Genomic DNA, 56,962 nt, shown 5'->3' on the forward strand with positions numbered 1-56,962 from the left:
GTGGTTAGCACTCACCAGAAGCGAGTGCTAACGCGGCAGTGAGATAGGCCGTAGGCTCCTGCTAGTCAAGACGGAAGAGGGACGGGCGAAGAGCAAAAGAGCGTGGAAGCACCGAGCCCTTTACGTGAACGACGTCGGAGATCGGACATAGATGGGGCGGCTCACCATTTGTAATTGGAGGCTTTATTCATTTGGCACGATTGGTGCAGCGGATGATCGGCAAACGTTGCGCGCGACCGATATAATGAGAGGTGAGCGCCATCAGGATTCCTGCGTTAACGGTCCACTCGGTCTTTACGGTGTGGCCGCCGCGCGGGCGCCAGGACTCCGGCCACCCGATAGTCACCGATCCCGTCTGCGGAGAACAGGAAGCAAGATGAAAGCGACAGTCAGCATGAACTCGAATTTGAAATGTTTGGCCAAAGCAACTGCCATCGCCTTGCTTGACGGTCACCGCTACGTCGGCGGACGAAGGTATGTGGATGCCGGGCCAGACTGCGGAAGTGGGCGCGGCCATGCGCGCGGATGGGCTCCAGATCGATCCCGCCCAGCTGGGTCGTCTGGACGCTGACCCGCTCAACGCGGTCGTATCACTAGGCGGATGCTCCGCTCCTTCGTCAGTCCACAAGGCTGGTCGCAACCAATCATCACTGCGTGTTCGAATCCATCCAATACCACAGCAAGGAGGGCTAGGACTATCTCACAGACGGTTTTCTGGTGGCTTTCTGGCGAAGAGCCTGGGTGAAGAATTGCCCGCGGCGCCCGGCAGCCGCATCTATGTGATCGAGGACATGCGGGATGTGACCGCCGAGATGCTCAAGAGCGTCTCGGACAAGCTGAACGGCTTTGCCCGCTATGAGCGGCTCGACACGAACCGCAAGGCCCTGATCGCCGCATGTGAGGGACAGCCCAATAGCCCTTGCGACGTAGTGCCTATTATGGCGGCGCCTCCTAGTATTCCTGCAGAAGCTCGAAGTTGAGGACGTGCGCCTCGTCTATGCGCCGGCGCTTGGCATCGGCAACTTCGGCGGCGAAACGGACAACTGGATGCGGCCGCGCCACACGGGCCACTTCGGCTTTATCGCGCCTATGTCGCTCCTGATGGTTCCTCCCGGCCATACGCGCGCGACAACGTGCCCTACCGGGCCAAGAACTGGCTGCGCATCGCCGCTGAAGGCGCCAGGATGGACATTCTGCTGAATTTTACCTGCGGCGCTGTTTCATGAACGCGCGCTTGGGCCCCTCATTTTCTATTGCCCGCCTCGGCTCATGCGGGGCGGGCTTCTTGGCGTCCTGGGAGGATTTGCTCGCGTGGTTCATAGTGGCGGCGCGACCGTCAGGTGAGCGCCTCACCTGTGGCTACATGGCGGCCGTGGAGATTGCCTCAGAAGCGGCGCCCAATCGGAAACCTTAGCACCTCCGCGTTTTGGCGTGGCTGCTTGAACTCTTCGACGGCAACCGCCTCAATCAACANAATCGGAAACCTTAGCACCTCCGCGTTTTGGCGTGGCTGCTTGAACTCTTCGACGGCAACCGCCTCAATCAACAAGTCCAAGGCTTCGCGTCCCCTTCGACTCATCGGGTCATCGCCACAAAGGTAGTCATACGCTCGATCTAAATGCACTCGGGCGGCGGAAAAATTGCTTGTCATAGGACCCTCTCTACCCGCCCGCATTGCCGTCTACGAGGTGAAGGTCGCGCAATCGTCAATATCTACAGACGAATTTGAATTAAATCGGAGATGATCGGGGGAGTAGCCAGGATGTCACCCACGGTGACTGAACCGGTCGACATCGACGCCGAGGTCTCGGCATTCCTCGCGCGGCTGGAGCCGAAGTCCCCTGACATGATGCCGCCTTCGAGCCCGCCGACGATCACTCGCTGGCGCTCCGGATCGTAAATGCCGAGCACCCCGTTCCGAGACAACCTCTGACCGGCGTCATTCGATGCAGACGCGCGGAACCGGCCCGATTTTGCGGCGTAGAGCCAGAAGCGGCCGCCAGGTCCCAGGCCGGTTGGCTCCAAATCGCGCTAGGTCGTGTGGATCAGGTTTGTCCACACCACTTAGCTATACTCGGGGGGCGATAATGCCATCGAAGAAGAAATGGCGCAGGTACTGGGTATCGATCCGTCGGAGCACCCAATCCCGCCCGCAGCGCGGTTCGCAGCCATCTCGACCGATTGGTGGACTCCTGACTGCGGGATTTAAGGAGCTTTTCCTCGCCTATAGCTAAATGGAAAGGCGCCGATCCCCCCGATTGAGCCAACCTCGGCCCAACCCACTGGACTCCAGAGCGAAAAGAGCGCGTGCGGCTCGAGCGACTTGCGAGGCAAAGGAAATGGCGCCTCGGCATGACTGACTCCGACTGCCTGAGCGCCGGCATCGCCTTTCAGTGCGCGCAAGGGGNCAAGGGGAGCGTTCCGGTGGCCAGTGCTGCCTTGCTGGAACGGAGCAGGTGGGCTGTTCTAGCAACACGGTTGAGCGCCCGGGGTGCCAACAATGAACAAATGCGCAGGAACGCTCGATCCGGCGCCTTCGGCAGGCCTGAGACCCTCGAGCACAATGGGCGTCGGCGCAATTTCCATGCCGGCCACCAACGGAGATATCTGCGATGACCAGCAACATGCGGCTAATGAAAGCGAGCGAGATTCCCGCCTTCGTCGACAAGGTGATCGAGGCTGGCTGCGATATCTGCGCGATCGGTCACTTAGACTAGGCTATTCACTGGACGATGTTGACGGGAAGGTACCCTGGCGCAAGGCTGATCTGCCGCGACCGTTTCAGGTCGTCCTAAAATATCGCAATCTGTTCGGCGGCGAACCCCTCGCCGTAAATATTGAGGTTAGCCTCGTCATTGAGCCGCAGCGAACGCTCGTCGAGATTGGCAGAGCTGCGTGGTGGCGGACAACGGATCTCGCGCCACTATTATGACATCCATCGGCTCATGGAGTCCGAAACCGGCCGCGGGGCGATCGCGAACAAGGAACTTGGCGCCGACTGCGTGGCTCGTGCTCGCATGTTTTTCAACCGCAAGGACTACGACCTTGCGTCAGCCGAACCGCCGACCTTCGCCCTGCTGCCACATGACGAAATGGTTGACACCCTCCGGCCAGACTATGTTGCCATGACCGCAATGATCTTTAGGCCTGTGCCGAATTTCGACTTGGTGCTCGAGAGCGTCCGACGGTTGGAAACCCTGTTAACGCGCCAGAAAGCTGACGTCCAGCCTCCCGCATGTTCGCCATCTGTGCTCGAAAAGTAGCATAAAAGTGCAGTGTGGAACCGCAGTCGGCTTGGTATTCTCAATTCAGCCAACTGAGCGTGAATTGGCGCCCGGCGTGTCCCCGCCCATCGAGATTCAAGGGCTTATTGTGCCGATAGGCGCCGAGACCCGACCCCGGTTCACGGTCGAGACGCTATTGTTCCCACCCTGAGCCCGAAGCCCTCGGACGTGCCTAGCAGGAAATCAAACTAGCGGGTGACGAGCCGCAAAAAAAAGCCCGCTGCGGGAGGAGGTGCAGCGGGCTCTCTATTTGGGCGAACTCGGGAGGAGGTGAGCCCGCTGTTTGTCAGCATCGCATCTGGGAGGAGTAGATGGCCGACAACAAAAAGTTACCGGCATCCGGTCGGCTTCGCAATGCACAATAACTTTATCGCACGTGCGAAAACGTCGCAGCCCTATCGGCCCCGCGCGGGCGTAGGCGCTCGACCGTCGGTGAAAGAAACGCAAGGCAAATCGAGCTGGCCACGTCTGAGATTGCGCTTTGGCCTCAGCGCTGGCCGCCCCGCCCCATTTTGATCCCGTGGTGGAACGGAGATGTCCGGAAGTAAGATGCTATGTTGGCGCCGATTGATTGGTTCACCTTGCCTGAAAGCGCAATCTATGCGCCCATCTTCATGACAACGAACTCGATCAGCTGCCGCAGCGCCGCCGATTGGTGGCGGCCCGAGGGATATCCAAGGTTCAGGCTTCCGCCCTTGCGTGCAAGTTCAGGCAGGACGTGGGCCAGCCGGCCGGCGCGGATGTGCGACGCCGTCATGGCGTCTGGCAACAGGGCGATCCCCAGTCCGAAAGTGCCGCGCTGAGCTCGGCATGCGGGCCTTTGACCGCCAGCCTGCCATTCGCGCGGATTTCGACCATTCCCTTGGGGCCGTCCAGGGCCCAGACCTCGTCGCCTCCGTCCGATGCGAACAGGACGAAGTCGTGACCTTCAAGATCAAAGACCGAGCCGATTGCCGACCGTTTGCCGAGATACAATCAGCATGATAATTTGCCCGTGACCGCGCTCTGAGAGTCTTATCCAGATCGTCGCGCTATAGGCAGCCTATCCTCTGTCCTAAATGAAAGCGCATTCTGCTCCTTATGGAGCCGCCTGTCGGGGCAAAATGCCTACCCCAGCCGAATGTTTTTGAAGCCGACGGACGGATACGCTGCAGCATCAGTTTCGCGTCGTAGTACCTGAATGACTAAGTCCGACATGGCGACGCCTGAGTGCGACAGGAAGGACCGCTCCGGTGAAGGTTTTCCAACGCGGGCCGATGTCGATCCTAGCCCGCACCCGCGCTGCAGCCCGCATCGAAAAACCTTCACCGGATGCTGCCTTGACTGAACGACCAAAGATCTTGGATCGGGTTCAGAAGCGCCCGTTTGACGAAGGTTGCTTCTGACCAACGACCGGAGATCGGGCCGGGCCCCGTCTCCATTATGGTGGCTTTTGCAGTCGGTGCGTTCTTTCTGTTCAGGACGTGGTGCTGCCTTTGACGTCTACCGGCGATTGAATCGACTATGTGGTAGCCTATCGTGCAAGATCAGTTCTCGACGGTCGCGCATTGGCTGGCCGCTGGGCACTGGTAGGCGTACTTGCTGCGGCGATCAGCATGAGATTCTCTCCCAGATCGCCGCGGTATACGTACTCCCGCCTTACTTTGTGCGCGGCTTGATCATTGGTGCTAAGCCCGACGGCTCTAATAAAAACTGCTCCAACATGTAATTTCGCTAAAATGCCCGGAACCTATTGCTGCACTGCGCCTTGAATCGCCGTTCGGAGGGTGCATGCGCAACGCCACAGATGGGCTTTCTTTCATTGAGTTTCAGTCGCCGACGCTGGTCGCAAACGCGCCCGAGGGCAGCGAATGGCTTCATGAGATCAAGTACGACGGCTACCGCACCGAGCTGATCATTGAGAGCGGCAAAGCCCGGGCCTTCACGCGCCGTGGCTATGACTGGTCGCATCGATACCGACGAATTGTTCAAGCAGCGGCGGGCTTGCCGGTGAAAGCGGCGATCATCGACGGGGAGGCTGTCGTTCTCGGCGACACCGGCCTGCCGGATTACCAAGCCTTAGAACGGGAGTTGGGCAACCCAAACTCGGCGAGGCTCATCTTCTACGCGTTCGACCTGCTACACCTCAACGGGCGCGATCTTCGACAGCACCCGCTGGTGAAGCGCAAGGCAGCGCTGGAGAAACTGCTGAAGAATACGGCGCCGACATTGACCTATGCCGAGCATCTGGAGGTGAGCGGCAGAGACGTATTTCAACATGCCTGCCGGATGGGCTTGGAGGGGATTGTCTCCAAGCGCATAGATGGCACCTACCGCTCGGGCATCCAGACCAGTTGGCTCAAGGTGAAGTGCATCAAGAGCGACACTTTCCCCATCGTGGCATTTGTCGAGAAGCTCGGTGCTCACCCGCGCCGGATTGCATCGCTCTACATCGGCCGCCGCGAGGGCGACCGACTGCTCTACGCCGGGAAGGCTCGCAGCGGCTACACCTTGAGCGCTGCGCAATTGGTGCGAGAGCGGCTCGACCCGCTGATCATCAGCAAGTCACCTCTGTCAGAGCCGATCGTAAAACCGAAGGCGACCTGGGTCAGGCCAGACCTGGTGGCTGAAGTTCAATTCAGTGGCGTTACTGATCGCGGCGTGTTGCGCGAGGCAGTGTTCAAGGGCTTGCGCGAAGACCTGGTGGCAGTTCCACCGAAGCCTCCAGCCCCCTCGAAGCGAAGCGGGACAGGCCGGGCGCATGGTGTTCCCGGTGAGAACATTCTGCAATTGCTGCCCGACGCGGTCTCGCCCTCCAAGGACAAGCTTGCGCTCTATTGGGAGAGGGTTGCCGATCACGCACTTGTCCACCTCGGCCGCCGACCGCTGAAGTTGGTCCGCCATGCTTTCGGGGCGACCTTCTACCACAAGGGCGCGCTGCCGAACATTCCAGCCGCGGTGCAACAGTTGCTTGTTCAGAAACGCGAGGGCGGCGAAGGTGTTCGCGTATGGGTGGACGACCTTGCCGGCTTGCTGGGGCTAGTCGAGATGGATGCGGTGGAGCTGCACCCCTGGAACGCCACCGTTGATGACATCGAACATGCCGACCGCATTGTTCTAGATCTCGACCCCGGCGAGGGGGTCGAGTGGGATGAAGTCATCGAGACCGCGCTAACGCTCCGCGACATCATGGAATCGGACGGTCTGGAGAGCTGGCCGAAGGTGACCGGGGGCAAGGGCATTCACTTGACGGCCCCAGTTGAGACGAAGATCACACACGACAAGGCCCGCCTCTTGGCCAAGTCGGTCGCCAAGCGGCTCGCTGAAGCTCATCCTGATCGTTATCTGCTGTCCGCCGCGCCGGCAGCCCGAAAGGGCCGCATCTTCATCGATTACCTCCGCAATGGGCGCGGCAACACTGCGGTCGGCGCCTTCTCCCCACGAGCGCGACCTGGCTTCCCAATCGCTCATCCCGTGACCTGGGGCCAGGTGGAGGCAGCCATCCGTCCAGATGCCTTCACCATCGACCGTCCGTTCAGGGCGGCCGTCAGAAAAGCAGCGTGAGCGTCAAGTGCCACAAAGTGTCCCGCAGGGAATTTTGCGCATTTGGCGAAGAAGGCTGGCGATCCCGCCGAACGATGGATCATGTCAACGACTTGCCGGAGAGGTCGAGCTCTATCCAGGCTGGCGCATGATCACTCGGCTTTTCCCAACCTCGCAAGTCGGCGTCCACGCCGGCATCACGTAACCTGTTGGAAAGTGATGGGCTCACGAGGAGATGGTCCATCCGGAGGCCGGAACTCCGATCATAACCGCCCCGGTAGGAGAAGTTCCAATACGTGTAGATGCCTTTCTCCGGATGGATGCGGCGGACGGCATCGATCCAGCCATTACCAAGCATTTCGGCATAGGCCTGCCGGCTCTCCGGAAAGTAGACTGCGTCGCCTAGCCAACGCCTCGGCACCACTGCATCGATGGGCGTTGGCACGACATTGTAGTCGCCGCAGAGAACGCTTGCGATACCTGCCCTGAGCAGTAGCTGGCCGTAGCTGATCAGACGGTCGAACCAGCGGAGCTTATAGTCGAATTTCGGGCCGGGCGCTGGATTGCCGTTGGGCAAGTACAGGCAGCCGATTACGATCCCATCCACCTCTGCCTCGATATAGCGGCTGTGAGTATCGTCAGGATCATCCGGGAGGCCGCGTCGACGCTCCAGGGGCTCCTTTCCCCGGGCGAGTACAGCTACACCGTTGTAGGACTTTTGCCCGTGCCAGATTGCACCGTAACCGGCGTTCCTGATGGCTTCGGCGGGAAATTTCTCATCCGAGGTCTTCAATTCCTGAAGGCATACGATGTCATAGTCGGTCTGACCCAGCCACTTGATGAGCACGGGCAGGCGACCGTTCACGCCGTTCAAGTTGAAGGTTGCGATGCGGGTCATCCGAAGTTCTCAACAACCTCTGGCGATTTGAGCATGGAAGCCTCAGATGTTGATTCTTGGATCTGCCGGGCAAAAGGGGGAGTTGTCAGTCGTCTTTGTAGGATTTTGGCGGCCTCGCCAATCTTTCGCCAGTCGTTACCGTACTGACGCACCAATTCCCGCGCCTGAGCTGGCGACAGATCCTGGGTCTCGACGACATTTTTCACCTCTGCGTCCTCCCCTTTTATAGGGCGCGAACGAGCCGTTTTCGGCCGACGGCGGCAGCCGCTCTCGCATCTGATTTAGACATCGTTCATCCTCTCGGCTCTCTTTAACCGACGGGCCCGGAGAAAGTTTCACTTCGCCGGTCTCGAGCATTGGGGTCCACTTCAGGCCCCTTATTCCGCGAAGCCTGTCAGGCTGGTGAACCTTTAGTGCCGGCGCCGCGTTCCGCAGCGAACTCGATTGATCTCGTACGTGAGGGGAACATTTTCTGCACTCAAAAGTTGATCAGTATCGCTACCGCGGGAGGCGAGAATGTTCCTGCTCGCGAAGATACGATCAAGTTCAGCATCCTAGTGGGACTGTCGGCAATCTTCGTCGACGCGGCCATTGCTCACGGCTTGTTATGGGAGAATGACCCTTACTGGACCTACTGGGTCACCAAAACCTTCCTGATCACAACGGTTTTTCTGTTCGGCACCGCCTTTCTCGGCATTGGTATCATTCCAGGCCTGATCCTGACCGCGGTCCACACGCTCATTCTAGAAATCTATTATCAATGGCTGGCGCCAGTCGGACTGCCGCAGGAACCTGAATGGCTCGATTTCAACCATCTATGGGTGACCGGCGTCCCAGTGCATTTCCTGGCGATCTTCGGCGGTTATCTGATGGCGCTATGGCTGTGGCGGCGCAATCATCCTGTGCTCCAGGCCGAACGCGGTGAGACATGGCGATTTGCCATGTACGGCCTCGTGACCGCCATCATCATCGTGGCGATGGACGTATCCTGACGCAACTCGTCCTGTTGCGCGATTTCCCGGGCATCACCTTCTTCATCCAGCATCTTTTGATTACCTTCGTTTTTGGCTCCGTCTGGACCGCGTACGCCGGAGCCGGACCAACGGGTTGGTCCGTCGGCGCGCTCATGCTGGCGCTCGTCTGGACCACCTACAACATGTATCTCGGCCCACGCGGCCTGCCGTTCGCCGCGCCATATTACTCCGGCTATCGCGACCTGTGGTGGCTGTCGTTTCCCGGCGGCTTCGTTTCGGCTCTCCTCGGCTGGTGGGTCGGCGGCTGGCTGATTAAGAACCGCGGGATTGGTGGGCATTGCGGGGCTCGGCATCGCCGCAATCATACTGGGCGCACCCGCCGATCCTGCCTAGGCTCAATCGAGGGGCACGGACGGCTTGGTGGCCTCGGCGCGCGCCTCTGGCGAAGGTATACGCGTGACGGGCGCCGATCCGGTCGACATGAACAGCACCGTGCCGATGAACGGCACCATCTCAGTCCAAACGGTGGAGATGGGAAACCGCTGGTCGCATGTGCAGAACACCGATGCGATGCAGGTCACGGCGGAGTTTACCGCAGGCGACGCCCGTTATGCCGTCAAGATCGAAAAGCCGATGCCGCGACATCCTCTCGGCATCTATACGACATGGTCAGGCGCAGTCTATGAGCACGAGATGCATGGCGTCACGGGTATCGGTACCAACAGGCTGCCGAAGATGCGACCGGACATCGCTCTTTGGGGTTGGGCGGAGGTGATCCGGAACGGCGACGTCATCGCGCGGGCCGCACCGGCCCATGTCATGGTGCTCACCGAAGGTCCAATGCAGGGGATTATGCTGGAGGTGGACACGGAGGACAAAGGCTTGGCCGCCGAGCCGGACGGCTACATTCACGTCATGTGGCCAAGGTTGAGGCGCTCCAGATGCCCGTAGGCCCGGAGCGGACGCGCCAGATCATCGGCTGGATTGGCATCATTGCGTTCGTGGCATTGTTCGGCGCTCTCGCCATTTTTGAGCGCAATGGGAGTTCGCGCGGACAAAGTGCAACCCCATAGCCGGTCGATCCCTGAGCACGATCCCTAATTATCTTGCCAACCGAGCAGAACGTGTTCGCAGATCAGCTCTTGCGACGAGGCTCGGTGGTATCTTGATAATTGCCCATGGGCGGCAAGCTAGATCACAGCGACGGCATACCGTGCGAATCAAGGTGTTGATCGACGCCGTCATCGGTCACACGCCAACGATATCGGCGCAAAGCCGCCGATTCCGTGCGGTCAAAATCGGATGAAGATTGCAGTGTGGAACCGCCATCCGAATCGCCGGCCAGCAGCTTTCAAACACCCTTCGCCTCGCTACTCGCACAAACGCGTCGGCTCCAATGATAGGCGCGGCATATCTTCCGGCCTTGTCTGAGGTTTGTCTGTCAGCACATCTTCAATGTGCCCGCGCAGAAGCCAACATTTCTGCGACCAACCGCGTACCTGGCACCGCCGATAGGTTGCTGCGGGGGATTTTCGCTGTTGGCAGCTGAACAATGCCTATCAACCTTGCCATCGCACCTACGTCGCACGTAGAGGCCGTTCGAATTCTCATCGTTCGGCGCGATGTTTGGTCCGTCTGCCCAGAACAGCGGAGCAAGCCATTGACACCCACGAAGTTGCTGATTGGGCAGATCGCTGTCGTATTCGCAATTGTCATTCTTGGGGTTTGGACTGCAACCCAATGGTGCGCCCACATGCTCTCCTATCAGCCGCCACTCGGCGCGCCATGGTTTGTGACAGTCGGCTGGCCGATCTACCAGCCGTGGAAACTGTTCGAATGGTGGTTCCAATTTGACGCCTATGCGCCTGAGATTTTTGACAAGGCCGGCATGCTTGCCGGAGCCAGCGGGTTCCTGGGCTGTGCTGCCGCGATAGCTGGCTCCCTCTGGCGCGCACGGCAGCGGGGGTTGGTCACCACCTATGGGTCCTCACGATGGGCCGCGACTCGGGAGATCGATAACGCGGGCCTTTTTCAACCGGCCGGGGTTTTCCTTGGCGAACTGAAGGATCGCTATCTGCGCCATGACGGACCGGAACACGTCATGGCCTTTGCGCCGACACGTTCGGGCAAGGGCGTCGGACTGGTTGTTCCGACGCTTCTTTCCTGGACCGGCTCGGCCGTCATTCACGACATCAAAGGCGAGAACTGGCAGCTGACCTCCGGCTGGCGATCAAAGTTCTCGTACTCCCTTTTGTTCAATCCTACCGATCCGAGATCGGCGCACTACAACCCGCTGCTGGAAGTGCGCAAAGGTTCAGATGAGGTCCGGGACGTTCAGAACATCGCAGACATTCTCGTCGATCCGGAAGGCGCGCTGGAGCGGCGGAACCATTGGGAGAAGACCAGTCATTCACTCCTAGTTGGCGCCATCTTGCACGTGCTCTACGCCGAAGAGGAAAAGACGCTCGCCCGCGTTGCCACCTTCCTGTCGGACCCGCAACGCTCATTTGCCGCGACACTGCAGCGGATGATGACCACAAACCACCTCGGCACGGCGGACAAGCCTCAAGTCCATCCCGTCGTGGCCTCGGCGGCTCGCGAGGTGCTGAACAAGTCAGAGAACGAGCGCTCAGGCGTTCTCTCGACCGCCATGTCGTTTCTCGGGCTCTATCGTGACCCAACCGTGGCCGCGGCAACATCGGCCTGCGACTGGCGCATTGCCGACCTTATGGATGCCGAGCGACCGATGTCGCTCTATCTGGTCGTGCCGCCGTCGGACATCTCGCGCACCAAGCCTCTGGTGCGACTGGTGCTCAACCAGATCGGCCGACGGCTGACAGAGCGCCTTGAGGGCGATCCAAAGAAGGGCCGCAAGCATCAGCTGCTCATGATGCTCGACGAATTCCCGGCGCTCGGTCGGCTCGACTTCTTCGAGACTGCACTCGCCTTCATGGCAGGCTACGGCATCCGCGCCTATCTGATAGCGCAATCGTTGAACCAAATCTCCAAGGCCTATGGCGAGAACAACGCCATTCTCGACAATTGCCATGTGCGGATTGCCTTTTCCTCAAACGACGAGCGCACGGCCAAACGCATCTCGGACGCGCTCGGTACCGCGACGGAACTCAGATCGATGCGCAACTATGCCGGCCATCGGTTGGCGCCCTGGTTGTCCCACGTCATGGTAAGCCGCCAAGAGACCGCTCGCCCCCTGCTCACGCCGGGTGAGGTGATGCAGTTGCCGCAGGCTGACGAACTAATCCTGGTTTCGGGATTGCCGCCAATTCGCGCCAAGAAGTTGCGTTATTACCAGGATCGGAATTTCACCGAGCGAGTGCTGCCTTCGCCGGTGCTGCGCGACGGTGCCTACGCGGATCGGCCCACGTCGCGCCGGGACGATTGGAGCGGACAGGTGCGCGGCGTGGATCGGCGTCTTGCTGGCGATGACGACAGTGCCGGCGCCGCAATCGAAGACGGAGGTGTCCAGCAGCAGCGCCATCCGGGCCTCCCCGAAGAACAGACCATCGTCGCCCAGGAGCCTGATCAGGGCGATCTGTTCACGCCCGCAGACGATGACTGCGAGGCGCCCGCCGACAAGCGCGTCATGGATCGGGTTTCCATCGCGGCGCGCGCCTATGGCATCAATGAAGGAATGGGCGAAGACAAGGACATCGTGCCCGGCTTCTGAGCTCCGCTGCACAGGCGCATTTCAGCGTAGATAACGGCCGTAAGCAATTTCGGGGATCTCGACGATGCTTGTTCCCGCCGCCGGCGCAGCAGCGCCGGCCAGTTGGAACGAGCCGCATGAAGCCGCACCGCATTCGTCATCAGTTTCTGCTTGAACCCGAATTGAGCGAGAAGCTGGAGAAGCTCAGCTGCAATCCCTCGACCACCAAATCAGCGGTCGTGGCGAAGGCGGTTGAGGCCTTTATCGAGCGGCGTGGCGAGAATGAGCTCGACCAGCGCTATGGCAAGAGGCTCGACCGTCTTTCCCGCGACCTCGGTCACGTCAGGCGCGATGTCGAGATGATCCTGGAGAGCCTGGCGCTCTTCATCCGCTTTTCCATCACCCTTCATGCGCACACGCCGGTACCGGACAAGGCGACGCAAGCGATTGCCCAGGAGCGCTTCGACAAATTCGTCGAGCAGGTCGGTCGCCAGATCGCTTCCGGGAAACGGTCGCTTGGTGGCGACAATGGCGGGGGAGGGGAACAATGAGTTCTCATCCGGAAGCCGACCATCGCCGCCGTGCCATGCTGCGCACTGCCATGGGGCCGGCGATCACCGAAGCCCTTGCCGAACCATCCGTCATCGAGGTGATGGTCAATCCCGATGGTGCGCTGCGGCTCGACCGGCTGGGCGAGGGCCGGGTCAATACCGGCGTGCATATGCACCCCTCCGAGGCGGAACGCATCATTCGCCTGGTCGCCTCCCATGTGCGGGTCGAGGCGCATGCGGACAATCCGATTGTCAGTGCCGAACTGCCGTCGGGCGAGCGCTTCGAGGGTCTGCTGCCGCCGGTCGTGCTGGCGCCATGCTTCGCCATCCGTAAGCCAGCGGCAAAGCTCTACACGCTGGCCGACTATGTCGCGGACCGGATCATGCTGCCGCTGCAGGCCGATGCGCTGAAGAAGGCGGTCCGCGAGCGGCGCAACATCCTGGTCGCCGGCGGTACGTCGTCCGGCAAGACAACGCTTGCCAACGCGCTGCTGGCAGAAGTCGCCGAATGCGACGAGCGGGTGATCCTGATCGAGGACACGCGCGAGCTGCAATGCGCGGCGAAGGACTGCGTCGCCTTGAGGACGAGGCGGGGTTCGGTCACGCTCGCCGATCTCGTGCGCTCAACCCTGCGGCTCAGACCCGACCGCATCATCGTCGGCGAAGTCCGGGGCGCGGAAGCACTCGACATGCTGAAGGCATGGAATACCGGGCACCCCGGCGGCATCGCCACGGTCCACGCCAATTCGGCCCGCTCCGCCCTCTACCGTATCGAGCAGCTCGCACAGGAAGCCGTCGTCACCGTTCCCCGCCGCCTCATCGCCGATGCGATAGATCTGATCGTCTTCATCGCCGGCCGCGGACCCTCACGCCGCATTGAGGCGATCGCCGAGGTCGCCGGCCTCGACGGCAGCGGCGATTACGCCGTCAACCAACTCACGCTCCCACAACTTCATCAAATTTGAAAGGTCACTTCCATGCGCAAGAAGCTTCGCTTTCTTTCGTCAGCCGCGTTCGTGTTTCTTCTCACAGCCCAGGCTTACGCGGCTGGCTCCGGGATGCCTTGGGAACAGCCGCTGCAGCAGATCCTGGAGTCGGTGCAGGGACCGGTCGCCAAGATCATCGCGGTGATCATCATTATCACCACCGGCCTGACGCTTGCCTTCGGTGACACGGCAGGCGGCTTCCGCAGGCTGATCCAGATCGTCTTCGGCCTGTCGATCGCCTTCGCGGCATCAAGCTTCTTTCTCTCCTTCTTCTCCTTCGGTGGCGGGGCTCTCGTCTGATGGCTACCGGAGAGCAGCATATCGAGGGGGTCGAGGTCCCCGTTCACCGGGCGTTGACCGAGCCCATCCTGCTGGGCGGTGCGCCACGCTCAGTAGCAATCCTCAATGGCACGGTGGCCGCAGCCATCGGCCTTGGCTTGCAGCAGTGGATCGGCGGTCTGGTGCTCTGGATCGCAGGCCAGACGCTCGCGGTCTTTGCCGCAAGGCGCGATCCAGACTTCGCCAAAGTGCTTGTCCGGCATCTTCGTCAGAGGGGCTGGTTTGCATGTTGAAGCTTTCTGAATACCGCAGCAAAGCCGAAAGGCTTGCCGACCATCTGCCCTGGGCAGCACTGGTGGCGCCCGGAATCGTTCTCAACAAGGACGGCAGTTTTCAGCGGACCTTCCGGTTCCGCGGGCCCGATCTCGAAAGCGCGACGGAAGCCGAACTTGTCGGCGTCTGCGCGCGAGCAAACAATGCGCTGAGGAGGCTCGGCTCCGGCTGGGCATTGTTCTTCGAGGCCGAGCGCATCGAAGCGCTGGGCTACCCGAACTCGCGTTTTCCCGACGCAGCGTCATGGCTGGTCGACGAAGAACGGCGCGCGGCCTTCGAGGGCAAAGTCGCCCACTTCGAGAGCTGTTATCATCTGACCCTGCTGTTCATGCCGCCGCCGGATGGCCAGGCGCGGGCGGAAAGCGCGCTTGTCGATGCGCATCGTTCCGACGGCGAAAGAGATTGGCGCCAGGAGCTGGGGCGGTTCCGTGACGAGACCGACCGTGTCCTGGACCTCCTGTCGGGCTTCATGCCCGAAGTGCGCGTGCTCGATGATGCCGAAACGCTGAGGTATCTGCACGGCACCATCTCGACCCGTCGCCATTCGGTCGCGGTGCCGGAAACGCCGATGTATCTCGATGGCGTTCTGGTCGATGCGCCGCTTACCGGCGGCCTGGAGCCGATGCTGGGCGAGCAGCATCTGCGCACCCTCACCATCCTTGGTTTCCCGAACGTCACCCGGCCAGGGATCCTCGACGCACTCAACCATCAGGATTTCGCCTATCGCTGGGTTACGCGCTTTGTTCCACTCGACAAGACGGAAGCCACAAAGACGCTGGCGCGGTTGCGCCGGCAGTGGTTTGCCAAGCGCAAATCGATCGCCGCCATCCTGCGCGAGGTCGTGACCAACGAACCCGTCCCTCTCGTCGATAGTGACGCCGACAACAAGGCGCTCGATGCGGATGCCGCCCTTCAGGCATTGGGCGGCGATCACGTCGGCTTCGGTTATCTCACCACAACGGTGACGGTATGGGACAAGGACCGGCAGGCCGCCGCGGAAAAGCTCCGAGCGGTCGAGCGCATAGTCAACGGGCTCGGCTTCACCACAATCCGAGAAAGCACGAATGCGGTCGAGGCTTGGCTCGGCTCGTTGCCCGGTCATGTCTACGCTAACGTTCGCCAGCCGCTCATTCACACGCTGAACCTTGCCCATGTCATGCCGCTGTCGTCGGCGTGGGCCGGTCCGGTGGATAACGAGCATCTCGCCAACGTGACTGGGACCGAATCCCCGCCGCTTCTCTTCGCAGAGACCAGCGGGTCGACACCGTTTCGGCTTTCCACCCACGTCGGCGATGTCGGCCACATGCTGGTCGTTGGGCCGACCGGTGCCGGCAAGTCGGTTGTGCTTGCGCTGATCGCTCTGCAGTTTCGACGCTATGCCGGGGCGCAGGTCTATGTCTTCGACAAGGGCAATTCGGCTCGTGCGGCAACACTGGCGATGGGCGGAGAACACCACGCGCTGGGCGCGGATGGTGCGCTTGCCTTCCAGCCGCTGCGCAATACCAGCGACCACGCTAGCCGCAGTTGGGCGGCCGAATGGATCGCCGGCCTCATCGCCCATGAGAATGTCACCGTCACGCCGGAGGTGAAGGAGGCGATCTGGTCGGCCCTGACCAGCCTTGCCACCGCGCCGGCGCAGGAACGCACGCTCACTGGATTGTCGGTCCTGCTTCAGTCCAATGCGCTGAAATCCGCGTTGATGCCATACACGCTCGATGGCCCGTTCGGACGTCTGCTCGACGCCGATGACGATCGGCTGGCCTTGTCGGATGTGCAGTGCTTCGAGACCGAAGAGCTGATGCACAGCCAAGGCGCTGTGCTGCCGGTGCTTACCTATCTGTTCCATCGTCTCGAGGAGCGGTTCGACGGACGGCCGACGCTGCTGATGCTCGACGAGGCGTGGGTCTATCTCGACAACCCTCTCTTTGCCGCCCGCATCCGTGAATGGCTGAAGGTGCTGCGAAAGAAGAACGTGTCGGTTATCTTCGCCACGCAGTCGCTTGCCGACATCGCTGGCTCTTCCATCGCGCCGGCGATCATCGAGAGCTGCCCACAGCGCATTTTTCTCCCCAATGACCGTGCCGTGGAACCGCAGGCGCGGGTGGCTTACGAGCGATTTGGTCTCAACGAGCGGCAGATAGAACTGGTCGCCCGTGCCACACCGAAGCGCCAGTATTATCTGCAGTCGCGCCGCGGCAACCGCCTCTTCGGGCTCGGGCTCGGCCCGATCGCTCTTGCGCTCTGCGGCGCCTCCGACCCGGCCACGCAGACCCTGGTCGACAAGGTGCTGTCAGAGCACGGAGAGGAGGGCTTTGCCGCCCGGTTTCTGACTGCGCGCGGCCTAGATTGGGCTGCCGAGCTTCTCCAGCAATTCCCTCAACCAGACAAGGAGCAATCGTCATGATGCGGCGCCGACTTCTCACCGGCCTGATCACCGTTTCCCTGATCGCAAAACCGATGGCCGACTACGTCCAGCCAGCCCACGCCCTGATCGTGTTCGATCCGTCGAATTATGCGCAGAACGTGCTGACAGCGGCACGTTCCCTGGAGCAGATAAACAACCAGATCCAGTCGCTTCAGAACCAGGCGACCATGCTGCAGAACATGGCGCGCAACCTTCAGCGTCTGGACTTTTCTTCCGTGGGCCAGCTCACAGGTTCGCTCCAACGGATCGACGGCCTGATGACCCAGGCCAGCGGCCTGAGCTTCGATCTCGACAAGCTCCAGAACCAGTGGCGTGAGCAATATCCGGAAAGCTACGATGCCACGATCAAGGTGAGCGATGTGGCGAGCGCCGCGCGCGAGCGCTGGCAAAACGCCATGCAGGCGTTCCGCCAAACCATGGGTATCCAGTCGCAGATCGTCGAGAACGTGCGGGCCGACGGCGACCTGCTCACCGATCTCGTCAACCGCAGTCAGGGCGCCGCAGGTGCCCTTGAGGCAAGCCAGGCCACCAATCAGCTGATCGCGCTTTCGACCAAGCAGCAGATGCAGATCCAGACGCTGCTCGCGACCCAGTTCCGGGCCGAGGCGGAAGACGCAGCGCGCAAGGCGCAGTCGGAGGAAGCCGCCCGCGAGACGACGAAACGTTTCCTGGGCACCGGTACGGCCTACCCAGGCAACTGATCAGCAATTCTTCAAGACAACGAGGAAGGCGGCGACATGAATGACCTCGGCGTCATCGATCGCTTTATGCAGACCTTCATCCGCTATATCGACAGCGGGTTCGGTCTGCTTTCGGGCGACGTCGCCTTTCTCACCACCATCCTGATCGGCATCGACATCACGCTGGCAGGCCTGGTCTGGGCGTTCGGCGGCGAACCCAATATTCTCGGTCGGCTCGTCCGAAAGGTGCTCTATGTCGGCGCCTTCGCGTTCATTCTGAACAATTTCAGAAGCCTTGCCGACATCATCTACCGCTCCTTTGCCGGCCTCGGCATCAACGCTTCGTCCGGCAATTTGTCCGCCGACAGTCTCCTGCGGCCAGGACGCATTGCCGCGGCCGGCTTCGAGGGCGCCTGGCCGCTGCTCAATCAAGCGAGCCAGCTAGTCGGATTCCCCGAGATCTTTGGCAACGCGCTGACCATCTTCGTGCTGCTTCTCGCCTGGTTCCTGGTCCTCATCGCCTTCTTCATCCTTTCCATCCAGCTTTTTATCACCATCCTGGAGTTCAAACTCACCACATTGGCCGGCTTTGTTCTGGTGCCCTTCGCGCTCTGGAACCGCTCGGCGTTTCTGGCCGAGCGCGTGCTCGGCAATGTGATCTCGTCGGGCATTAAGGTGATGGTGCTTGCCGTCATCGTCGGCATCGGCTCCACGCTATTCGGCGAGTTCGCTTCCGCGCTGCAAGGCAAGGAGCCGGACTTGGCCGCGGCCATGTCACAGGTACTGGGCGCGTTGGCGCTGCTTGGGCTCGGCATTTTCGGGCCGGGAATTGCCTCGGGTCTTGTCTCGGGCGCGCCGCAGCTTGGCGCGGGAGCCGCACTCGGAACCACCGCGGCGGCCGCCGGATCAACGCTCGTTGCCGGAGGTGCGGCGCTTGCCGGCGCGCGCATGGCAACCGGCAGCGGTCTCGCCGCCGTTCGAGCCGGCACGGCCATGGGATCGGCTGCTTCCACAGCTTGGCAGATGGGGCGTGCAACATCGCCCGAGTCCGGCCTCTCCGGCGTAGCTGCTGGACTGCAGGGCGTTGCCGGCGCAGCTAGCGGCGCCGCGATGCGGGGAATGCGATCTGCAACAGAACCATACCGGCGCAGCGCCGATGCCGGCCGCGATGCCGCCTGGACCGCGACGGGCGGCACGCCGACCGCATCAATGACCGGAAACCCTGCCGCGTCAGGTGCCAATGCCGCGCCGGCCTGGGCAAGGCGTTTGCGTTCCGAACAGACCGCGCGCGCCCATCGCCACGCCGCCACGCAGGCCGTGCGTGATGGCGATCGGGGTGGAAGCGGCGCCAACCCCTCTCTCAGCGACAAGGACGACTAGATGCTTTTCAAGCGACCCATCCAACGTTACGGCAAGACGCCCGAGCCGGTCACGCCGTATCAGAAGGCCGGCCAGCTCTGGGACGAGCGCATCGGCTCATCTCGAGTGCAGGCCAGGAACTGGCGGTTGATGGCTCTTGGCTGCCTTGCTTTGGCGACCGGGCTCTCCGGCGGGCTCGTTTGGCAGTCGATGCAAAGCCGTGTCGTGCCTTACGTCGTCGAGGTCGACCGCTTCGGCGAGGCGCGCGCCGTCGCCCCGGCAATCCGGGACTACGAGCCCACCGATGCCCAGATCGCCTGGCATCTCGGCCGCTTCATCCAGAATGTCCGCTCCGTCTCAACTGATCCGGTGCTGGTGCGGCAGAGTTGGCTATCGGCCTACGACTTTGCCACCGACCGTGCAGCCCTCTTTCTCAACGAGTACGCTCAGGCCAATGACCCGTTCGGCAAGATCGGCACGCGCAGCGTCTCGGTGCAGGTGACGAGCGTGGTTCGAGCGTCCGACAGCTCCTTTCAAGTCAAATGGACCGAGCAGGTCTTTGAGCGCGGCAGCCTCGCCAGCACAACGCGTTGGACGGGGATCCTCACCTTTGTGATCCGGCCGCCGAACAATACCGATCAGCTGCGCAAAAACCCGCTCGGCGTCTTCATCAACGCCATCGACTGGTCGCGCGAGCTCGACAGTGCCGCGCAAACTTCCGTTCCCCCAAAGGAGCCCGCCAATGATAAATAGACTCTCGTCGCTCCGCACGGCGCTGATCCTGTCGGCGTCGGCTGCGGTCATTTCCGCCTGTGCCTCGAAGCCGGTGCCGCCACCTCAGATTTCCTATGACGCTGCCAAGTTCCAACCGGCGGCCATCGAGAAGGCGCCGGAGAAGCCCGTCAAAGTCGTGGAAGTGCCGAAACCGCTGCCGCTGCCCGGCCAGTTGCAGCCCGAGCCGGGCAAGGCTGCTGAAGACAGGCGCTCGCCTGAAGAACGTGTCGCCGATGCCAACAAGGCGGCGACGCAGCAACCCACCAAATATGGCTATATGAATGCGGTGCAGGTTTACCCCTTTGCCGAAGGCGCGCTCTACCAGCTCTATGCCGCACCGGAGCGCGTCAGCGATATCGCTCTGCAGTCAGGCGAGAAACTCCAATCCGTGTCGGCCGGCGATACAGTGCGCTGGGTAATTGGCGACACCGTCAGTGGCTCCGGCGATGACCAGCGCACCCATGTGCTGGTGAAGCCCTTCGCGCCAGGACTTGCCACCAATCTGGTGATCACGACGGACCGGAGAAGCTATCACCTGCAGCTTCAAAGCACGGAGAAGACCGCCATGGCGGCCATCTCCTGGACCTACAGCGAGGACCAGATCATCGCGCTACGCGGGCGGAATGCGCAGGCCGAGGCCGCTATGCCGGTGGCGTCGAATGTGGCTCTCGAAAATATTCGCTTCCGCTATTCGATTACCGGCGACATGCCACCCTGGAGGCCGACGCGCGCGTTCGATGATGGCAGCAAGGTCTTCATCGAGTTCCCGCGCCGCATCGATCAGGGCGAGGCCCCGCCGCTCTTCATCGTCGGTGCTGACGGGGACAACCAGCTCGTCAACTACCGCATACGGGGCAACTATTACATCGTCGATCGCCTCTTCGCCGCGGCCGAACTGCGCCTCGGGGCCAAGCAGCAGCAGGTGGTGCGCATCACGAGGACCGACGGCAGGCAAGCGCCGCGGCGGATATTGCTCTTTTCGCGTTCCAGCAGGTGAGGGACGGCCCATGACGGATACTTCCCGCTCCGATGCTCCACCCAAACTCGATCCAGAACAGCTGCAGCTGCGGGCCTCGCCTCGCCGCGCTGTGCGCTTCAAGCGCGGCATTATTGTCGCCATTGCTGCTGTTGGTTCCGGCACCGTTCTAGGCGTCACCATGATGGCGCTGCAGGGACCGGCGCTGCGCATCAAAGAGCAGGCTGAAGAGCTTTACAACACTGAGCGGAAGCCAACCGCGGAGGCAATTGAAAGGCTGCCTAAGGACTATTCCGGGATCAAGCCCAAGCCTCCGGTGCTTGGACCACCGCTGCCCGGCGACCTTGGCCGCCCCATCCTTGAGCACCAACGCCAGCTGGGCATCGCGCCGGGCCAGGAGGTTTCGGCGGAGGAGCAGCGCCTTGCACAGCAGGCGATCGAGGCGCGCGAATCGCAAGTCTTCTTCCGGATCGAAAATCGACCCCGGCAAGCGGATGCCGCCGGCAACGGGCAGGGCGGGCGTCCACCCTTTGAGGCAACGGCTCCACAATCCGGTGCCGCACGCGATTCAGCTTCCGTAGCACCGGCCGAGGGCGACCAAAACAATCAACAGCGCAAGCTCGATTTTGTCAGCCAGCGGAACACAAGTGGAATCTACATCTGCATGCACTGCAGACGCCGGCTTCGCCGTATCAGCTGATGGCTGGCAGCGTCATCGCAGCGAGCCTGATCACTGGCATCAATTCCGACTTGCCCGGCCTTGTCGTCGCACAGGTCACCGAGAATGTGCACGACACAGTCACCGGCAGCACCTTGCTCATTCCGCAAGGCTCTCGCCTGATTGGCACCTATGACAGCGTAGTCGCCTTTGGACAAAGGCGCGCGCTGCTGGTCTGGCAACGGATACTGCTGCCCGACGGCTCTTCGATCGAAATCGACAATCTGCCGGCGACGGACACCGCCGGCTATGCCGGGCTTGAGGACAAGGTGGATTTCCACACCTGGCAGCTGATCAAAGGCGTTGCGCTGGCCACGTTGGTAGGGGTCGGCACCGAGCTGAGCCTCGGGGAAGACGAAAGCGACCTGGTCAAAGCAATCCGCGAATCCGCTCAGCAGAACGTCAGTCGAGCTGGCCAGCGCATCACCGAGAAGAACCTCAATATCCAACCCACCATCACTGTCCGGCCCGGTTGGCCACTGCGCGTCATCGTGCACAAGGATCTTGTGCTGCGGCCGTACCCGAAATGACTGGAGTCATCATGACCAATCTGAAACTCGGCAAACTTCCGGATCGGACACCTTCGAAGATCACTATAAGCGTAAGTGCAGACCTGAACCAAGCACTGAAGGACTATGCGGCGCTTTATCGTCAGACCTATGGCGAGTCCGAAACGGTAGCGGAACTCATCCCGTTCATGCTGGCGGAGTTCCTGGAGAGCGATCGAGCGTTTGCCAAGGCCAGAAAGGAAGGGCTCCCTGTCGTCGACAAGTCAGAGAAATCGCGGCGGCAGCCAATTTCAGGGTCCGAATAAGTGACAGCGACCAGTGAGTCCGAGGGGGCACCTTTCTAGGCGGGCAAATGCATTGAAGCAATTTGCCGGCGGCAAGCCGAAACACAGGGCACAATAGACGAGCTGATCTGCCCCGAACCAATGCCGGCTCTGCGCCTCATGTCGGCCGTAGCGACAGACCACATCGCTTCCTGAAAGCCGACATTTCCTACGTCTGTCGGAGTTTTAACGGAGGGCGATAGCACTTCGCAGCTTTTGCGCTTGCTGAGGTTTTCGCTGTCTCCTGGCATGTTCGACGTCGACGGGGATTTGACGAACTCGTCCCCAGCTGAGTTGGATCCGGAACGACTGTTCCGTGATCTCATGCCGAGGTGCGGCCCAGTTTTCGAACCATGCGCCCGCGCCGATCTTCCTCGGGAATTTCTGGTCCTGGGCGTTCGCGTTGTGAAGCACGAAGGCGAAGCTCTCCCTGTTGAAATCTCTCTTCGAGAACCAGTATCCAGGTACCCGTCCGAAGGCAGATGCCATCTCCGGCAGCGTTTGCTATGCTGAGGGCCAAGGCTAGCTACCGTGTGCCGCTGGCCGTCGGTCGAGATCGATCTTGATGAATTCGCCCGTGCCTATCCCCGCCCCGACTTCACGGTCGCAACGGTCAGGAGGGTGAGTTCGAACGAACTCCGGGGCTTCAATCAAGGCAGGACACTACGTTGCACTTGAGGCACCCGAGCAGCTTGCAAACGCTATCACGAGCTTCATCAACGATACCGTGCTTTTAAGTTGTTCAACGCGTCGGGCATGCTCGTCTGCTCCTGACAGCTAGCGCGTAATCGGCCGCGTTCCCGTTGGCTGCGCGCCGCCGCTTGACCGAAACCATTGAAAGCGTATTAATGGGACATGGTGGGTCGTCCCAAAAATAGCATTGATCATGCGCTGGCCGCCGCGGTGGCGACTGCCAGTCGTGAACGCAGCCTATCGGTCAGAGACGTAAGCGCAGCAGCGGGCGTTCCCAAATCAACGCTTCATCGACTTCTATCTGAAGGCACCGTATCGCAGCCATCCCGCGAAGCAGTGGCCCGTTGGCTGAAGACCGTGGACACGTCCCCGTCGGCGATTGTAATCAAAGCTAAAAAGGACCGGGAAATAGAAATTATGGGACAGATGTTGCCGATGTCCCAAAAGCTTAACGATCTGCTCAAGCAGCTCGATGTATTGATGCGCGAAGCCAAAACGCAGAAGGGGTAACGCATGACGACTTCTCGACAGGTATTGGGAATGGTTCAGAGCCATATCGCCGGCGATGGCGTTCGTTTTCTGTCGATCGCGGAGCAGATCGCGCAAGAGGCCGAAAAGGCCGGGCGAGGCAAATTCGCAGAGTCCCTGCATAAGTTCGTGACTGCCGCGCGTAGCGAAAAGACCTCGCGCACGATCCAATTGGCGAAGCCCCGGGGCGACCTCGCCGAACTCCTCGATGTCACATATCCGGACATCCTGCTTCCGGACGTCGTTCTGCGCCGGGATTTGCGTGATGGTATCGACCGCATCGTCGACGAGCACAAGCGACTTGTCGAGCTCGAAACTTACGGCCTGAAGCCGCGCCGCAAACTTCTTTTCGTCGGCCCGCCCGGCACAGGAAAGTCGATGACCGCTCATGGGATCGCTTCCGAGCTTGGACTTCCCCTCTTCACCGTTCAACTCGATGGCGTCATCACCAAGTTCATGGGCGCCTCCGCGTCCAAGCTGCGATTAATCTTCGAATCCATGACTGGCGTTCGGGGCGTCTATTTCTTCGACGAAATCGATGCGATCGCGGCAAGTCGGGCGCACGAGAACGATATCGGGGAGGCCCGGCGTCTGCTGAATTCGTTCCTGCAACTCGTGGACCGCGACCAGTCGCACAGCATCATCATCGCGGCGACCAACCACAGTTCCCTTCTGGATCGCGCCGTCTTCCGGCGGTTCGACAGCGCTTTTCGATACGAGCTGCCCACGGGTGACGAAGCGCGCCAGGTCATTCGAAACAACATCCTGGCGTTCGATGCGGGTTCGGTCGATTGGGAATCCATCGAGAAGCATGCCAGTGCTCTGTCACAGGCAGATCTCGCGGCGGCCGCTGTGGATGCAGCGCGAAAAGCCGTGCTCGAAAATGACGGAAAGCTGACGACCGAAGAATTGTTGTGGGCACTCGAGGGAAGGATGCAAATCCACTCGAACTAAGGGTGGTATCAGGTGTATTCTTGAGGCAGAGAATCACTTTAAAGATTTGAATAGATGCCGCTTCAACCTCATCTTCATCTACGAAACCTTACCTTGGACGCGACTCCGTTTCGACCTCATCGCAGCGGACGGACAAAGAAAGATCCGGCGACCATTCCGGATCGGGCAGGCCATGCCCGTGCCCTGAAAGCGAATTTCGCAAAGATAGCTGACCGTCTGGCGGAGCATACTCCCGCGCAGGAGGAAGCGGGAATTCCCAAGAACAAGCAAGGGGTGGTAATCACCGCCACGGGCTTCGGAGCCCAGAAGCTCTGGGTCGGCGAAATGAAGGCCTCCAGCCCGGGCGTCAGCCTGCTGTCCGTTACGTCGGCGTACGATGACGCGCCTGCCTCAGCGAAACTGTTCGTGACCAGGAACAGCCTGGAGACGATCTCGAACCAGATCGACAAGTACTCAGCCTTCGAAACGCGCCATTCGAACGTCAGCTCGAAGAAGAAACCCACACGCTTTCAGCTGTTCGAAAGCACGTCGGAATTCAAGCCCGCTTTGCTGGAAGACGTCTGGACCGGACCTATCGACGACATGCCCAAGAGGAAGTCCGAGTCCGTCGAAACTTGGATCCGTTCCGACAGGGCGACTTACTTTTATCGGGTGGCCGAACGGCTGGGGATTTCCACCATCGGGAATCCTACAAAGTTCACGGACAGCATCGTCGTTGACATGACCCTGAACGCGGTCCAGATGCAGGCACTGCTGGACTCCACGGGAGCTGTCATCGAGTTCCGTCCCTCGTCCCATTTCGTGCACGATTACCGACGCGGGGACGGGGACGCACGCAAGGCGATTTCGAATGCGGTCGCTCAACGGATCGTTCCCGCCCCTGCCGGCGCACCTCGTACCGTGATCCTAGACTCGGGCGTATATGCAGCCAACCCGTTGCTGCGGGCCTCGATATCTCCGGCCAACCTCAAAACCGTGGATGCGGATTGGGGAACGGACGACAAGAGCGGCCACGGCACCGCGATGGCGGGTGTGGCATTGTTCCCGAACCTCGAGGCGGCGGCTACCTCTCGCGCGCCGATCGTCCTGACGACCGCGTTGGAGTCCGTCAAGGTTTTCCGACCGTTGTCTTCCACGAACCTGATCGTTCCGCGCGACGCGATCCAGGAGGCGGTCAAACTGGTGGAGCGTGATTCCGGAGTGGAGCGTGTCTTCTCGCTATCGGCGACGATTCCTGGCGAGGACGAGAGCGGACGGCAGAGCGCCACTTCGGCTGCCGTCGACAAGCTGGCATGGAACGACGGGGTTCGGTCGAGGCTTTTCTGCGTGGCGGCCGGCAATGTTCCCTTGAGCCGGGAGACGCCTTATCAGGTAGCTCATTACGACGGGCGCAACGCGGATTTCCCGGTTCAATCTCCTGGGCAGGCAGTCAATGCGTTGTCGGTAGGCGCCTATACGGACAAGGACATCAGCGTCGGCACGCCGGTTGCGCCGAAGGGCGACCTTTGCCCGGTCTCGCGCACCAGCCAGAAGTGGGACAACAAGTACCGCACCTCCAACAAGCCGGACGTGGTTTTCGAAGGTGGCAACCACATCTTCGATCCCGGCAAGAAGACGTCGCGTGGTTCCGCCGATACACGCGTTTTGACGACGGGGCGGGCAGCCGGGGAGGAGTTGGATCTCACAGGCGAAACCAGTGCAGCGACAGCCGGGGTCGCCGGTCTCGCGACCCGTCTACTTTCCCGATATCCTCAGATGCGCTCGGAAAGCGTCCGAGGCCTGATCGTGAACGGCGCATCCTGGACACCAGCGATGCAACGGCAGGCAGAGGGCGGCTCCGAGGAACGAAAGCGGGTACTCGACACGTTCGGCTGGGGAGTTCCGGACGAGCGGCTCATTCAGGAAAGCGACAGCAACTCGCTTACTCTCGTCATTGAAGACGAGATCACCCCGTTCGAAACGCGAGACGGTCGATGCGGCCTCAAGGAAATGAAGTATTTCGACCTTCCGTGGCCAAAACGTGAACTCGAACGGATCGGCAATGCCGAAGTCAGGCTTGCCTGCACCCTATCGTATTTCATCGAACCCGACCCTTTGGCGGACAAACGCGCTAGGAAGGATCGGTACGCGTCGCACAGGTTGCGGTTCCGATTCAACCAGCCCGACGACACTGCCACAACTGCTCAAAGTCGATTGAATCAACTCGTCGAACTGGATGACGACGAAATTGAGGTCCCGAACCTCGATGACGGTCGTTGGTTCATGGATTGGCGCCGCAGCGACATAGGTACCGTTCATAACAACATATGGACGGGGCCTGCGCACGAGCTGGCGGTCCGCGGCGGCGTATGTGTCTATCCAGTCAAAGGCTGGTGGGCTGATCGCAGTTCGCCCGAGTGTCGACGTTCCACACCGTTCAGCCTAGTCATCTCGCTACGCACGGCGCACGCCGACGTCGACCTTTACACTGAGGCGATGGCCAACGTGCCGGCCCACGCGATCATCGTTTCGACAAACGTATGAGCGCTGCCCAAGTATGGTCTCGACCATGACCGATGCTGCACTCGTATTCGAGGGTCCCGCGCCAGACGGTCCCGGAACTCACGTCCTGCTGATCGGCGTCTCCGCTTACGATCATCTGATGGGAGGCACCGACGAGAAACCGGACCTCGCCAATGACATGGGGCAGCTGGCGTCGCCTGCCAAGTCGGCGCGCGCCCTCGCCGAATGGTTTCTGACGGAGTTCGAGAACGCCGACACTCCCCTTCAAAGCCTCTCGCTTTTGATCTCGGATCCTTCGCCTACGCCGTTCAGCTTTCCCGGGAACCTGAGCAAGCCGAAGGTACCTCCGACCGCGACGATCGGGAGCGTCACCGCTGCGATCGACGGCTGGCTCGGCCGTTCTGCGAAGTCTCCTGACAATATGGTGGTATTCTTCTTCGCAGGGCATGGTGTATCTTCATCGGACCCCCTGCTTTTCCTCCAGGATTTCGGGGCCCGGTCATTCGATAAATACGCGACTTCCGTAAACCTTGAAGACTTCCTCGGTGGAATGCGAACGATGGTCCCCGGAAAGCAGCTGTTCCTTATCGACGCCTGCCGGACAACGGAGAAGACATCCGTCGAACTCGCCGGCGAGCACCGGGGTGTAGGGCTGGTTTCCGCCGTTGACCCCACCGGAACCGGGCGAAAGCTGGCTCTCCAAAGCGTCCATCATGCTTCCACCGAATTCGCCGTGGCTTATGGGACGACGGATGGGGTTAGTCTGTTCACCGAAGCGTTGCTTCGCGCCCTGCGCGGCGGAGGTGCACAACCTCATCTGCAATGGCATGTTGGCACGAGTGGCCTGGAACAGGCGTTGGGAGCATATGTGTCAAGGGCCGCGCAAAAGCACTCCGTGATACAGGTCCCGGAGAGATCGCGTGGCCAGTTCTTCAAGATTTCCAAACCCGCGAAAGTGGACGTACCGCTCCATATCTCTCTCGATCGCGCCGAAGCCTGGGGACACCTGGACAACATGAAGGCGCGCTGTGCGACGGGCATCTCGGCGAGCTTGACCCACGATCCCGCGAATCCGATCGAGGAATGGTCGTGTGTCGTGCCTCTGCGCGAGCACATGGTCGCAGCCGCCTTCAAGCAGGGTGCTGCCTACAATCACGCAGCCGAAGTGGTGATGGTCGCTCCGCCGGAGACGGTCTACACCCTGACGATACAAGCTGGGGCCGTGCCATGAAGGGCACGTTGAAACTCTACTTCGCCCGTGGTGAAGGCATCCGGGATTTGCCGTCGGGTATCGCTGTCCGGATCGAGAGAGCGGTCTCCGAAAGCGATGGCGAAGCGAACGCTTGGTCGGTCCTCGTCCCTACGTCTCCTCACGGCCTCTCCGTTGAAGTCGATGCGGGAACCTACAGGCTACAGGCCTGGCTCCCATCCGGACAAATCCTGCAATACAGGGCAAACGTGGAAGAAGCCTCCGAAACTCCGGTGGAATTGAGGCCGCCAATGTCGCGCGCGACCGCCGACACCCGGTACCGCCTCGGAATGTACAGGGTAGATCTCAGCAAGGAGTACGACCCCTTCGAGTTGCAGCCCGCGTTCACTTCCGGATTCGACGACGAACCGATGGAGACGTTGGATATATGCACAGAAACCCCGTCCTTCGTGTCCTGGATCGACGTACATGACCGCATCGTCGAAGTTGACGGAGAAATTGGGCACGGCTTGGACGTGAGTTTCGATGCTGGCACCAATGCTTTGTCCATCAGTGCCGGCGACGGCGACTACTTCGGGTCGCAGTTCGAACGTTGGTGGGTTCGTGTGCGTCACGATCGCGGGGAGAGCCTCGGAGTTCTGCCGCTGGCCTGGTTGTCCGGCGCGACCCAATCTCCCGGGGCTTCGGTTGAAGTCAGGTTCGAGCGGGTAAGTAATCATCTCGGCGTCACCGTACGCGACTCTAGACTGGATGCGTTGCTCGAGTATCTCAAAGCGGGCAGGCTTTCGGCCGCAGCGGCATCGGTCGCAATGTTCTCGGATGACAACACGATCGTTCATGCCATCCGGGACAAGCGTTCCAATCCCCTGGCGGCATGCGCGGCCGCCTATGTGAGCCTGGCGACGGCGGACAGGAAGCACATCGAACGCTGGCGGAACTGGGCGCCCAACTTGATGAATTTCTTTCCGTGGATGCCCGACGGTGCGATCATCCGAGCCTGCACGCTGATGGATGGCCCGGTCTCCAGCGATACGCGGTCCGAAATCCTTCAACTTGCCAAGGAAGCCTTTAACCGCGGGCTGCCGTTCTTCACTGTCGGGTTCAGTCACCTGCGCGACATCTTCACGATCTTCTCGGCTGACGATGCCGAAGCAAAGCAGATGTTGGGCCGCGTCCGCTCGATGAGTTCTCGATGCGAGATCAGCGAGGCCTTCACGACACTTCAGTTCCCACGTCATTGAAAGTGATGTCATGTTCCGCGTCAGGATGCTGCCTGCCGATGACGGCGACTGTCTTCTTCTGGATTACGGGACGGAGGATCGACAGCATCATATCCTGATCGATGGTGGACGTGGGTCCACCTACGCCGTTTCGATCGTCCTGGCGCTGAAGGATATACGCGCGCGCGGTGAACGCATCGATCTCCTCGTCCTCAGTCACATCGACGCCGACCATATCGAAGGACTACTGCCCCTGATCGAGGATCCTGACCTGCCAGGATCCGTGGCGCAGGTCTGGTTCAACGGTTTCGACCAGCTATCGGATCTGGAGATCATGGGGCCCAGACAAGGAGACGCCTTCTCGGACGGTCTTCTTAAACGAGCATGGCCATGGAACGCCGACTTCAATGGCAAGGCGGTGGCAATCCGTGAAGCGAAACTGCCAGTTATTGACGTAGTAGGCGGGATGAAGATAACGCTCCTGACACCGACGATGAAAGCGCTATCCCGGCTACGCTCGGACTGGATCGAGTATCGTCAGTCCAAGACCCTGCCTGTCGATCCCGATCCAGTCCCAGCCGGGCTTGAGATCCTTGGCCCGAAGCTCGTGACCGTCCCTGGAAACGTCGCGGCGCTGGCGGACGCGCCGGATGTGGAGGACAGAACCGTCCCGAACGGATCGAGCATTGCATTCGTCGCCGAATTCGAGGGCCGACGAGTCCTGTTGGCTGCGGATGCCCTCCCGTCGGATCTCTTGGAAAGGTTGCGGAAGCTCGACACCGAGGAGCTTCACCTGGTGAAGCTCTCGCATCACCGAAGCAAGGCGAACACGACCATCCCGCTGGTAAGGGCCATGGCAGCTAAGCGCATCGCGATTTCGACCAGTGGCGCTCGAAACCGACACCCGAACCCGGAAGCGGTCGCGAGGCTGATTCAATACGGTCCTAAGGAACTGCATTTCTATTTCAACTATCGGACACCATATACTGAGGTCTGGGATTCACAGGCCATGCGCGATGCCTTTGGCCACGAATGCTTCTTCGGCGAAGGAGTCGAGATGAAGATCGACGTATGAGATCAAGAGGCGAGGCGACGCTCAGCCCTGACTCTTCAAGTTTTCAAACGCGTGATGCCCAGCGAGAGCGATGTCTCAGGCCCCGTTCCGACCGCACGAACCATCCGTAGACATTCCTGCGAAGGATTTTCTCGACATTCCGCATCTTAACCTTCAGATCGTGTGGGCGCCGCGGGCCTTAAGGTGCGGCTGGACGGCCTGGAAGATGACGATGCGGTTGGAAGTGCCGTCACTCAATCGCACTTCATTGACGGCTTTATCTCAAGATTGACCTGCAAACGCTGGAACGGCGTCGGCTGCCGAATGGCAGCTACCCGCTCAATGCTGCCCAAGAGCAGACAGTCCGGTCACGGCCCCATTTTTGACATTCAGTCAGACGGTCCCGCAATGCGCCGACGTCAATTCTTTCTCTGAGATGCCTCAGTCCACTTTGCATTCTGCTAGAGCGTCGTCGAAGAACATTCCTGCCGCTAAACCAAAGGTTATCGTGGAATTTTGCTAGCCACTTTCTTGGACAAGCGGCTTGGCTTCAATCGCTCCTTGAGGATAGGTGCTTTGCTTCAACTTTAGTTGGCGACGCTCTTGATGCCAGATGCGACCGCTGCGTTATCAGCGGATTGGGTTATGCTGTTGAAAAGGACACACGCACTTTCTTTTTTGCGGAAATTGAACCCTACGCAAGATTTGTCGTTTGCACATTGCAGTATGCAGTCGGGATATCGGAGCGGAGAGGTCCAATAAGCATTGCCAGAAATTTCCGTTTTTGTGGCGAACACCAAATTCGAGTAGCGCAAATTGCTCTCGACCACTTTTTTTGCGGCCATGATCGACTCTTCGCTTTTAACCAGTAGCGAAGCGTCCCCTTTCATGAAACAAGCTCGAAATTTTGTGTTATAAGTAACCGCTAGACACCTGAAGTCGGTATCGCAGGCGGTTTGACACTGCTCAGAACTCACGTTCCTAATTGGCATATCCGGCAGGTCGTTTCCGATCGCGTCCCACCCGGACACAACAACAAATCCACTATCTGGATCGACCTCTGTCGCAGGAGTTTCTGCGCGGACAGTTGCGGCCTGCTCTCGTGACGGGTCAGGAATGATGTCTGAAGACCCAAATGTGCGACCATCCAGCCACGCGCATCTTGTTGCAAGATCGACGGCGGATGAATCATTAAGACCGACCAACTGAAGCGTCTGAGCAGCAGCGCCAGGCCCGGCTGGTGGCGCTGTCGGGGCAAAACGAGCTGCCAATGATACATTTACGTCTACGCCGTTCACACTCCGCCGAGAGTAACACCACGCTCGGTCCCAGGTTTGGTCGTTCTCATCCTTGAAGTGGTGACCTGTGATCAACTCCCAAGTGGTGCCTTGGAATTCGACGTTCTTGGTGGCGAACTTGTTGAAGTCGACGGTCACCACGTCAGGCTTGGTAGGGACGTCAGCCTGGGGCGCCTGCTCCTGAGTTGGCTTTGGAGTTGGAATAGGAATAGGCGGCTCATCTTTTGGGGAGGTGAGATCGCTTGGCTGCTCTATGGTCGGCAAAGCCGCCGGCTCCGGCAAGGTTTTGTCCCATAGACCAAGATTGATGCCTAGCCCAATCCCGACCGCCGCCACTGCAATGGCTCCGCCAGTCGCCATTCGGCGAAAGGCGGTCGCTCGGGCTGTCTTCTCTTGGGCCGCGGCTTGAGCCTGCAAGGTTGGAATCGCTGACCTTTTGACGGCGAGATCGACGGCTTGCTCAAGCAGGGTCGTGTTATGCCGGACGAGCACTTTTGCGACCCTTCATTGATACCGTCACGAGGTCTGAGACCTCAGGCGGCAAATCCTGGTCGAGGGCCTTGCGAAGGACTTCGGGATCATCGGTGAAGAGCGGAACATAGAGGATCTCTTTGACCACCTTTTCCACAGGCACCTCAACCCGCTTCTCAACCTCTTTCTCGACCATAACTTCGACTGGTACCTTAATCGTTCGAATTCGGCGCCACCGCCAACTCAGAAGCATTCTGCGGAGCAGCCTGGAAGTCTTGCTCTCTGAATTGTCCTCTTCTCGGGCGGCAATGCGCTGGAGCGCTAGAGCGACCATTGCCGTAATTGGTCCTGCGAGCGCGGCGATGAGCGCGAGCGAGCCGAACCAAATCACAGAGATTATTCCGGCCTGTGCCTCAGTCACCAGTTCAGGTTTGCTGCCGTACCACCGTGAGGCAATACGGCGGACCTGATCTGTCCGCGCCATTGGGATCCGCTCCTTGGCAAAGGCGCTGAGGGCTTTGGCAATCTGGTCCTGTCTGACCTGGTTTTGCGCCGAGGTGTTTGCCTTGTTGGCTTCTGCCGCCTGGGCATCTGCGAGCCGTTTGCCCGCTTCATCTAATCGACGCTGCCAAGCCGCGGCATCACTATCGCGCGTTTGCTCCAGAGACGAACGCCTATCGACAAGCTTCTGCCTCTGGTCAGTAGTCATAGGAGGGCTGTTTGCCCGCAAACGATCGAAATTTTCGCGCAGCGCAGCAATCTCTTGATCAAGCGGCTCAATCTGAGTGCCGAACTTGGTAATAATTTTAGTGCGAGGGTTGGCAAGTTTAGCCACTTCCGATTCTAGCCTGCGTGCCGAGTCGCTGTCGCCTGAATCGCGCGCCATCTTGATACGTTCAACAAAGCTGTCGCGTTGGCGCTCGAACTGATCGACAGCGTCTTTAACTTCGCGATCACGCTGTTGAATTAGCGCCGATCGAACCGCGTTTTTCTCATCCACTTGATCGCGACCACGCGAGGCCTCTGGAGTAAGGGCTGTCGTTCCCTCCAATTCCGCATTGGCCTCGGCAATTTGCGACTGAAAGGTCGCACGCGATTTTTCCGCAAGAGAGGTCATCTGCTCAATTTCGGAACGGGCTTGATCGACCTGATCGGCTTTTCGACCAAGTTCGTCAGCAGAGGCGAGCTTTGTCGCTTCCTGCTCAAGGGCATCAATCTTGTTTACGAGCTCCTCATAACGCAGCTGACGCAATGCGCCTGCCCTCTCCATCCCCATAAAGACAGTTTCGAAAGTGATGCCTGCAAGAACCAGGAGGAAGACCAAGATTACGGGCTTCCAGAGCCAAGACGCGCTGAAAAGCAGTGTAGCTATCGGTATCTTGGTGAGCTCCGCGATTGCCACCATGAGAAAGGGTGCACTGGCGAGCGTCAAATCCATTGCAGTGACAGACTCGCTTGCAGAAAACGCTTGTACGCCTAATGCTACACCTGTCGTAAGACCAATCGCTGCGGCCGCAATCTCTAGGGCCCAGGCACCACGGTAGGTCCACTGGCCATAGCTTGCCAGCTTTTGACTCATCACAGTCTGCATTTTACTCGACCCCCCGACAGGGCAACATCACGCCTTGATCGCCTGTCAGCATACACTGAAAAATAACTATGCTAACGATTTTGAAAGTCTTAGTTAAGGCGTCTTCTCTCTATTGCCGCAACAACTTTTTCTGCCCTTCAGATATAGAATACCTCGTAAAAAAATGGGGTTAGCAGACCGCGCCGCCCATGCATGGTCTTCGTTGGATCGGTGTAAGCGGAAAGCCGAACAGGCCGTAGCGCGCTTACTCCGTTACATTTCAGCTAGCAGAGTGTTTCGCATGGGATCCCATCCTTGTCGCGATCGAGTTTTCCGCCCCATGAGCAGTTTTGCAGGTACCAGTTGGCTTCGTCGCAGGAACCGATCTGCTTGCACGTTCTCCGCGGCTCGCAAGAATAGCCGCTCTGCGCGACCAGCTTACGGCTGATGATGCCCAGCGGGCGACTCGACGGCGCCGTGCCGTCGGCGTGCGCAGCGCGCCATTCCCAGGGTGCCTGAAACGTCCCGGCCCACAGGCCGATCTTTGAGGCTTGGGCTTGCGCCTGCTGCCCCGCATAGGTGCCCTGGCTGTAGCGAGGCCAATCCAGCGCCTGGCCGTGCTCGACCATCCAGGCGGCTACGCCCGCGCCGTCAGCGCGCCGACAATCGCCGACAAAGCGGTGGTAGCGGTCCCACGTCACGAATGTGCATTCGAGCGGCCTCGACGCGGCCAGGAAAGTGTCCAGCGCTTCGGCCGATCGCCGGCCGCAAGGATACTCGGCGCCATTCGCATCGCGGCACAGCTGCCGGCTCTCTGGCGCGTCGATGCCGTTGAAACGGACGCGCTGGCCGTGGATTTCGATCGTATCGCCGTCAATGACGGAAGCGACACCGGTAAGCGAGGCGGGCGCCGCCCTTCGTGGGCTGGCCTTTGATGGATCGTCGCTACGTTGCGCGCCCGACGGCGCCAGGAAGGCGGCCACTGCCGCCGCTGCCGTAAGACCGAGCATTGCCGGCACGCTCGCTAGTTGGCGCCGCCACAGCTTGGCACCGGTGGGTCTCTGCCATCGATTGAATCGATATTTGCGGTATGGCCTGCTCATCCGCTACGCCGACCAGCCCGGCCATGCGCTGTCGACCATGGGCAGGCCGGCGCAATAGTAGTCGTCAACGAACCGCCCGGTGGACCGGTCCCGGCAGCGCCAGATAACGCTGTAGTTCTGGCCATAGAATTGGTCCCACGCGACGCCATAGGTTTGTGGTGGCGGTGGTCGGTAATATGTTCCGCCTCCATAGCCGTTGTTGGCAGCGACACCCACAGCTGCGCCTCCGACAGCCGCGACCGCTATGCCTGTCGCGACAGCATTGTCGGTTTGCACAAGCCTGGTGCACTTCTCTGCTGTTGCGCGCCTGCGCACTAGAAGGGCCGATACCCGACTACGATACTGTTCGTCCGTGCTGCTGGCGAGAACGTGACATAGCGCAACGGTATTCATTGCCGTGAGATCGCTGTCCGACACGACAGCGCTCGTAGAGCAGCCGCTGACGCACAGGGCTGCACTTGCGATGAGTGCTCCAATTTTCATGTGAATTCCCCCAAACAAATATTGGGGCGAGTCCGACCTAGAAGTCCAGAGTTTTGTTTTTCACATTGCTACGATTCACAGCATGCTGCGGCTAGCTGGCATCCACTGCAACCAACCCTTCCGCCGGTCGTTGACTGATGCTGGGTTGATCTCAGCCACTCCAGAACTTGCCCGCTGGCTCAAAACCGGCGGGCTTTTTTCCGCGACGTCGGAAGGCTCTATCTCGCCGCATGTTGTGGTACATCGGCACGCCGTCATCGGTCCGTGCCGTTGACCAAGGTGGTCCCTCCGCCATGGTCGGCCGGCGCAGCCTTGACCGTCCGCGCGGCCATCCCAATCAAGCCCGCTGGCTTCGGTCGGTGGCTTTTTATTTGATCCCCGGCGCCGTCGGCTTGGATCTAGATCCTCGCCAGTGCCGGATTTGAAGGTAAGCTGCGGCGGTATGATCGCACTTCGCGCGGGACGGACCATTGGTGTGCAGCAAGAGCGCCGAGTTCATTCGGCCAACATTCTGCACTAGGCCGAGGTAGGTGAAGGCAGATAGCTGTCCGGTAATCGCTGAGATATTGGAGATAATGTTCCGCCATGGAGGTGTGTACCAGTATTATAAGTTTCCAAACTTCATGTACGAACGCCGTGGACGAGCTGCTGTGTGCGCTTGCCCTAAATCGCTTCCGCGAGTTCACAGTCAGAGGTTGGCTAGGACCCTAACGCGAGAGCTTCAACGGCCCCCTTCGCGATGAACTCCTCAACGAGACGCGGTTCACGTCCCTGGCCCAGGCCCGCGCGAGGCTCAATGTATGGCGCGCCGGTTACAACGGCGCGCGTCCGCACTCGCACATCGGATGGCAGACACCCAACGAATTTGCATCGACCTTCAACCCGCGACGGTCGCTCGCGCTGCGCACGTGAAACGCTCCGCGCCAGCACCCGTCGCGTCCACCGCCCATCAGGGCAAATCCACCCCCGGAAACGAACTCACGACTGGATAAAATTTGGGGGAAACGTCAGGGCGGCCATAATTTTGCAGTCTTCAGACGCGAGCCGGCGTACAACAGCGCTGCCCACCATACGCTTGTGGCCCGCGACCCACACGGCTTTGCCCTTCATATCGTACATTATGCTTCCTTCATGACCACCGATGTCTGCATGACCTTGAGGTCTTCCCGCACCATTTCCGCGGCAAGCTCGTGCACGGATGTTTCATGCACCCAGCCGAGCTTCTCCTTCGCCTTGGTGGCGTCGCCCAGGAGAAGATCGACTTCCGTGGGGCGGAAGTAGCGTGGGTCTACCTGGACTAGGCATCTGCCGGTCTCGACATCATAGCCCTTTTCGTCGACTCCCTCACCACGCCATTCGAGCTCGACGCCGACATCTTCGAAAACCCATTCGACGAATTGGCGGACAGGGGTCGTCTTGCCCGTCGCCAGCACGTAATCATCCGGTTGATCCTGCTGCATCATCATCCACATACCACGCACGTACTCACGCGCATGGCCCCAATCGCGTTGAGCATCGAGATTGCCGAGATAAAGCTTGTCCTGCTTGCCGAGGTAGATAGCAGCGGCGGCGCGGGTGATCTTGCGCGTCACAAAAGTTTCACCGCGCAGTGGGCTTTCATGATTGAAGAGAATGCCGTTGGAAGCATGGATACCATAGGCCTCGCGATAGTTGACCACGATCCAGTAGGCGTAGAGCTTGGCGGCGGCGTAAGGGCTGCGCGGATAAAAGGGCGTTGTTTCGTTCTGCGGTACGGATTGCACGAGGCCGTAGAGCTCTGAAGTCGAGGCCTGATAGAAGCGGGTCTTGTCCTTCAGACCGAGGAGGCGGATCGCCTCAAGAAGTCGCAATGTTCCGATACCGTCGGCGTTTGCTGTGTATTCCGGCGTTTCGAACGACACCTGGACATGGCTCTGAGCGGCCAAGTTGTAAATCTCGTCTGGCTGGGATTCCTGAACTACTCGGATGAGATTAGTCGCATCAGTGAGGTCACCGTAATGCAAAATTAGGCGCGGATCGGGATCGTGCGGGTCTTGGTAGATGTCTTCGATGCGACCCGTGTTGAAGGAAGAGGAACGTCGCTTAATCCCATGAACGATGTAGCCTTTTTCCAGCAGAAGACGCGTGAGATAGGCACCATCCTGTCCCGTTATGCCCGTAACCAGAGCAACTTTCCTGTTCTCGCCCATTTTCTTCCTGCTCTATTGAAGTTGAAGTTTCGACTCCGGCTCGCCACACCGCCAGCAAACTGGTGCCCGCCCCATACCCTATGGTAGGATTTCGACAGATGCGGCGCGGAGCTCGTCATTGACAGTGTCAGCCAGCCGAGCGCACCTGCTCCTGCTTCGAGGCATAGCAAAACAGAGTCTCGCCGCTAACCTGCCTAAGTCGCACATGCGGCCTGAGTGCCGAACTCAGCTCACGGGGTGAGCGACATAGATTTCAATCACGTCGCACCCGATTTGCTCATCAATCAGCGAGTTAGGGCGCCCTTCTGGGATTCTACATCCGTTCTCAAGCTCGCACAGTCGGTTGCATAGCCGCTCCGCTTCTTCCAGAAGTGGGTGGCCAGTAGAATCGTATTGCCCTGCGCCAGCAGGGCACGTAGCCGTTCCCAGATAAAATGGCGGGCATGTGGGTCCAAGCCGACAACTCCACCTTACCGCTCTTTTGCGCTAACCAAGTAATCTTAATCATTGCCTGCTTCAGCGTCTTCTAATGGAAATTGTTTTGATCAGTGAAATCGATTGTTTGGATGAGGTGCATCCACAAAATGGATTGTTTGGGCAGCGCGGCCCCATCGGCGGCACAAAGTCGTGGGTGCGAGGTTTCGCTCCGCGCGAAGACAAAAGTTCGTGTCAGTCGGCGGCTGCACATCTGAGACGGCGGCGAAAAGCGCGGATAGGGCATTACGTATTGACCTCCATGGAATTTCGGGCGCGCTAGCCAGAAAACGGTGGCTGGGCTTCAACGATGGGCGGGACGAGGCGACCATCAAACTGTGTTTCATACTGTAGGCGATCGCAGTGCGGCGAATTTGAACGGCCGTGTTTGCCAGCCCTCGCCATCGCATCCGGCGAAGGTCGCAGCTTCGTTTACAGGTGCCGAAGATCTTCTCGATCCGACTACAATTCTGTGGATCGGTTGGTTCCAGGCGTCGAGCTTTCGGCCTCGTCGCGCCCCCACATAGCGGTTGCGACGATGCGCGGCCTTCCACCCTTGGCGCGCACCGCGTCGCCGAGATGACTCGGTAGGCGCTGTCGGGAAACACATCGCCGGGATTGTCGGGCAGAGCATCAGGAACGGCCTTGCCGTCCTCGGTGTGGGCGCGGTGACGGCGATCTCCTCGACAAGGGCCGTATCGGCGTAGGCATCGACATGGGCTTTGAAGCAATGAAACGCTGGTCGGCCCTTGTGCTTGACCCAATGGCCGTCTTCATCGTCTTCGCTGGCCGAGGCGATGATCGCCGCATCGACAAGCGTGCCGGTCTTCACCTGGATCGCTGAGCTGGCGGGGGATCTCGGCGAACAACAAGTCATGAACCTCAAGGGCCTTTCGAAAACGGACGAAAGCGGGTTCGCACAGGTGTCGGCTCCGACACCGAGAACCCGCAGAACCGTCGGAACGATCCTTCACATGGCTGCAGACGCCAAAATTCCTCTCTCGGCCGTCGTCGCACAGCATCGCGTGCCAGTCGCTCAGTCCAGCCGGATCGAAAGCTATCCGGCAGGAGTTGCGCCATGTTGGCGCACTTGAAAGCGTCAGAGGGCGCCGTGTCGCATCTTTCGATGGGACCGGACGCATGATGGCCATAAATGACGTGGATGGCCTGCGCCTGACATTCGACGGCTGGCGGGTCCTGCACATCCGTCCTTCAGGAAACGCCCCGCAAATGCCATTTTACGTTGAGGCAGTTAAGAATTGGTCTTGAAAAAGGGACTTTGTGGACTGCCTCGACCGGCTGTTTCGCTTAGCAAAGCGCGGCTCCACGTCAACAGAGGCCCATCGTCAAGGAACGCCGTAGTATCCAACACATGGATGGGCCACATCCACGCAATCAATTTTACACATGTCGCCGGGCGCATTAGAGAACGCTGAATTTAAACCGAAGCGAGTGTACCGGCGTCAAGATTTGCGAGCGTCACAGAGATAAGGATAGGCAGTGCTGAGGGAGCTCTTCTGCCCCACGGCGCAGCCTCTACCAAATCGCCCGGCGTAACGGTCGACTAGTATCGATTAAGAGATCCCAAGCCAGATGCAACCTCGTCTCTGAAACGAGATTTCCGAAAATGCAGGTTAGTGGATTGGGAAAGCGCCGGTTCGTCGTCTCTCAGAGGCGTACGGGCTTCGGTGATTGTCTGTGGTCGCTGGCGGCCGCATGGCGCTACGCTCAGCGGTCGGGACGAACGCTAGCCGTCGACTGGCGGGGGTCCTGCTATCTCGACCAACCCTTCACAAATGCCTTTCCGGTGTTCTTCCAACCGATCAATGACATCGCTGGCGTACCGGCTATTTGCGACGACCGGATCAACGACTTTTCCTTCCCGGGTCCATTCTTCCCGGAGTGGTGGAATAGGCCAGCGATCGACTGCCTTTACCGCCCAGATGAGCAGATTTTCCAAGAGCGCGACGAGTTGGGCGAGCTCTTTCAGGCCGAACACGATGTCGAAGCGAACACAGTAGTGTGTGACGCTTGTTTGATGTGGCGGTGCGATGAGGATGCCGAGCGGCAGGTGTTCCAGAGTGTCAAGCCTCGGTCTGAAATTCAAACACGCATAGATGCCATTTACCAAGAATGTTTTGAGGGGCACAGCATTATCGGGGTTCATGTTCGGCATGGTAACGGTGAAGACATCATGGACCATGCGCCCTACTGGGCCGATCCGGAGCTCGCCGTTCGACAAGTGTGCACTGCGATTGATAAGGCTAAAGCGTTACCGCACCCCAGACCTGTGCGGCTGTTCTTGTGCACGGACAGCGCGCAGATCCTGGATCATCTGTCGGCCAGGTTTCCCGATCTTCTCACCGTCCCCAAGCATTTCCGATCCGATCAAGATGGCCCCCTACACACTGCAGCACTTGGGATTGACGGCGGAATTTCCGCCCTCGTTGAGATGTATCTTCTCGGGCGCTGCGATACCGTAATTCGGTTTCCTCCGACGAGCGCCTTTACACGATATGCACGCCTTTTCGTACCACGGGTAATTGAGTTCGATCTGAAGGAGCCAAGTCGTTTGATTTTGATAGAAGACAGCCAAAGAATCTCTGGTCCCAGTTAAGACCCGCCACCTGCGCAATTCGGCGGATGCAACCAACAGGCATAGAGACATTGACCGCACTCCACGAGATGCGGGCCGTGGCATACGCTAATCTAGCGCCTGGCCGATCCTGTCGTTGCTGATGTCGGCGATCTGGCTCAGGCCATCGAGCAGGCTGAGTGCGTGCAGAACGGCGGCATATATGCCGATGCTGACACTTGTGTCGCCTGCTTCGACCGTCCTAAGCGACCGTCGGCAATCCGGCACGAGCGTTTAGTCGCAGCCTAAGGCAGGCCAGCCGCCGTGAAAATGTCCTGTGCTCGAAAGAACTCCTTGGCCTGCTCCGTCGTTGCCACGAGCTCGTCCTCCGGCACATAGAAGACGACCGCTAGGTCGCTGACGGCTCGGGAGCAGCATACGTAAACAGACGCGTCGTGCGATCGAGAACGGAGTCCTTGCCTTCGGCGATGTTGGCCTTGTCAGTTTCAGAGAGCGGCGTGATGCCGAAGAATTTCCCGTAAGAGAATAGAGTGTATTTGGCTTCCTCGTCGTCAAGCACCACGAGGACCCGATCGAACTCGGCGCCCTTGACGCCTAGGTGCGTGTCGAAGGGCGACTGCCTTAGCACGTAGTTTTCGTAGTTCCACATCTGGCTCGCCTGACAGGCGAAGAAGGCGATCACTGCTGCGTCGTCGTCCGCTCCCTCGTCGGCGGGTGCGGCTGGAGGCAGGCCTTCTAGGCGAGACTTGAGGCGTTCGTAGATGGGATAGAGGTTTCGATTGAGGAGCAGCGTCAGAACATCGCGGGTCGATGTGTTTGGATCGTCGAACAGCGCAACGAGATCGTCGAGGTTGGCTTTCAACTTGTCGAGAATCTGACGGGCGGTGTCGGGCTTGAGGTTGTCCGACTGCAGCGCTGGTGCCGTGGTTCGTAGCAATCTCATGGCGGCGAAATCCCCGCCGGTCTTTATCGCCCTCACGATCGGCATGACATACTGAATGAAGGGGCGCAGCACCCATGCGGATCCATCGAGCAAACCGTCCTTCAGGCTGCTTGAGCCATGATCATTAAGTGCGGCGTAGATGTCGGGGAAACCCATGTTCTGTTCTGCCATGCGGTGAACGAGAACCATGACCTTGACTCCCTCAATGGAGTGGTCGAGCCATTTCTGGTCGCCATTCTGCTCACTGAGCCATTGGCGGACACGGTTCAGGTTGCCGCTACGGGCATGTCGGCCGGCAGGATGAAGATCCTCGCTGTCCCTGGCACTGAGACGAGTTCGCCGTCCGCTTCGACCATCTTGCCGCGAGTCTGGTCAAGGCCGTCTCCTTTGGCCCTGATCCTGTTGACGACGTCCAGGACGAGGCGCGGACAACGGAAGTTCTCGGGCTTGGTGATAGGCTCCCAACCGTCCTCCTTTTCAATTTCGCCGACGCCCATAAGGTAGATCTTCTGCAGGGGTCGCCAAGGAAGCCGAGGCAGAACCGGCCGGTATGCTCGACGGCGACGTTTCGAAAAGCCTCGACAACCTTCAGATCTATGTCCTGACTCTCGTCGACGAACAGGTACGGGAAGCGGTCTGCGACGAGCCGACGCATCAGGGCACTCGCGTTGATCAGTGCTGGACCGATCCTAAGAACGTCGTCATGTCCGAGTACGCCGTCTGAGTAGTTGCTGCTGATGCCGTAAGTGAACTGTTTAATGGTCTTTATGGTCTTGAGCTGTTGGTCGTAGCGGACCAGGTCCGCCTCGAGCCTTAGCTTTGTCGCCGCCTGAGTTCTGGGCTTCACCAGCCTCTCCTTGGCATCATCGATCTTCTCGTTGATACGGCCCCGGATCCATTCGCGAATGTCGTTGGTGAAGGGCCGGATGATGTTCCAAAGGAACTGTGGATGGTCGAGACATAAAAGAGCGGCGCATTGCCGACATCGCCCCAGATCTCTCCCACCGCGATTTCCGTGTAGGTGATGCAGGCGATCTGCTGACCCTTCTGGCGAAGACGAGGGCCGCGAAGCTCCTGGAGCCTCTTGAACCCGCTTTGAACGTCTCCGCTTCCCATTAGGCGCGAAATCGCTTTGACTGTTCCGTGTCGCTGGCGCATCCCGATGAATGTGGTTGGGCGATATCCGTTCTGCCCGGACAGCCGCACAGTCTCGTCAATGAATGATTCCAAAGCTAGGCTTGCCATCGCGAATTCCCATGCGTTCTGGTTATGCATAAAGGCGGGCCGTTATGCGACAACGCCTATGCGAGTCGAATAGAGACACTTCTCTATTCGACGTGTTGAGGTCAACCACTGCGCTACCGAGCTTCTCAGGGTCTCCGGCATTTTGACGTCTTTCGCAGGCCTTGCTTCTTGGGGGTCGGCGTTTTCGCCCTCCCAAATATGGGTTTCCCGCGTCCAGCTCGGTGAGCTCCAGCCACATGCAATGCAAGATGACCGCCAGGGCGACGTGCTTTAGGCATCACGCGCGCCGCTTGGCGATGTTCCATCGCCCAGGCCTTGAGCCACGACCATTCGTCACGCGAGTCATCGCTCTGACCTTTTGCGACCGGCTTCTGCCCAATAAGGCCGACCGGGGGGCAGCTTGGCATACGCGAGACTCTTGGCGGCGGCAAAAGAGGCGGACCGCCGAAACGAGCCTACACCTGCGCCTGTCCACCGCCCGAATTGGAAGCAGCGATCCACGGCATTACCGCCTCGGGGTCTTCCAGGATTCCGGCTCGCTTCGCGAAGCCGACAAAGGCATCGCGCGCCACGTCCAGCGGCTTGAAGCCATCATGCGCTTGGATGCATGCGCGAAGAGCTGTTTCATGAATCAGACTGCGGCGGTCCTCCGGCCATTCCTCCAGAAACTCGATCGCGCCTGCTAGATCGACGATCTCCTGCACGAGGTAGGATCCATGCTTGACGGATACGGGGCTGCTGAATGCCGTGACGTTCATTCGTTCCTCCAAATTGTCGAACGGCTCGGGCGTATGACGAAACTGCCTTTGAGAGTCGTCGGAGACATCGCAGAATGTGTTGTCAACCTGATGACGGTTCAAGATGACGCATGCCTCGCCAGCAGCCGACTGCCCGCGGGCAAGGATGCCGACTTGGCTTGCAGCGCCGTTTGGCAGCCCGGCGAGGGACGCTCTCACCCGTGTTACACTCGAAACCATCTCCAGCTATTACCTTGATATCTTCCAGGAGGATTTTGAAAATGGTTACCTCGAAGGTCCTCGTCGTCCGTATAGTCGCGGTTTCTCGCCCTCGGAATCGACTGCTCGGCTGTCCGGATTACTGCCGGTATAGGCTCCGTAGATCAGGCCGTCGCCACGGATAGGACGCCGAATTTCGAGAACGAGCTTGCGTGCACCGTCCGGCTTACCCGCGAACCCACAATCCGGCGGGCTTGGGCGTCGAAACACGAATTCAACATAGACGAAGCCGGGTCAAGCGACGGCGTAAGTCAAGCCCTTGATTGCCGAAGGTCGAAGCTATCGCTGGATCGCGCGTGACCTTGGCATAAGCAAGCATACGGTCGGTGATATCGCCAAGCGCGAGCGGCGTCGGTCGCAAAATGCACGGATATAACTATCGGGGTGAATGGCGGGAAAGAGGTGGTGAACTGTCCGTCAGCAAGCCGATGATCCCTCAACCGCATAGGTGGCAGACAATGATTCAATCGTGGCAGACGTGGGCAGTCCTTTCGGCAGTCTTTGCCGCCCTCACCGCGATTTTCGCCAAAGTCGGCGTTGACAATGTCTACAGCGAATTCGCGACGTTTATCCGGACAATCGTCATCCTGGACGCCGCTGGCGTACTGGTCACGGTTACGGGACAGTGGCAGCGCCCTCCAGTGTCACGCCTCGCAGCTGGACATTCCTCATTTTGTCGGGTCTTGCCACGGGTGCGTCATGGCTCCGCTATTTCCGCGCGCTGAAGCTTGGTGACGCAGCGCGGGTTGCGCCTGTCGACAAGCTCAGCGTCGTCATGGTCGCCATTTTTGCGGTAATTTTGTTGGGCGAGCGCCTGTCCGGCTACAACTGGCTCGGGATCCTGCTGGTCGCCACTGGTGCAATCCTGATCGCTTACCGTTGAAGCGATCGTCGCCTTGGCCGGGGGACAACTACTAGGGAAGGTTCATCACGGCCTCAAAGCCGTCTGACTGTCTGGTTGCCGGAGACTTGAACTGGATAGTACCCCCCATTCTTTCCACCAGTGAGGTCGCGATAGACAGGCCAAGGCCAGATCCGCTCGCCTCTGTACGCCCTCGCTTGCAACGCGTGGTGAGGTCGTCGAGGTTGGCCGCCGCCACAACGGGTCCGGCATTGGTAATCGTCACGGTGCAAGGGTCTGACAGGGCAATCGTGACGGGTCTGTCGTCGCTGCCATGGATAAGGGCGTTCTCGATCAGATTGCGCAAGACGATGCCGAACGCGTCGACATCTATCCGTCTTACCATCGAGAACGTGGGTGGTGCATCAACCGTCAGACGGCCTGAATACTCCCGGGTTCGCTGAAACTCGTCCGCGACCAGCCGAACGACCGGAACAAGGTCGGTCTCTGTGTCCGACAACCCGATGCCAGCGTCGGCGCGGGCCATTTGAAGCAGCTTTTCTGTCAAACGGCTGAGATTGGTAAGCGAGCCTTCAATCTCCCTCGCACGTTTCCTGCTGGCCCCATTCGGCAGTTCGCGCACCAGCCGTTGGGTCTGCGCCAGCGCGCCGGCAATGGGCGTACGCAGTTCGTGCGCGCTGTTGGCGGCAAACTCGCGCTCGCTCTCCAGTGCCGTGCGCAGGCGGTCGAGCAATCGATCTACGGACGTCCGGATGGATTGCAGTTCAATCGGCAATCCAACTGTAGAGATTGGAGCCAGGTTGCCGCAGTCCCGGGCGCCGATCTCGGCCCGCAGATCATCCAGCGGCGCAAGCATCCGCCGCACAATCCACCAGATGCCACCTATGCTGAGTGGAACAAGAAGCAGCAGCGGCAGGAACAAGGCTGTGGCGCTTTCGGCCATTGCCTCCTGACGATAGTCAAGCGGATCGGCGACCTGAAGCAGCGATCCGCTCACAGCGTCCGTGCTGTAGATGCGATGTGTCGGCGAATCGAAGAAGCCCTTCTGCAGAGGCGCGTCGAATGGCTGAGGTTGGACGTCGTGTGAATATATCAGCACGCGACCATCTCGATCGCGCAGCTGGTAGGTCAGGTAGCTTTCACCTGCGACCGTACTCGCGCGCATGCGCCGTGGTGACGATCCTGAATCCTGAGAAAGCTGGCCCTCCACGACCAATGGCAACAGCCGGTCGGCGGTTTCTTGCAACGCGCTGTCGAAGACTTCGTCCAGCTCTTCACGGATAACAAAGGCGCTGACAGCTACGGCGGCGATCCAGAAAAGAACGGTGGCGACCGTCAGCCAGATTATGAGCCGACGCGTGATGCTGATTGATCGAGTCATACCGCAAGCCTGTAACCGACCCCGCGCAAAGTCGATATTTTTTTGGCTCCCAGCTTCTTCCGAAGGCGGCTTACATAGACCTCGACAGTGTTGCTCTCTACTTCCGCCCCGAATTCGTAGAGCGCGTCTTCGATCGCATTCTTCGGGACGGTGGCTCCGGGTCGACTGGAGAGAGCGTCCAGAACTGCCCACTCGCGGCCGGTCAGTTCTACGATCACGCCGTCTACTTTCGCAATCCTGTCCACGGAGACTATCTCGACCCCTCCAAACTTGATGGAAGGACCAGACGGAGCGGCGCCAGCACGGCGCGCCACAGCGTGGATTCGCGCTGACAACTCTCCGAGGTCGAAAGGTTTCACAAGGTAGTCGTCCGCGCCCGCATTGAGCCCCTCAATCCTGTCAGAGATCTGGTCGCGAGCAGTCAAGACAATCACCGGCGTACGATCTTCACGCGCCCGCATCGCACGGAGATATTCCACGCCAGATCCATCAGGTAGCTGGAGATCGAGCAATGTCAGTCCGTACCGGGCGACGTCGGCGAATTCGCGCGCTTGCAGGAGTGACTGCGCCCAATCGGCGGCATGGCCGTCTGCGGCGATGTGATCCCGCACAGCGCTTCCAATCCTTTTGTCGTCTTCAACGAGCAATATGCGCAACGCCAATCCCAACCATGAATTGCCCGACACACTATAGCGCAAACCTGACGGCTTCCTGAACCGGCGGCTTTCAGGCTGGTGTCAGGTTCGCGTGTCATGAAGCGGTGACTTGAAGTTCGTGTCCGGAGTTGACGTGACAGTCTTGCACGTAGCCGCGCTGGTAATCGCATCGACATTCTCGGCCCTGGCCGCAGACGCCTGCGATGTGCCGGTGGTCGACTGGCAACCGCGCGAGACCCTGAAATCACAACTGGAGTCCGCAGGCTGGAGCGTAACGTCCATCACCGCAAAGAGCGGCTGCTACGAAGCAACCGGCACGGACAATGCCGGCCACGTCGTCGTCGCCACGTTCAATCCCCAAACGCTCGCGCCTGTCGGACAGCAGCATGAAATCCCCAATTCCTAGACCAAGGTATGTTGCATGAAATCGAGTATCAGTTGGGTTCATGTTGGTTGCCTTCTTGGCCCATTGGTAATCGCCGTCGTCCTGCTGGCGTCGTTCGGCCAGGTCAGAGCGCATGACAGAACCCCAGCATGCGCGGCGCAATCCGTGATGGATTTCGTGTCCGATTCCTGTCGGTAAGCACTTCGGAGCAGTAACTCCCACAAATTTGAAAAGGCGTGTCCATTTTGACAGTGCTTCACTCGACCGCCAGGCATGACCTGGGTTTTCGTTCGCCCAGGTTGCCCGCGGTTCTGTTGACTTATCCGGCAATCCTTGCCGCTTGTGCGCTGGCCATTTTCATGGCGACAAGGCTCGGCCTGACAATCCACAGCGCCCGCGACATCGGGATGCCGGTCCTGCCACACGTGTTTGGCCGAGGCGTCTGGTTCGATCTTGTCACCATCGGCGCCCTTCTATCGCCTTTCCTCTTCGTCAACGCCGTTCTCCCGAATCGATTGCGCCAAAGCCGTGGTTTTGCCTGGCTGAGCAAGGCAGTGGTCTGGTTCGTCGTGTGCTTGCTGTTGTTCTCCGCCATCGGCGAATTCTTCTTCTGGGAAGAGTTCGCAACGCGCTATAACTTCATTGCCGTCGACTACCTCGTCTACACGCAGGAAGTTATCGCAAACATCACCCAGTCCTATCCGGTTACGCCTCTCCTCATCGGCATCGGCCTTGTTGCGGCAGGATTCATCTGGGCTTTGCGACGCTGGTTCACGGCCGTTGAGACTACGCCGTACAGCGGCAGAACGCGGCTGATCATGCTGGCCTTGGCCGTCATTGGCCCTTGTCTTTCACTTCTCACTAACATCGATCAGATGCGCGGGTCGGGTAACGCCTATGCTGATGAGCTTTCTGGAAACGGCCTGTTCAGTCTCGTTTCGGCCTTCTTCTTGAATGAGCTCGACTATGATCGGTTCTACGTGACCATTCCGGCGGACAAGGCGAACAGGATTCTTGTCGATCTCAAAGTTTCTCGGGCCAAACAGGATGAGCCTGGCGGCCCGACGGCTTCCATGCCTTCCTATCTCGTCCGCCGACCGAAGAATGTAGTTCTCATCACGGTTGAAAGCCTGTCGGCCGAGTTCCTCGGAAGCTATGGTAGCACAAAGGGTCTGACGCCAAATCTCGACCGCATCGCCTCACAGGGGCTGATGTTCGACAGGCTATTCGCCACCGGAACGCGCACGGTGCGCGGGTTGGAGGCAACCTCGCTAGGCACGCCGCCTGTCCCCGGGCAGGCCATCGTCAGGCGGCCTCAAAGCGACCATCTGACAACGCTGGGCGAAATCCTCCATCGCGATGGTTTCGACACAGGGTTCGCATACGGTGGCAATGCGTTCTTCGACAATATGGCAGCCTATTTCAGCGGCAACGACTATGCCGTCCTCGACCAGGGCGATTTTCCGCCTGACGCGATCGCGTTCGAGAACGCCTGGGGCGTCGCTGACGAAAGCCTGTTGGATAATGTCACGAGCCAACTGGACAAGCAGACAGCCGGGAAGAAGCCCTTCTTCATGCATGTGATGACGACGTCAAACCATCGCCCATACACCTATCCTGATGGCCGCATCGATATCGCCTCACCTGGCGGACGCGATGGCGCGGTCAAGTACACGGACTATGCGATTGGGCGTTTCTTGCAGCAGGCGGCGACCAAGCCCTGGTTCGCGAACACGCTGTTCATCATCACCGCTGATCATTGCGCTTCTGCAGCCGGCAAGACTGAACTTCCCGTGGGCGGCTATCATATCCCGATGTTCTTCTATGGACCGGGCCTGGTTAAGCCCGGGCATATCAGTACGCTTGTCAGCCAGATCGATCTCCCGCCGACGATCCTCCGTGCACTGGGTGCGAGTGGCGAAAGCCACTTCTTCGGCAGGGCAATCGACGGGTCCAAGTCCGACAACGAGCGCGCCTTCATCAGCAACTATCAGTCGCTCGGGTACATGAAGAACGGGACTTTGACCGTCCTGCGTCCGAAGGGCGTGGTCGAGAGCTATGCCGTGGATCCGACCACCCTCGCTTCACGCCCCGCCCCAGTGAACGCACAGCTGCGTGACGAGGCGATTGCCTACTATCAGACGGCATCGCGCGACTTCAAAACAGGCGTACTCCGGGCCGCTTGGTAGGACGTGCCGACGAGATTCACGAATTGGAAATGATCTAATGAATGAGTCCCGCCCGATGGACCTGTCGCACTAGCGCTCCTTTGGTGCGCACTCGTTTTCGCCTCGCATGTCATTGAAGTGCGGGGGCGACATGAACCGCGCCGGGTTTTCCGGAGGCCGTTTCGTTTGAGTCACGCGGCTATGGCTGGTTCATCCAGCATGGCGTAGTAGCGTTCCTCGGCTTCGGCCGGCGGGATGTTGCCGATGGGCTCCAGCAGCCGGCGATTGTTGAAGCAGTCGACCCATTCGAGCGTGGCGAACTCGACGGCCTCGAATGAGCGCCAGGGTCCGCGTCGATGGATCACCTCGGCCTTGTAAAGACCGTTGATCGTTTCGGCGAGAGCATTGTCGTAAGCGTCGCCGACACTGCCCACCGAGGGTTCGACGCCGGCCTCCGCCAAGCGCTCGGTGTATCGAATGCTGACGTATTGGGCGGATTCAACCGGTCGTCGCAACACCAAGGGATTGGAGGTTGCAATGACGGTTCACCAACGCGCTTCAGATCGGTGCACTCGAAAGAAGCTAGATTCGCCCGGGCGTCCGCCTGCCTGGCAGCGTGAGAATCGCTTCCGGTTCTGGCAAGCTATTGCCTTGGGACGTTCGAGCGAGGAGGCCGCACTGGATGCCGGTATATCAACGCCTCTTGGTCCGCGCTGGTTTCGGAGTGCAGGAGGGATGCCGCCAACGCATTTGGCGCCGTGGGCGAAGCCGCCTTCGGGGCGATATCTTTCTTTCGGGAGCGCGAGGATATTGCGCTCGAGCTTGCCAAGGGAATCGGCATCCGGGCCATTGCGCGTAAGCTAGGTCGGCCGCCGAGCACAATCTCGCGGGAGGTCAGGCGCAATGCCGCGACGCGCAGCGGCAATCTGGATTACCGGGCCAGTGCCGCCCAATGGCACGCCGATCGTGCGTCCCGGCGGCCTCCTGGCAAGCTGGCGGTCAATCCGGCTCTGCGTGAATATGTTGAGGAGCGCTTGGCCGGCAAAGTCACCAACCCGCATGGCGCCTCATTCGAGGGCCCCAAGGTGGGTATGGAAAAAGCGAAGGGCTGTTCACCGGCAGAGCCGGAGGTGGTCGGCAGCCTGGAGCCCCGAGCAGATCGCTCATCGGCTTCAGATCGATTACCCAGAGGATCAAACCATGCGGATCAGCCACGAGACGATCTATCAGTCCTTGTACATTCAAGGACGCGGAGCATTGCGCCGAGAACTGACCGCATGTCTGCGTTCAGGCCGAGCGTTGCGCGTACCGCGCGAACGGTCCCGAGTGCGCAACAAGTCCTTCATTGGAGACGCCGTTATGATAAGCGACCGTCCGGCCGAAATTGCCGATCGGGCTGTCCCCGGACATTGGGAAGGCGACCTCATCCTTGGCCTCGGAAGCTCGGCGATCGGCACGCTCGTGGAACGAAGTTCACGCTTCACAATGCTGCTTCACCTGCCGCGCATGCATGGCTATCAGCAGAGCCTGCGCATCAAGAACGGTCCACCACTTGCCGGCCACGGCGCTGAAGCAGTCCGCAGAGCCATAGCCCGATCCATGGGCAAACTTCCCGAGCAACTGCGTCAGTCGCTGACTTGGGACCAGGGAGCGGAAATGGCGCAGCACGCCGACCTGCGCATCGACACCGGGCTCGAGATTTACTTCTGCGATCCCCAAAGCCCGTGGCAGCGAGGCGCAACGAAAACACCAACGGCTTGCTGAGACAGTACTTTCCAAAGGGCACGGATCTCAGTCGGCACACAGCCCGGGAACTGGACGCAGTCGCCCATGCTATCAACACAAGGCCGCGCAAAACGCTCGGCTGGAAAACACCTGCCGAAGTCCTCGACCAGCTCCTTGGGGGACAGTATGATGCCGGTGTTGCGACGACCGGTTGAATCCGCCTTGGCTGCCTCTATCGCTGTGATGGATGAGCCCGCCTCCCTGCACGGGCCGCCGATCATGTAATGCCTGTTCCAGGGCATCGAGAACGAAGGCTGCATGCGCCGTCCGGCTCACCCGCCAGCCGACGATCCGACGGGCATAGGTGTCGATGACAAAGGCGACATAGACGAAGCCCGTCCAGGTCGCGACGTAGGTGAAGTCGGAGACCCACAGCATGTTCGGCCTCGGCGCATGGAACTGGCGATTGACATGGTCCCGAGGACATCGTGCCGCCTTGTCGCTCACCGTGGTGCGGATCGGCTTGCCGCGGATGATGCCTTCGAGGCCCATGGCCTTCATCAAGCGGGCAACCGTGCAGCGGGCGACGTCGAAGCCCTCGCGCTGCAACTGCCGCCAAACCTTGCGAACGCCGTAAACGCGGAAATTCGCCTCGAACACGCGTCGGACCTCATCCTTCAAAGCCTCATCCCGCTTTGCCCGAGCCGACAGCCGGGAGGGATCAATACGCTTGGCGACATGGTCGTGGTAGGTCGACGGGGCGATCGGCAACACCTTGCAGATCGGCTCGACCCCATGCGCCTCGCGGTGATCGTCGATGAACGCGATCATGGCTTGAACCGGCGGTCGAGCTCCGCCTGGGCAAAATACGCGCTCGCCTTGCGCAGGATCTCGTTGGCCTGCCGAAGCTCGCGATTCTCGCGTTCCAAAGCCTTGAGTTTCGTCGCCACATCCGTAGGCACACCGGCGCGCACGCCGCTGTCACGCTCGGCTTTCTTCACCCACTTATGCAGCGTCTGCGCCGTGCAGCCGATCTTGGCGGCGATCGATGAAACCGCCGCCCACCGCGACGTATGCTCGCGTTCGTGATCCAGAACCAGCCGCACCGCGCGGGTCCGGACCCCGGGAGAGAACTTGTTGGTCGTCTTGCTTGTCATGGCTCCACCTTCTCAGGAGTTGGAGCCTCCGATCAACCCGGGGCGGTTCACAACAAGGGGTCACGGATCAATCGAGGCGGGAACCCTAGAGAATCAGCCCTCAGAGCCTTTGGTAATAGACCGACCCCTCGCACCGGTTTGGGCTGGGTGTACAAGTCAGGTTTTCATCAGGTTCGACGAGTATGTCTGGCAGCCAGAGCGCGACCACTTCCGTGCCCGCCCGCTCGTCTGGCAGACACACAAAGGAGAAAGATATGCCGTCTGCTACAAGCAGCGCCATCGTTTCCTGCCGCAGATCATCGCCCATCCGGTCTGGCTCTCCTTCAGGTTCCCCTTGAGCCTGTGTCTCGTCGAGCAAATGGCGCTGGAGCGGGATCGTGGTTTCGTATGAGACAATCCGCCGGTGCGGCAACAAATGCGGTCCGCATACGGAGCCATTACGTCGCGGCACTTGATATTGCAGTGCAGCAAAGGTAGAGGGCCGCCCCTTATCGGAGTGTCGTCCATGGTCCTTACCAATACTGGTAGCGAGGCAGAACCCGTCGAACAGTCGAGCCATCCGGCAATCGAACAGCAAAGCCCCAACGTGCTGATGCTAGGCGCGCTCGGCGTTGTCTATGGCGATATTGGCACCAGCCCGATCTACGCGTTCCGTGAGGCGCTGGTGGCGTCGTCGGGCGGCAATGTCGCCGAGCGCGGCGATATCCTCGGCGTGCTGTCGCTGATCATCTGGTCGCTGACTATCATCGTCACCATCAAGTACATCATGTTCGTGCTGCGCGCCGATAACGGCGGCGAGGGCGGCGTGCTGTCGCTGATGGCGCTAGCGCGCGGCAGTTTCCCCATGCGGTCGGCGGTGATCCTGGGCATCGGCATTGTCGGCGCCTCGCTGTTTTTCGGCGACGCGGTCATCACGCCCGCGATTTCGGTGCTTTCGGCCGTCGAAGGCATGAACGTCGTCACGCCTGCTTTCCAGCCTTATGTGGTGCCGCTGACCCTGGTCATCCTCGCCATGGTGTTCGCGGTGCAGCGCTTTGGCACGGGTGGGGTGGGATTAGTCTTCGGTTCGGTGACCGCTGTATGGTTCCTGGCGATCGGCCTTTCCGGTCTCAACCACATCATCGCCGACCCGGAAATCCTGTGGGCGATCAGCCCGCATTACATTGTCGCCTTCCTGATCAATTCGCCCGACGTCGCTTTCGTCACCATCGGCGCCATCTTCCTTGCCGTCACCGGCGCGGAAGCGCTCTATGCCGATCTCGGCCATTTCGGACGCAGGCCCATCGTGCTCGCCTGGCTGTGGATCGTGTTTCCGTGCCTGCTGCTGAATTATGCCGGGCAGGGCGCCTTCGTGTTGGCGAAGAATGGCGTGGTCGGCCACCCATTCTTCGAGATGAATGAAGGTTGGGCTCTGATTCCCATGGTCGTGCTGGCGAGCGCCGCGACGGTCATCGCCAGCCAGGCGGTGATTTCCGGCGCCTTCTCGCTGACCAGGCAAGCGGTGCAGCTCAACATGCTGCCGCGGCTCCAAATCCTGCACACGTCGGAAAAACAGTCCGGCCAGATCTACATGCCGCGCGTCAACCTGTTGCTGGCGCTGGTGGTGATGCTGCTGGTGGTTGGCTTCGGCGAGTCCAGCAAGCTGGCGTCGGCCTACGGCATCTCTGTGACCGGCAACATGCTGGTGACCACGGTGCTGCTGTATGTGATCATGACCCGCATCTGGAAGTGGAAGCTGAGGGTGGCGATCGCCATGACGTCGCTGTTCGCCTTCATCGACGTCGGCTTCTTCGCCTCCAACATCGTCAAGGTGTTCGAGGGCGGCTGGGCCTCGCTGGCGGTGGCCTTCACCATCGTGCTGGCTATGTGGACCTGGGTGCGCGGCAGCCGCTATCTGTTCGAAAAGACCCACCGCAACGAGATCCCGCTCGATTTCCTCGCCGGCAATCTGTTGAAGAAAAAGCCGCAGCTTGTATCGGGCACGGCAGTGTTCCTGACCAGCGATCCCTTGAGTGCGCCGACAGCGCTGATGCACAGCCTCAAACACTACAAGGTCCTGCATGAGCAGAACGTCATCCTTTCGGTGGTGACGGCCCCGCAGCCGGTGGTGCCCGAGAACGAGCGGGGCAAGATGGAGACGGTCAACGAGCTGTTCATGCGGGTGACGCTGACCTTCGGCTACATGGAACAGCCCAACATTCCGCGCGCGCTGGCGACCTGCCGCAAGCAGGGCTGGAAGTTCGACATCATGACGACGTCCTTCTTCCTGTCGAGGCGCTCGCTCAAAGCCTCGCCCAATTCGGGCATGCCGGTGTGGCAGGACAAGCTGTTCATCGGCCTGGCACGCACGGCCGCCGATGCGACCGAGTATTTCCAGATCCCGACCGGACGCGTCGTCGAGATAGGAACGCAAGTGACGATTTAGGGCATGCCGCGGTTGAGAAGAATCGGTGCTGTCACATTGATTGAGCGGTAAGGAAATTCAGGTAGCAGCGCGCCCGGCACTGTAAAGTTTCAGCGGCTTGATGCAGCGATAGCTGGCCGGGACGGCTGTCACGCTGTGGCGACACACGCGATTTTGTTCCAGATTTGCATGGCGGCGTTACGCAGGTCTCGATGTTGAGCCGATGACAGCGCATTGCAGGGAAAGTGGAGCAGGTCGGCAATTGGATCATGGATGGAAACGAACCGCTGAAGCTGGCGTGCCGACTTGAAGCGTTTCATGATCCTTTCGCGTCGTCGGGTCGGCTGGCGCGAATTTTCCGCTCGATTATTCAGGCCTGTGTGCGACCGGTGTTCGACGCCGGGCATGAGGTCGCGCATGGCGGCATCATAGGATCGGAGCTTGTCGGTGATCATGATCCGTGGTGTCCGCCCTTGAGCCTTCAGCAACTTGCGCATCAGACGCTTTGCCGCCTTGGCATTTCGGCGGCTTTGTACCAGCACTTCGAGGACGAAGCCGTCCTGATCGACGGCACGCCAGAGCCACTGCTTCTTGCCACTGATAGCCACGACACATTCGTCGAGATGCCATTTGTCGCCCAGGCAGCCGGCTGACCGTCGCTTGATCTCCCGGGCGAAATGCCGTCCGAATTTCTCCGCGCAGCTTCGAACGGTCTGATGCGTGACGATGATGCCGCGGGCCGCCAGCATGTCCTCAACCATGCGCAGGCTGAGCGGAAAGCGAAAGTAGAGCCATACCGCGTGCGCAATGATCTCGGCGGGAAAGCGGTGGCGACCATAGAGCGGATCACGAGCAACTTCTGACATGGCCCAATGTACGCACATCTTCATAAGCTGTCGGTTGACTTTACGGTGCCGCGCCAAGCGAGCAGCATCTGGCCGGCGGGGCCGACCCCGTCTCCCGGTCGTGAGCAGAACGGCATCGCGCAGGGGCCGCTTCATCCTCGACGCGGCCAGCCTGCTTTGCCGTTACCGCCGCCGCCGAAAGCGCCAGGCGTTGCCGCCAGGCGCCGGTCCGCCGGCAGCGGTTCGTTTCCACCGATGATCCGATTGCCAACCAGTTCCACTTTCCCCCAATACCTGCGTAACGCCGCCATGCAAATCTGGAACAAAATCGCGTATGTCGCCGCAGCATGACAGCCGTCCCGGCCAGCTATCGCTGCATCAAGACGCTGATATCTTTACAGTGCCCGCACGCCTCTCGCGCGCCAACGGCCAGTCGGGTGTCGCGAATTGAGGCGCGCTGAAGCCGTCCGGCTCAGCCGATCATGGCGCTTCGGTTGCCGGGTTCGAGGTCGTGGCCTCTGCCGCTGCGCGATTCTAGCATTTGCGCCTTGGAGAGCTCTGCTTCAGCCTCGGCGAGGCATGGCTCGGCTGCGGTTCAACTGTCGCCGCTTCTCATTCACCTGAAATTGCTTCAGTCGGACCAGATTACCTCGTGGCTTCATGACTCGGTACTCCGGTACACATTTCGTCCAATCAAACCGCTCTCTCCCCCTTAACGTTAGGCCTACAGCGACTCTCACGGTTTCTGCTGCGAGCGGAAACATATTCTCCAAAATCCTTGGCCGATGGCTATGAGTTCAATGGCATCGACAAGCATGCGAGCGAGGGACTTAAGGGGCGGTAAAAAAAAGGCGGAATAGGGCGATTTCACAATGTCTGCATATGAACGCGTTGAGACCTGCGGCGGGCTTGTCACACGAAGCAATCGTCAAGATTTGCGACATGGACGCCGGGGGGCATGAATACGCCCGCCGTCAGCTACACGCCCCCCCCGATTTCCGCCGCCTATTATCGCCCACGCGGTCTGGCTTTATTTCCGGTTTCCGCTGAGCCTGCGCCTGGTTGAGGAAATGCTGCTGGAACGCGGCATCGTGGTTTCGTATGAGACAATTGGCCGGTGGGGCATCAAGTTCGGGCCGGACTACGCTCGCTGCTTGCGCCGCAAGCCGCCGTGCCGGAATGATGTCTGCTNGGTGGGGCATCAAGTTCGGGCCGGACTACGCTCGCTGCTTGCGCCGCAAGCCGCCGTGCCGGAATGATGTCTGCTGAACGAAGTGGTCGTCACCATCGCCCGGCTGTGCCAGCGCACCGAAATCGTCCAACAACTGCGCCTTGCCCAACGCCTTGAATATACTCGCGATAGCATGGACGTCGGCCTGCTGCAGCCGATCCTCGGCATATTGGAGGTAGTGCGCCAGCTGATGCAGCCGGTCCTTCAGCAAGGCGGGTTCGGCGACCTCGCCGGCGGTCTCTCCCCCTCGATGGCGGCCCAACGCTTCCTCCGCAAGGCGCTGACGCGCCATGGCCGGCCGGAGCGCATCGTCATCGACGGCAGCCAGACCAATTACGAGG

Annotated in this window: 43 protein-coding genes, 14 pseudogenes and 1 other annotated feature; of the genes and pseudogenes, 36 read left to right on the forward strand and 21 right to left on the reverse strand. The window is 59.9% G+C overall.

The window, feature by feature from the left end; translation table 11 throughout:
- Positions 1 to 476: 476 nt before the first annotated feature.
- A complete protein-coding gene (locus tag X738_RS88550) occupies positions 477 to 980 on the forward strand; it encodes a S46 family peptidase (protein ID WP_023803224.1) in 504 nt (167 codons plus the stop codon).
- A gap of 4 nt (positions 981 to 984) precedes the next feature.
- Positions 985 to 1,226, forward strand: a pseudogene (locus X738_RS88555) (S46 family peptidase).
- Between the two features lie 487 nt (positions 1,227 to 1,713).
- On the opposite strand, the gene X738_RS85425 reads toward X738_RS88555, so the two are convergent.
- Positions 1,714 to 1,911, reverse strand: coding sequence for a hypothetical protein (locus X738_RS85425; RefSeq protein ID WP_156942725.1), 198 nt, complete (start codon positions 1,909 to 1,911; stop codon positions 1,714 to 1,716).
- Between the two features lie 944 nt (positions 1,912 to 2,855).
- Between X738_RS85425 and X738_RS0144135 the strand changes: the two genes are divergently transcribed.
- Positions 2,856 to 3,263, forward strand: coding sequence for a nucleotidyl transferase AbiEii/AbiGii toxin family protein (locus X738_RS0144135; protein WP_023803229.1), 408 nt, complete (start codon positions 2,856 to 2,858; stop codon positions 3,261 to 3,263).
- 619 nt (positions 3,264 to 3,882) lie between these two features.
- Here X738_RS0144135 and X738_RS88855 read toward each other — a convergent pair.
- On the reverse strand, positions 3,883 to 4,188 hold the full coding sequence (locus X738_RS88855) for a LysR substrate-binding domain-containing protein (protein WP_306454997.1): 306 nt from the start codon (positions 4,186 to 4,188) through the stop codon (positions 3,883 to 3,885).
- Positions 4,189 to 5,054: 866 nt separating this feature from the next.
- Between X738_RS88855 and ligD the strand changes: the two genes are divergently transcribed.
- Entirely contained in the window at positions 5,055 to 6,827 is a 1,773-nt protein-coding gene (ligD, locus tag X738_RS76140; protein ID WP_023803232.1) for a DNA ligase D, read from the forward strand.
- Between the two features lie 79 nt (positions 6,828 to 6,906).
- Here the strand turns inward: ligD and xth are convergent, their stop codons facing one another.
- Positions 6,907 to 7,704 carry an exodeoxyribonuclease III gene (gene xth / locus X738_RS76145; RefSeq protein ID WP_023803233.1) on the reverse strand — a complete coding sequence of 266 codons (798 nt, stop codon included), beginning with the start codon at positions 7,702 to 7,704 and terminating at the stop codon, positions 6,907 to 6,909.
- The gene (locus X738_RS83695; protein ID WP_023803234.1) at positions 7,701 to 7,910 is read right to left on the reverse strand and encodes a hypothetical protein; all 210 of its coding nucleotides are present in this window, start codon (positions 7,908 to 7,910) and stop codon (positions 7,701 to 7,703) included. The genes xth and X738_RS83695 overlap by 4 nt, the downstream gene beginning before the upstream one ends.
- Before the next feature lie 207 nt (positions 7,911 to 8,117).
- Here X738_RS83695 and X738_RS76150 point away from each other — a divergent pair, with 207 nt between their 5' ends.
- The 15 genes and pseudogenes from X738_RS76150 to X738_RS89400 form a co-directional block, all read left to right on the forward strand.
- Positions 8,118 to 8,696: a hypothetical protein gene (locus X738_RS76150; RefSeq protein WP_156942727.1), complete on the forward strand. Its 579-nt coding sequence runs from the start codon at positions 8,118 to 8,120 to the stop codon at positions 8,694 to 8,696.
- A gap of 402 nt (positions 8,697 to 9,098) precedes the next feature.
- Entirely contained in the window at positions 9,099 to 9,629 is a 531-nt protein-coding gene (locus X738_RS76155) for a hypothetical protein (protein WP_156942728.1), read from the forward strand.
- 709 nt (positions 9,630 to 10,338) lie between these two features.
- Positions 10,339 to 12,366, forward strand: coding sequence for a conjugal transfer protein TraG (locus tag X738_RS76160; protein ID WP_023803237.1), 2,028 nt, complete (start codon positions 10,339 to 10,341; stop codon positions 12,364 to 12,366).
- Positions 12,367 to 12,482: 116 nt separating this feature from the next.
- A complete protein-coding gene (locus tag X738_RS76165; protein WP_023803238.1) occupies positions 12,483 to 12,896 on the forward strand; it encodes a hypothetical protein in 414 nt (137 codons plus the stop codon).
- On the forward strand, positions 12,893 to 13,861 hold the full coding sequence (gene trbB, locus X738_RS76170) for a P-type conjugative transfer ATPase TrbB (RefSeq protein WP_023803239.1): 969 nt from the start codon (positions 12,893 to 12,895) through the stop codon (positions 13,859 to 13,861). Before X738_RS76165 ends, trbB begins: the two co-directional genes overlap by 4 nt.
- Positions 13,862 to 13,873: 12 nt before the next feature.
- Positions 13,874 to 14,182, forward strand: coding sequence for a TrbC/VirB2 family protein (locus tag X738_RS76175; RefSeq protein WP_023803240.1), 309 nt, complete (start codon positions 13,874 to 13,876; stop codon positions 14,180 to 14,182).
- The gene (locus tag X738_RS76180; RefSeq protein ID WP_023803241.1) at positions 14,182 to 14,454 is read left to right on the forward strand and encodes a VirB3 family type IV secretion system protein; all 273 of its coding nucleotides are present in this window, start codon (positions 14,182 to 14,184) and stop codon (positions 14,452 to 14,454) included. Before X738_RS76175 ends, X738_RS76180 begins: the two co-directional genes overlap by 1 nt.
- Positions 14,448 to 16,898, forward strand: a complete 2,451-nt coding sequence (trbE, locus tag X738_RS76185; RefSeq protein ID WP_023803242.1) for a conjugal transfer protein TrbE — start codon at positions 14,448 to 14,450, stop codon at positions 16,896 to 16,898. Before X738_RS76180 ends, trbE begins: the two co-directional genes overlap by 7 nt.
- Entirely contained in the window at positions 16,895 to 17,620 is a 726-nt protein-coding gene (gene trbJ / locus X738_RS76190; protein WP_031256755.1) for a P-type conjugative transfer protein TrbJ, read from the forward strand. Before trbE ends, trbJ begins: the two co-directional genes overlap by 4 nt.
- A gap of 36 nt (positions 17,621 to 17,656) precedes the next feature.
- Positions 17,657 to 18,979, forward strand: coding sequence for a P-type conjugative transfer protein TrbL (gene trbL / locus X738_RS76195; RefSeq protein WP_023803244.1), 1,323 nt, complete (start codon positions 17,657 to 17,659; stop codon positions 18,977 to 18,979).
- On the forward strand, positions 18,980 to 19,711 hold the full coding sequence (gene trbF / locus X738_RS76200) for a conjugal transfer protein TrbF (RefSeq protein ID WP_023803245.1): 732 nt from the start codon (positions 18,980 to 18,982) through the stop codon (positions 19,709 to 19,711).
- Positions 19,701 to 20,729: a P-type conjugative transfer protein TrbG gene (gene trbG, locus X738_RS76205; protein ID WP_023803246.1), complete on the forward strand. Its 1,029-nt coding sequence runs from the start codon at positions 19,701 to 19,703 to the stop codon at positions 20,727 to 20,729. The genes trbF and trbG overlap by 11 nt, the downstream gene beginning before the upstream one ends.
- A gap of 10 nt (positions 20,730 to 20,739) precedes the next feature.
- Positions 20,740 to 21,956, forward strand: a pseudogene (locus tag X738_RS89830) (TrbI/VirB10 family protein).
- 11 nt (positions 21,957 to 21,967) lie between these two features.
- Positions 21,968 to 22,240, forward strand: a complete 273-nt coding sequence (locus X738_RS76215; RefSeq protein ID WP_023803247.1) for a DUF2274 domain-containing protein — start codon at positions 21,968 to 21,970, stop codon at positions 22,238 to 22,240.
- An 873-nt stretch (positions 22,241 to 23,113) separates the two neighbouring features.
- Positions 23,114 to 23,215 (forward strand): annotated as a pseudogene (locus X738_RS89400) (hypothetical protein); the annotation flags it as partial.
- A 33-nt stretch (positions 23,216 to 23,248) separates the two neighbouring features.
- Here the strand turns inward: X738_RS89400 and X738_RS87790 are convergent.
- The gene (locus tag X738_RS87790) at positions 23,249 to 23,869 is read right to left on the reverse strand and encodes a hypothetical protein (protein WP_245277841.1); all 621 of its coding nucleotides are present in this window, start codon (positions 23,867 to 23,869) and stop codon (positions 23,249 to 23,251) included.
- On the opposite strand from X738_RS87790, the gene X738_RS87795 reads away from it, so the two are divergent.
- From X738_RS87795 to X738_RS76245, 5 genes are all read left to right on the forward strand, one after another.
- Positions 23,858 to 24,433 carry an AAA family ATPase gene (locus tag X738_RS87795; RefSeq protein WP_245277839.1) on the forward strand — a complete coding sequence of 192 codons (576 nt, stop codon included), beginning with the start codon at positions 23,858 to 23,860 and terminating at the stop codon, positions 24,431 to 24,433. The genes X738_RS87790 and X738_RS87795 overlap by 12 nt on opposite strands.
- A 93-nt stretch (positions 24,434 to 24,526) precedes the next feature.
- The gene (locus X738_RS76230) at positions 24,527 to 26,956 is read left to right on the forward strand and encodes a S8 family peptidase (protein ID WP_198032925.1); all 2,430 of its coding nucleotides are present in this window, start codon (positions 24,527 to 24,529) and stop codon (positions 26,954 to 26,956) included.
- 25 nt (positions 26,957 to 26,981) lie between these two features.
- Positions 26,982 to 28,166, forward strand: a complete 1,185-nt coding sequence (locus tag X738_RS76235) for a caspase family protein (RefSeq protein WP_198032926.1) — start codon at positions 26,982 to 26,984, stop codon at positions 28,164 to 28,166.
- Positions 28,163 to 29,386: a hypothetical protein gene (locus X738_RS76240; protein WP_023803253.1), complete on the forward strand. Its 1,224-nt coding sequence runs from the start codon at positions 28,163 to 28,165 to the stop codon at positions 29,384 to 29,386. The genes X738_RS76235 and X738_RS76240 overlap by 4 nt, the downstream gene beginning before the upstream one ends.
- 10 nt (positions 29,387 to 29,396) lie before the next feature.
- The gene (locus X738_RS76245; protein WP_023803254.1) at positions 29,397 to 30,440 is read left to right on the forward strand and encodes a ComEC/Rec2 family competence protein; all 1,044 of its coding nucleotides are present in this window, start codon (positions 29,397 to 29,399) and stop codon (positions 30,438 to 30,440) included.
- A gap of 566 nt (positions 30,441 to 31,006) precedes the next feature.
- Here the strand turns inward: X738_RS76245 and X738_RS76250 are convergent.
- The 3 genes from X738_RS76250 to X738_RS83700 all read right to left on the reverse strand — a co-directional run bounded on the left by X738_RS76250 (position 31,007) and on the right by X738_RS83700 (position 34,741).
- Positions 31,007 to 32,209, reverse strand: a complete 1,203-nt coding sequence (locus X738_RS76250) for a PAN domain-containing protein (RefSeq protein WP_023803255.1) — start codon at positions 32,207 to 32,209, stop codon at positions 31,007 to 31,009.
- Positions 32,193 to 33,767 carry a hypothetical protein gene (locus tag X738_RS76255; RefSeq protein ID WP_023803256.1) on the reverse strand — a complete coding sequence of 525 codons (1,575 nt, stop codon included), beginning with the start codon at positions 33,765 to 33,767 and terminating at the stop codon, positions 32,193 to 32,195. The genes X738_RS76250 and X738_RS76255 overlap by 17 nt, the downstream gene beginning before the upstream one ends.
- A 275-nt stretch (positions 33,768 to 34,042) precedes the next feature.
- Complete coding sequence (locus X738_RS83700) at positions 34,043 to 34,741, reverse strand: thermonuclease family protein (protein WP_245277837.1); 699 nt, start codon at positions 34,739 to 34,741, stop codon at positions 34,043 to 34,045.
- 1,317 nt (positions 34,742 to 36,058) lie between these two features.
- Between X738_RS83700 and X738_RS83705 the strand changes: the two are divergent.
- Positions 36,059 to 36,336: pseudogene (locus X738_RS83705) on the forward strand (integrase core domain-containing protein); the annotation flags it as partial.
- A 19-nt stretch (positions 36,337 to 36,355) separates the two neighbouring features.
- Here X738_RS83705 and X738_RS87800 read toward each other — a convergent pair.
- The 3 genes and pseudogenes from X738_RS87800 to X738_RS87805 all read right to left on the reverse strand — a co-directional run.
- A pseudogene (locus X738_RS87800) lies at positions 36,356 to 36,463 on the reverse strand (GDP-L-fucose synthase); the annotation flags it as partial.
- On the reverse strand, positions 36,463 to 37,533 hold the full coding sequence (gmd, locus tag X738_RS76270; protein WP_023803260.1) for a GDP-mannose 4,6-dehydratase: 1,071 nt from the start codon (positions 37,531 to 37,533) through the stop codon (positions 36,463 to 36,465). The pseudogene X738_RS87800 and the gene gmd, both read right to left, overlap by 1 nt.
- Before the next feature lie 139 nt (positions 37,534 to 37,672).
- Positions 37,673 to 37,991: pseudogene (locus X738_RS87805) on the reverse strand (nodulation factor ABC transporter ATP-binding protein NodI); the annotation flags it as partial.
- 813 nt (positions 37,992 to 38,804) lie between these two features.
- Between X738_RS87805 and X738_RS85450 the strand changes: the two are divergent.
- Together X738_RS85450 and X738_RS76275 are read left to right on the forward strand one after the other, a co-directional pair.
- Positions 38,805 to 39,101: a hypothetical protein gene (locus X738_RS85450; protein WP_156942733.1), complete on the forward strand. Its 297-nt coding sequence runs from the start codon at positions 38,805 to 38,807 to the stop codon at positions 39,099 to 39,101.
- 533 nt (positions 39,102 to 39,634) lie between these two features.
- Positions 39,635 to 40,624, forward strand: coding sequence for a nodulation protein NodZ (locus tag X738_RS76275; RefSeq protein ID WP_023803262.1), 990 nt, complete (start codon positions 39,635 to 39,637; stop codon positions 40,622 to 40,624).
- Between the two features lie 367 nt (positions 40,625 to 40,991).
- On the opposite strand, the gene X738_RS81340 is transcribed toward X738_RS76275, so the two are convergent.
- Positions 40,992 to 41,735, reverse strand: a complete 744-nt coding sequence (locus tag X738_RS81340; protein ID WP_051407977.1) for a hypothetical protein — start codon at positions 41,733 to 41,735, stop codon at positions 40,992 to 40,994.
- A gap of 77 nt (positions 41,736 to 41,812) precedes the next feature.
- Positions 41,813 to 42,043 (reverse strand): hypothetical protein, encoded by a 231-nt coding sequence (locus X738_RS81345; RefSeq protein WP_051407978.1) that lies wholly within the window; start codon positions 42,041 to 42,043, stop codon positions 41,813 to 41,815.
- Between the two features lie 53 nt (positions 42,044 to 42,096).
- On the opposite strand from X738_RS81345, the gene X738_RS85455 reads away from it, so the two are divergent.
- The gene (locus X738_RS85455) at positions 42,097 to 42,270 is read left to right on the forward strand and encodes a hypothetical protein (RefSeq protein WP_156942734.1); all 174 of its coding nucleotides are present in this window, start codon (positions 42,097 to 42,099) and stop codon (positions 42,268 to 42,270) included.
- 976 nt (positions 42,271 to 43,246) lie between these two features.
- On the opposite strand, the gene X738_RS76285 is transcribed toward X738_RS85455, so the two are convergent.
- Positions 43,247 to 43,549 (reverse strand): DUF982 domain-containing protein, encoded by a 303-nt coding sequence (locus tag X738_RS76285; protein WP_023803263.1) that lies wholly within the window; start codon positions 43,547 to 43,549, stop codon positions 43,247 to 43,249.
- A gap of 716 nt (positions 43,550 to 44,265) precedes the next feature.
- Here X738_RS76285 and X738_RS76290 point away from each other — a divergent pair.
- Positions 44,266 to 44,690, forward strand: a pseudogene (locus X738_RS76290) (EamA family transporter).
- 31 nt (positions 44,691 to 44,721) lie between these two features.
- Here X738_RS76290 and X738_RS76295 read toward each other — a convergent pair.
- Together X738_RS76295 and X738_RS76300 are read right to left on the reverse strand one after the other, a co-directional pair.
- Positions 44,722 to 46,050, reverse strand: coding sequence for a sensor histidine kinase (locus X738_RS76295; protein ID WP_023803264.1), 1,329 nt, complete (start codon positions 46,048 to 46,050; stop codon positions 44,722 to 44,724).
- The gene (locus X738_RS76300; protein ID WP_023803265.1) at positions 46,047 to 46,706 is read right to left on the reverse strand and encodes a response regulator transcription factor; all 660 of its coding nucleotides are present in this window, start codon (positions 46,704 to 46,706) and stop codon (positions 46,047 to 46,049) included. Before X738_RS76300 ends, X738_RS76295 begins: the two co-directional genes overlap by 4 nt.
- 118 nt (positions 46,707 to 46,824) lie before the next feature.
- Between X738_RS76300 and X738_RS76305 the strand changes: the two genes are divergently transcribed.
- Positions 46,825 to 47,112: a PepSY domain-containing protein gene (locus X738_RS76305; protein ID WP_245277840.1), complete on the forward strand. Its 288-nt coding sequence runs from the start codon at positions 46,825 to 46,827 to the stop codon at positions 47,110 to 47,112.
- 293 nt (positions 47,113 to 47,405) lie between these two features.
- Complete coding sequence (locus X738_RS76310) at positions 47,406 to 49,280, forward strand: LTA synthase family protein (RefSeq protein ID WP_051407980.1); 1,875 nt, start codon at positions 47,406 to 47,408, stop codon at positions 49,278 to 49,280.
- 170 nt (positions 49,281 to 49,450) lie between these two features.
- Here the strand turns inward: X738_RS76310 and X738_RS76315 are convergent.
- Positions 49,451 to 49,753, reverse strand: a pseudogene (locus X738_RS76315) (integrase core domain-containing protein); the annotation flags it as partial.
- 43 nt (positions 49,754 to 49,796) lie between these two features.
- On the opposite strand from X738_RS76315, the pseudogene X738_RS76320 reads away from it, so the two are divergent.
- A pseudogene (locus X738_RS76320) lies at positions 49,797 to 51,199 on the forward strand (IS30 family transposase).
- Positions 51,200 to 51,206: 7 nt separating this feature from the next.
- Here the strand turns inward: X738_RS76320 and X738_RS76325 are convergent.
- A pseudogene (locus X738_RS76325) lies at positions 51,207 to 52,141 on the reverse strand (IS3 family transposase); the annotation flags it as partial.
- Positions 51,741 to 51,857, reverse strand: a sequence feature (AL1L pseudoknot). (Overlaps the previous pseudogene by 117 nt.)
- A gap of 100 nt (positions 52,142 to 52,241) precedes the next feature.
- A complete protein-coding gene (locus X738_RS86430) occupies positions 52,242 to 52,448 on the reverse strand; it encodes a hypothetical protein (RefSeq protein ID WP_023785262.1) in 207 nt (68 codons plus the stop codon).
- On the opposite strand from X738_RS86430, the pseudogene X738_RS83720 reads away from it, so the two are divergent.
- A pseudogene (locus X738_RS83720) lies at positions 52,428 to 52,563 on the forward strand (IS6 family transposase); the annotation flags it as partial. The gene X738_RS86430 and the pseudogene X738_RS83720 overlap by 21 nt on opposite strands.
- A gap of 83 nt (positions 52,564 to 52,646) precedes the next feature.
- On the forward strand, positions 52,647 to 54,566 hold the full coding sequence (locus tag X738_RS76340) for a potassium transporter Kup (RefSeq protein WP_023803271.1): 1,920 nt from the start codon (positions 52,647 to 52,649) through the stop codon (positions 54,564 to 54,566).
- 128 nt (positions 54,567 to 54,694) lie between these two features.
- On the opposite strand, the gene X738_RS76345 is transcribed toward X738_RS76340, so the two are convergent.
- Together X738_RS76345 and X738_RS83725 are read right to left on the reverse strand one after the other, a co-directional pair.
- Positions 54,695 to 55,411, reverse strand: a complete 717-nt coding sequence (locus X738_RS76345) for an IS6 family transposase (protein ID WP_023803272.1) — start codon at positions 55,409 to 55,411, stop codon at positions 54,695 to 54,697.
- 50 nt (positions 55,412 to 55,461) lie between these two features.
- Positions 55,462 to 55,625 (reverse strand): annotated as a pseudogene (locus tag X738_RS83725) (DUF1403 family protein); the annotation flags it as partial.
- Positions 55,626 to 56,348: 723 nt separating this feature from the next.
- On the opposite strand from X738_RS83725, the pseudogene X738_RS83735 reads away from it, so the two are divergent.
- Positions 56,349 to 56,568: pseudogene (locus X738_RS83735) on the forward strand (IS6 family transposase); the annotation flags it as partial.
- Positions 56,569 to 56,874: 306 nt separating this feature from the next.
- Positions 56,875 to 56,962: pseudogene (locus tag X738_RS85465) on the forward strand (IS6 family transposase); the annotation flags it as partial.

This window comes from Mesorhizobium sp. L48C026A00, assembly GCF_000502375.1.
In the GTDB taxonomy this organism is placed as follows: Bacteria; Pseudomonadota; Alphaproteobacteria; order Rhizobiales; family Rhizobiaceae; genus Mesorhizobium; species Mesorhizobium muleiense.

What these genes read in the sequence shown, in the direction of transcription:
- X738_RS88550 (WP_023803224.1), top strand. Translation starts at nt 477, where the DNA reads ATGTGGATGCCGGGCCAGACTGCGGAAGTGGGCGCGGCCATGCGCGCG.
- ligD (WP_023803232.1), top strand. Translation starts at nt 5,055, where the DNA reads ATGCGCAACGCCACAGATGGGCTTTCTTTCATTGAGTTTCAGTCGCCG.
- xth (WP_023803233.1), bottom strand. Translation starts at nt 7,704, where the DNA reads ATGACCCGCATCGCAACCTTCAACTTGAACGGCGTGAACGGTCGCCTG.
- X738_RS76165 (WP_023803238.1), top strand. Translation starts at nt 12,483, where the DNA reads ATGAAGCCGCACCGCATTCGTCATCAGTTTCTGCTTGAACCCGAATTG.
- trbB (WP_023803239.1), top strand. Translation starts at nt 12,893, where the DNA reads ATGAGTTCTCATCCGGAAGCCGACCATCGCCGCCGTGCCATGCTGCGC.
- X738_RS76175 (WP_023803240.1), top strand. Translation starts at nt 13,874, where the DNA reads ATGCGCAAGAAGCTTCGCTTTCTTTCGTCAGCCGCGTTCGTGTTTCTT.
- X738_RS76180 (WP_023803241.1), top strand. Translation starts at nt 14,182, where the DNA reads ATGGCTACCGGAGAGCAGCATATCGAGGGGGTCGAGGTCCCCGTTCAC.
- trbE (WP_023803242.1), top strand. Translation starts at nt 14,448, where the DNA reads ATGTTGAAGCTTTCTGAATACCGCAGCAAAGCCGAAAGGCTTGCCGAC.
- trbJ (WP_031256755.1), top strand. Translation starts at nt 16,895, where the DNA reads ATGATGCGGCGCCGACTTCTCACCGGCCTGATCACCGTTTCCCTGATC.
- trbL (WP_023803244.1), top strand. Translation starts at nt 17,657, where the DNA reads ATGAATGACCTCGGCGTCATCGATCGCTTTATGCAGACCTTCATCCGC.
- trbF (WP_023803245.1), top strand. Translation starts at nt 18,980, where the DNA reads ATGCTTTTCAAGCGACCCATCCAACGTTACGGCAAGACGCCCGAGCCG.
- trbG (WP_023803246.1), top strand. Translation starts at nt 19,701, where the DNA reads ATGATAAATAGACTCTCGTCGCTCCGCACGGCGCTGATCCTGTCGGCG.
- X738_RS76215 (WP_023803247.1), top strand. Translation starts at nt 21,968, where the DNA reads ATGACCAATCTGAAACTCGGCAAACTTCCGGATCGGACACCTTCGAAG.
- X738_RS87795 (WP_245277839.1), top strand. Translation starts at nt 23,858, where the DNA reads ATGACCGCTCATGGGATCGCTTCCGAGCTTGGACTTCCCCTCTTCACC.
- X738_RS87790 (WP_245277841.1), bottom strand. Translation starts at nt 23,869, where the DNA reads ATGAGCGGTCATCGACTTTCCTGTGCCGGGCGGGCCGACGAAAAGAAG.
- X738_RS76235 (WP_198032926.1), top strand. Translation starts at nt 26,982, where the DNA reads ATGACCGATGCTGCACTCGTATTCGAGGGTCCCGCGCCAGACGGTCCC.
- X738_RS76240 (WP_023803253.1), top strand. Translation starts at nt 28,163, where the DNA reads ATGAAGGGCACGTTGAAACTCTACTTCGCCCGTGGTGAAGGCATCCGG.
- X738_RS76245 (WP_023803254.1), top strand. Translation starts at nt 29,397, where the DNA reads ATGTTCCGCGTCAGGATGCTGCCTGCCGATGACGGCGACTGTCTTCTT.
- X738_RS76255 (WP_023803256.1), bottom strand. Translation starts at nt 33,767, where the DNA reads ATGAGTCAAAAGCTGGCAAGCTATGGCCAGTGGACCTACCGTGGTGCC.
- gmd (WP_023803260.1), bottom strand. Translation starts at nt 37,533, where the DNA reads ATGGGCGAGAACAGGAAAGTTGCTCTGGTTACGGGCATAACGGGACAG.
- X738_RS85450 (WP_156942733.1), top strand. Translation starts at nt 38,805, where the DNA reads ATGATCGCCGCATCGACAAGCGTGCCGGTCTTCACCTGGATCGCTGAG.
- X738_RS76275 (WP_023803262.1), top strand. Translation starts at nt 39,635, where the DNA reads ATGCAGGTTAGTGGATTGGGAAAGCGCCGGTTCGTCGTCTCTCAGAGG.
- X738_RS81340 (WP_051407977.1), bottom strand. Translation starts at nt 41,735, where the DNA reads ATGGTTCTCGTTCACCGCATGGCAGAACAGAACATGGGTTTCCCCGAC.
- X738_RS81345 (WP_051407978.1), bottom strand. Translation starts at nt 42,043, where the DNA reads ATGGGCGTCGGCGAAATTGAAAAGGAGGACGGTTGGGAGCCTATCACC.
- X738_RS85455 (WP_156942734.1), top strand. Translation starts at nt 42,097, where the DNA reads ATGCTCGACGGCGACGTTTCGAAAAGCCTCGACAACCTTCAGATCTAT.
- X738_RS76285 (WP_023803263.1), bottom strand. Translation starts at nt 43,549, where the DNA reads ATGAACGTCACGGCATTCAGCAGCCCCGTATCCGTCAAGCATGGATCC.
- X738_RS76295 (WP_023803264.1), bottom strand. Translation starts at nt 46,050, where the DNA reads ATGACTCGATCAATCAGCATCACGCGTCGGCTCATAATCTGGCTGACG.
- X738_RS86430 (WP_023785262.1), bottom strand. Translation starts at nt 52,448, where the DNA reads ATGGGCGATGATCTGCGGCAGGAAACGATGGCGCTGCTTGTAGCAGAC.
- X738_RS76340 (WP_023803271.1), top strand. Translation starts at nt 52,647, where the DNA reads ATGGTCCTTACCAATACTGGTAGCGAGGCAGAACCCGTCGAACAGTCG.
- X738_RS76345 (WP_023803272.1), bottom strand. Translation starts at nt 55,411, where the DNA reads ATGTCAGAAGTTGCTCGTGATCCGCTCTATGGTCGCCACCGCTTTCCC.